This is a genomic window from Methylomonas aurea, assembly GCF_024505045.1.
In the GTDB taxonomy this organism is placed as follows: domain Bacteria; phylum Pseudomonadota; class Gammaproteobacteria; order Methylococcales; family Methylomonadaceae; genus Methylomonas; species Methylomonas aurea.
The window spans coordinates 57672-114282 of sequence record NZ_JANIBM010000010.1; the positions used below are offsets into that span (position 1 = coordinate 57672).

General features: G+C 56.2%; 55 protein-coding genes (2 of these 55 only partly in view). 36 read left to right on the forward strand and 19 right to left on the reverse strand.

Annotated features, from left to right (window positions below; all coding sequences use genetic code 11):
* The 7 genes from NP603_RS10645 to NP603_RS10675 all read left to right on the forward strand — a co-directional run.
* Positions 1 to 1453: the 3' portion of an NAD(P)H-hydrate dehydratase gene (locus tag NP603_RS10645; RefSeq protein WP_256610863.1), read on the forward strand. Its footprint begins 11 nt before the window's first position; 1453 of the gene's 1464 nt are visible here — the last part of the coding sequence; its start codon lies beyond the left edge, outside the window; it ends in the stop codon at positions 1451 to 1453.
* Positions 1450 to 1920, forward strand: a complete 471-nt coding sequence (gene tsaE / locus NP603_RS10650; protein ID WP_256610864.1) for a tRNA (adenosine(37)-N6)-threonylcarbamoyltransferase complex ATPase subunit type 1 TsaE — start codon at positions 1450 to 1452, stop codon at positions 1918 to 1920. Before NP603_RS10645 ends, tsaE begins: the two co-directional genes overlap by 4 nt.
* A gap of 35 nt (positions 1921 to 1955) precedes the next feature.
* Positions 1956 to 3500 carry an N-acetylmuramoyl-L-alanine amidase gene (locus NP603_RS10655; RefSeq protein ID WP_256610865.1) on the forward strand — a complete coding sequence of 515 codons (1545 nt, stop codon included), beginning with the start codon at positions 1956 to 1958 and terminating at the stop codon, positions 3498 to 3500.
* 98 nt (positions 3501 to 3598) lie between these two features.
* Positions 3599 to 5476: a DNA mismatch repair endonuclease MutL gene (gene mutL / locus NP603_RS10660; protein WP_256610866.1), complete on the forward strand. Its 1878-nt coding sequence runs from the start codon at positions 3599 to 3601 to the stop codon at positions 5474 to 5476.
* Positions 5477 to 6415 carry a tRNA (adenosine(37)-N6)-dimethylallyltransferase MiaA gene (gene miaA / locus NP603_RS10665; RefSeq protein ID WP_256610867.1) on the forward strand — a complete coding sequence of 313 codons (939 nt, stop codon included), beginning with the start codon at positions 5477 to 5479 and terminating at the stop codon, positions 6413 to 6415.
* Entirely contained in the window at positions 6402 to 7007 is a 606-nt protein-coding gene (locus tag NP603_RS10670) for a 5-formyltetrahydrofolate cyclo-ligase (RefSeq protein WP_256610868.1), read from the forward strand. Before miaA ends, NP603_RS10670 begins: the two co-directional genes overlap by 14 nt.
* On the forward strand, positions 7001 to 8128 hold the full coding sequence (locus NP603_RS10675; protein WP_256610869.1) for a type III PLP-dependent enzyme domain-containing protein: 1128 nt from the start codon (positions 7001 to 7003) through the stop codon (positions 8126 to 8128). The genes NP603_RS10670 and NP603_RS10675 overlap by 7 nt, the downstream gene beginning before the upstream one ends.
* A 30-nt stretch (positions 8129 to 8158) precedes the next feature.
* On the opposite strand, the gene NP603_RS10680 is transcribed toward NP603_RS10675, so the two are convergent.
* From NP603_RS10680 to NP603_RS10700, 5 genes are read right to left on the reverse strand one after another with little or no spacing between them, the layout of a single operon-like run.
* A complete protein-coding gene (locus NP603_RS10680) occupies positions 8159 to 8551 on the reverse strand; it encodes a hypothetical protein (RefSeq protein ID WP_256610870.1) in 393 nt (130 codons plus the stop codon).
* A gap of 11 nt (positions 8552 to 8562) precedes the next feature.
* Positions 8563 to 9492: an SAM-dependent methyltransferase gene (locus NP603_RS10685; protein WP_256610871.1), complete on the reverse strand. Its 930-nt coding sequence runs from the start codon at positions 9490 to 9492 to the stop codon at positions 8563 to 8565.
* A gap of 51 nt (positions 9493 to 9543) precedes the next feature.
* On the reverse strand, positions 9544 to 9948 hold the full coding sequence (locus NP603_RS10690; RefSeq protein ID WP_256610872.1) for a hypothetical protein: 405 nt from the start codon (positions 9946 to 9948) through the stop codon (positions 9544 to 9546).
* A complete protein-coding gene (locus NP603_RS10695) occupies positions 9945 to 10694 on the reverse strand; it encodes a tRNA threonylcarbamoyladenosine dehydratase (RefSeq protein WP_256610873.1) in 750 nt (249 codons plus the stop codon). Before NP603_RS10695 ends, NP603_RS10690 begins: the two co-directional genes overlap by 4 nt.
* Entirely contained in the window at positions 10687 to 11376 is a 690-nt protein-coding gene (locus tag NP603_RS10700; protein WP_256610874.1) for a TatD family hydrolase, read from the reverse strand. The genes NP603_RS10695 and NP603_RS10700 overlap by 8 nt, the downstream gene beginning before the upstream one ends.
* Before the next feature lie 148 nt (positions 11377 to 11524).
* Here NP603_RS10700 and ettA point away from each other — a divergent pair, with 148 nt between their 5' ends.
* The 7 genes from ettA (at position 11525) to NP603_RS10735 (ending at position 19691) form a co-directional block, all read left to right on the forward strand.
* Entirely contained in the window at positions 11525 to 13189 is a 1665-nt protein-coding gene (gene ettA / locus NP603_RS10705; RefSeq protein ID WP_256610875.1) for an energy-dependent translational throttle protein EttA, read from the forward strand.
* Between the two features lie 194 nt (positions 13190 to 13383).
* Positions 13384 to 13626: an RNA chaperone Hfq gene (gene hfq / locus NP603_RS10710; RefSeq protein WP_054758645.1), complete on the forward strand. Its 243-nt coding sequence runs from the start codon at positions 13384 to 13386 to the stop codon at positions 13624 to 13626.
* 11 nt (positions 13627 to 13637) lie between these two features.
* Positions 13638 to 14903, forward strand: a complete 1266-nt coding sequence (gene hflX / locus NP603_RS10715) for a ribosome rescue GTPase HflX (RefSeq protein ID WP_256610876.1) — start codon at positions 13638 to 13640, stop codon at positions 14901 to 14903.
* A gap of 166 nt (positions 14904 to 15069) precedes the next feature.
* Positions 15070 to 16263 (forward strand): FtsH protease activity modulator HflK, encoded by a 1194-nt coding sequence (hflK, locus tag NP603_RS10720; RefSeq protein ID WP_256610877.1) that lies wholly within the window; start codon positions 15070 to 15072, stop codon positions 16261 to 16263.
* Position 16264: 1 nt separating this feature from the next.
* Positions 16265 to 17119: a protease modulator HflC gene (hflC, locus tag NP603_RS10725; protein ID WP_256610878.1), complete on the forward strand. Its 855-nt coding sequence runs from the start codon at positions 16265 to 16267 to the stop codon at positions 17117 to 17119.
* Between the two features lie 73 nt (positions 17120 to 17192).
* The gene (locus NP603_RS10730) at positions 17193 to 18383 is read left to right on the forward strand and encodes an ATP phosphoribosyltransferase regulatory subunit (RefSeq protein ID WP_256610879.1); all 1191 of its coding nucleotides are present in this window, start codon (positions 17193 to 17195) and stop codon (positions 18381 to 18383) included.
* Between the two features lie 12 nt (positions 18384 to 18395).
* Positions 18396 to 19691 (forward strand): adenylosuccinate synthase, encoded by a 1296-nt coding sequence (locus tag NP603_RS10735; RefSeq protein WP_256610880.1) that lies wholly within the window; start codon positions 18396 to 18398, stop codon positions 19689 to 19691.
* 109 nt (positions 19692 to 19800) lie between these two features.
* Here the strand turns inward: NP603_RS10735 and NP603_RS10740 are convergent, their stop codons facing one another.
* Positions 19801 to 20646 carry a sulfurtransferase gene (locus NP603_RS10740; protein ID WP_256610881.1) on the reverse strand — a complete coding sequence of 282 codons (846 nt, stop codon included), beginning with the start codon at positions 20644 to 20646 and terminating at the stop codon, positions 19801 to 19803.
* Positions 20647 to 20648: 2 nt separating this feature from the next.
* On the reverse strand, positions 20649 to 21626 hold the full coding sequence (locus NP603_RS10745; protein ID WP_256610882.1) for an NAD(P)H-quinone oxidoreductase: 978 nt from the start codon (positions 21624 to 21626) through the stop codon (positions 20649 to 20651).
* A 78-nt stretch (positions 21627 to 21704) separates the two neighbouring features.
* Here NP603_RS10745 and argC point away from each other — a divergent pair, with 78 nt between their 5' ends.
* Complete coding sequence (gene argC, locus NP603_RS10750) at positions 21705 to 22736, forward strand: N-acetyl-gamma-glutamyl-phosphate reductase (RefSeq protein ID WP_256610883.1); 1032 nt, start codon at positions 21705 to 21707, stop codon at positions 22734 to 22736.
* An 82-nt stretch (positions 22737 to 22818) separates the two neighbouring features.
* Here argC and xdp1 read toward each other — a convergent pair whose 3' ends face one another.
* The gene (xdp1, locus tag NP603_RS10755) at positions 22819 to 23565 is read right to left on the reverse strand and encodes an exosortase-dependent surface protein XDP1 (protein WP_256610884.1); all 747 of its coding nucleotides are present in this window, start codon (positions 23563 to 23565) and stop codon (positions 22819 to 22821) included.
* Positions 23566 to 23785: 220 nt separating this feature from the next.
* A complete protein-coding gene (gene prsT / locus NP603_RS10760) occupies positions 23786 to 26599 on the reverse strand; it encodes an XrtA/PEP-CTERM system TPR-repeat protein PrsT (RefSeq protein ID WP_256610885.1) in 2814 nt (937 codons plus the stop codon).
* A 258-nt stretch (positions 26600 to 26857) separates the two neighbouring features.
* On the opposite strand from prsT, the gene NP603_RS10765 reads away from it, so the two are divergent.
* The 19 genes from NP603_RS10765 to NP603_RS10855 all read left to right on the forward strand — a co-directional run bounded on the left by NP603_RS10765 (position 26858) and on the right by NP603_RS10855 (position 46317).
* On the forward strand, positions 26858 to 28060 hold the full coding sequence (locus tag NP603_RS10765) for a sensor histidine kinase (RefSeq protein WP_256610886.1): 1203 nt from the start codon (positions 26858 to 26860) through the stop codon (positions 28058 to 28060).
* Positions 28047 to 29429 (forward strand): sigma-54-dependent transcriptional regulator, encoded by a 1383-nt coding sequence (locus tag NP603_RS10770; RefSeq protein ID WP_256610887.1) that lies wholly within the window; start codon positions 28047 to 28049, stop codon positions 29427 to 29429. Before NP603_RS10765 ends, NP603_RS10770 begins: the two co-directional genes overlap by 14 nt.
* Before the next feature lie 57 nt (positions 29430 to 29486).
* On the forward strand, positions 29487 to 29798 hold the full coding sequence (gene fliE / locus NP603_RS10775) for a flagellar hook-basal body complex protein FliE (RefSeq protein ID WP_256610888.1): 312 nt from the start codon (positions 29487 to 29489) through the stop codon (positions 29796 to 29798).
* 18 nt (positions 29799 to 29816) lie between these two features.
* Positions 29817 to 31559 (forward strand): flagellar basal-body MS-ring/collar protein FliF, encoded by a 1743-nt coding sequence (fliF, locus tag NP603_RS10780; protein ID WP_256610889.1) that lies wholly within the window; start codon positions 29817 to 29819, stop codon positions 31557 to 31559.
* A complete protein-coding gene (gene fliG, locus NP603_RS10785) occupies positions 31552 to 32559 on the forward strand; it encodes a flagellar motor switch protein FliG (RefSeq protein ID WP_256610890.1) in 1008 nt (335 codons plus the stop codon). Before fliF ends, fliG begins: the two co-directional genes overlap by 8 nt.
* Positions 32546 to 33253: a flagellar assembly protein FliH gene (locus NP603_RS10790; RefSeq protein ID WP_256610891.1), complete on the forward strand. Its 708-nt coding sequence runs from the start codon at positions 32546 to 32548 to the stop codon at positions 33251 to 33253. Before fliG ends, NP603_RS10790 begins: the two co-directional genes overlap by 14 nt.
* Positions 33250 to 34596, forward strand: coding sequence for a flagellar protein export ATPase FliI (gene fliI / locus NP603_RS10795; RefSeq protein WP_256610892.1), 1347 nt, complete (start codon positions 33250 to 33252; stop codon positions 34594 to 34596). The genes NP603_RS10790 and fliI overlap by 4 nt, the downstream gene beginning before the upstream one ends.
* Positions 34596 to 35048, forward strand: coding sequence for a flagellar export protein FliJ (gene fliJ / locus NP603_RS10800; RefSeq protein ID WP_256610893.1), 453 nt, complete (start codon positions 34596 to 34598; stop codon positions 35046 to 35048). The genes fliI and fliJ overlap by 1 nt, the downstream gene beginning before the upstream one ends.
* 27 nt (positions 35049 to 35075) lie before the next feature.
* Positions 35076 to 36434, forward strand: a complete 1359-nt coding sequence (locus NP603_RS10805; RefSeq protein WP_256610894.1) for a flagellar hook-length control protein FliK — start codon at positions 35076 to 35078, stop codon at positions 36432 to 36434.
* A gap of 147 nt (positions 36435 to 36581) precedes the next feature.
* A complete protein-coding gene (gene rpsF / locus NP603_RS10810; RefSeq protein WP_256610895.1) occupies positions 36582 to 37001 on the forward strand; it encodes a 30S ribosomal protein S6 in 420 nt (139 codons plus the stop codon).
* 24 nt (positions 37002 to 37025) lie between these two features.
* Positions 37026 to 37256: a 30S ribosomal protein S18 gene (gene rpsR, locus NP603_RS10815; protein ID WP_054758676.1), complete on the forward strand. Its 231-nt coding sequence runs from the start codon at positions 37026 to 37028 to the stop codon at positions 37254 to 37256.
* 73 nt (positions 37257 to 37329) lie between these two features.
* Complete coding sequence (locus NP603_RS10820) at positions 37330 to 38193, forward strand: DUF2232 domain-containing protein (protein WP_256610896.1); 864 nt, start codon at positions 37330 to 37332, stop codon at positions 38191 to 38193.
* A 46-nt stretch (positions 38194 to 38239) separates the two neighbouring features.
* The gene (rplI, locus tag NP603_RS10825; RefSeq protein WP_256610897.1) at positions 38240 to 38686 is read left to right on the forward strand and encodes a 50S ribosomal protein L9; all 447 of its coding nucleotides are present in this window, start codon (positions 38240 to 38242) and stop codon (positions 38684 to 38686) included.
* A gap of 5 nt (positions 38687 to 38691) precedes the next feature.
* Positions 38692 to 39639: an ADP-glyceromanno-heptose 6-epimerase gene (gene rfaD, locus NP603_RS10830; protein ID WP_256610898.1), complete on the forward strand. Its 948-nt coding sequence runs from the start codon at positions 38692 to 38694 to the stop codon at positions 39637 to 39639.
* Between the two features lie 90 nt (positions 39640 to 39729).
* Positions 39730 to 42123, forward strand: a complete 2394-nt coding sequence (gene ppsA / locus NP603_RS10835; protein WP_256610899.1) for a phosphoenolpyruvate synthase — start codon at positions 39730 to 39732, stop codon at positions 42121 to 42123.
* Between the two features lie 308 nt (positions 42124 to 42431).
* Positions 42432 to 42686 (forward strand): hypothetical protein, encoded by a 255-nt coding sequence (locus tag NP603_RS10840; protein ID WP_256610900.1) that lies wholly within the window; start codon positions 42432 to 42434, stop codon positions 42684 to 42686.
* 323 nt (positions 42687 to 43009) lie between these two features.
* A complete protein-coding gene (waaA, locus tag NP603_RS10845; protein WP_256610901.1) occupies positions 43010 to 44275 on the forward strand; it encodes a lipid IV(A) 3-deoxy-D-manno-octulosonic acid transferase in 1266 nt (421 codons plus the stop codon).
* An 85-nt stretch (positions 44276 to 44360) separates the two neighbouring features.
* A complete protein-coding gene (locus tag NP603_RS10850) occupies positions 44361 to 45572 on the forward strand; it encodes an argininosuccinate synthase (protein WP_256610902.1) in 1212 nt (403 codons plus the stop codon).
* 127 nt (positions 45573 to 45699) lie between these two features.
* Complete coding sequence (locus tag NP603_RS10855; RefSeq protein ID WP_256610903.1) at positions 45700 to 46317, forward strand: hypothetical protein; 618 nt, start codon at positions 45700 to 45702, stop codon at positions 46315 to 46317.
* 78 nt (positions 46318 to 46395) lie between these two features.
* Here NP603_RS10855 and NP603_RS10860 read toward each other — a convergent pair whose 3' ends face one another.
* Together NP603_RS10860 and cysG are read right to left on the reverse strand one after the other, a co-directional pair.
* Positions 46396 to 46731, reverse strand: coding sequence for a c-type cytochrome (locus NP603_RS10860; protein ID WP_256610904.1), 336 nt, complete (start codon positions 46729 to 46731; stop codon positions 46396 to 46398).
* A gap of 212 nt (positions 46732 to 46943) precedes the next feature.
* Positions 46944 to 48329: a siroheme synthase CysG gene (cysG, locus tag NP603_RS10865; protein WP_256610905.1), complete on the reverse strand. Its 1386-nt coding sequence runs from the start codon at positions 48327 to 48329 to the stop codon at positions 46944 to 46946.
* Positions 48330 to 48402: 73 nt separating this feature from the next.
* Here cysG and NP603_RS10870 point away from each other — a divergent pair, with 73 nt between their 5' ends.
* A complete protein-coding gene (locus NP603_RS10870; RefSeq protein WP_140912583.1) occupies positions 48403 to 48633 on the forward strand; it encodes a sulfurtransferase TusA family protein in 231 nt (76 codons plus the stop codon).
* A gap of 5 nt (positions 48634 to 48638) precedes the next feature.
* Here NP603_RS10870 and NP603_RS10875 read toward each other — a convergent pair whose 3' ends face one another.
* A complete protein-coding gene (locus NP603_RS10875; RefSeq protein ID WP_256610906.1) occupies positions 48639 to 49292 on the reverse strand; it encodes a histidinol-phosphatase in 654 nt (217 codons plus the stop codon).
* 153 nt (positions 49293 to 49445) lie between these two features.
* Here NP603_RS10875 and rppH point away from each other — a divergent pair, with 153 nt between their 5' ends.
* On the forward strand, positions 49446 to 49973 hold the full coding sequence (gene rppH, locus NP603_RS10880; RefSeq protein WP_256610907.1) for an RNA pyrophosphohydrolase: 528 nt from the start codon (positions 49446 to 49448) through the stop codon (positions 49971 to 49973).
* Here rppH and NP603_RS10885 read toward each other — a convergent pair.
* From NP603_RS10885 to NP603_RS10915, 7 genes are all read right to left on the reverse strand, one after another.
* On the reverse strand, positions 49970 to 50752 hold the full coding sequence (locus NP603_RS10885) for a metallophosphoesterase (protein ID WP_371928831.1): 783 nt from the start codon (positions 50750 to 50752) through the stop codon (positions 49970 to 49972). The genes rppH and NP603_RS10885 overlap by 4 nt on opposite strands.
* A gap of 9 nt (positions 50753 to 50761) precedes the next feature.
* The gene (locus NP603_RS10890) at positions 50762 to 51214 is read right to left on the reverse strand and encodes a GDP-mannose mannosyl hydrolase (protein ID WP_256610908.1); all 453 of its coding nucleotides are present in this window, start codon (positions 51212 to 51214) and stop codon (positions 50762 to 50764) included.
* Positions 51215 to 51227: 13 nt separating this feature from the next.
* A complete protein-coding gene (gene argA, locus NP603_RS10895) occupies positions 51228 to 52544 on the reverse strand; it encodes an amino-acid N-acetyltransferase (protein WP_256610909.1) in 1317 nt (438 codons plus the stop codon).
* Positions 52545 to 52751: 207 nt separating this feature from the next.
* Positions 52752 to 53579, reverse strand: a complete 828-nt coding sequence (locus NP603_RS10900; RefSeq protein ID WP_256610910.1) for an AlbA family DNA-binding domain-containing protein — start codon at positions 53577 to 53579, stop codon at positions 52752 to 52754.
* 30 nt (positions 53580 to 53609) lie between these two features.
* Entirely contained in the window at positions 53610 to 54101 is a 492-nt protein-coding gene (locus NP603_RS10905; protein ID WP_256610911.1) for a rod shape-determining protein, read from the reverse strand.
* Between the two features lie 127 nt (positions 54102 to 54228).
* Positions 54229 to 56079, reverse strand: a complete 1851-nt coding sequence (ilvD, locus tag NP603_RS10910; protein WP_256610912.1) for a dihydroxy-acid dehydratase — start codon at positions 56077 to 56079, stop codon at positions 54229 to 54231.
* 97 nt (positions 56080 to 56176) lie between these two features.
* Positions 56177 to 56611: the 3' portion of a TIGR04211 family SH3 domain-containing protein gene (locus NP603_RS10915; RefSeq protein ID WP_256610913.1), read on the reverse strand. 204 nt of this gene lie beyond the right edge of the window; 435 of the gene's 639 nt are visible here — the last part of the coding sequence; its start codon lies beyond the right edge, outside the window; its stop codon occupies positions 56177 to 56179.

Genomic DNA, 56611 nt, shown 5'->3' on the forward strand with positions numbered 1-56611 from the left:
AACCTCCGCTCTTTACTCCACCGCACAAATTCGCCAAGCCGAACGCCAGGCCATCGAGCGGCTCGGCATACCGGGCAGGGAATTGATGCGCCGGGCCGGGGCTGCTTTATTCGGCCATATTCAACAGCGTTGGCCGGAAGCCGGCGAATTGACCGTGTTTTGCGGCAGCGGCAATAACGGTGGCGACGGTTATGAAGTCGCCCGCTTGGCAATCGAGGCCGGTTATCGGGTGACCGTCTTTGAAATGGCCGATCCCGAGCAATTGCCTGCAGACGCGCTTAGCGCTTACCGGGATTTTGTTCAGGCCGGCGGCTGCGTCAGCACCTTCGAAGCCGACCGTTCCGCGATAACAGGCATTGTCGTCGATGCCTTATTCGGAATCGGCTTGAGTCGACCGGTCGCGGCCGGCTATTTGCCGGCAATTGCCGCGATCAACGCCGCGGCCGGTCCGGTAGTGGCGGTCGACGTGCCGTCCGGTTTGCAGGCCGACACCGGGTGCATATTAGGTGCGGCGGTGGCTGCCGATCTGACTGTGACTTTCATCGGTCCGAAACAGGGTTTGTATACCGGTGCGGCGGCCGATTGCCGCGGCGATGTGGTTTGCGCCGATTTGCAGATTGCCGAATTGTTGGGCCAAATGGCGCCGGCCGGTCACCTGGTGATTGGCACGCGTTTGCCGAAACGCCAGCGTAAAGCGCATAAAGGCCAGTTCGGCCACGTGCTACTGATCGGCGGCAACCACGGTTATTCCGGGGCGATTCGCCTTGCCGCCGAAGCGGCGCTAAGGGCCGGCGCCGGCCTGGTCAGCGTCGCCACCCGGGCCGCGCACAGCGCCCTGGTCAATATTGCCCGGCCGGAGTTGATGTGCCGGGCTGCGGAACAGGCCGGCGATCTGGAACAGATGCTGGATAAAGCCGATGTCGTCGTCGTCGGTCCTGGCTTGGGCCGCGATGCATGGGCCCAAACCATGTTCGATTGCGCCGTGGCTGCCAGTAAGCCCTGCGTGGTCGACGCTGACGGCTTGAATCTATTGGCGCTTGGAAATTCCAAACGCGATAATTGGGTGTTGACGCCGCACCCCGGCGAGGCGGCACGGCTGTTGAGCTGCGATACTCGGCAAGTCGGAGCGGACCGGTTTGCGGCCGTTACTGCCTTGCAACAGCGTTACGGTGGTGTGGCATTGTTGAAAGGCGCCGGAACGTTAATCGGCGACGGCCTCAGGACCTATGTGGTCGCTGCTGGCAATCCGGGCATGGCCAGCGGCGGTATGGGCGATGTGTTGGCAGGGGTGATTGGCGGTTTAATCGCCCAAGGTTTTCCGTTAGATCAAGCGGCGCTGGTCGGCGCGCAGGTCCATGCCGCCGCCGCCGACAGTTTGGCCGCCGAATACGGCGAACGCGGCTTATTGGCCGGCGATTTGCCGCCACGTATCAGGGAATTATTGAATCGATGAACGTTATTTTGGCAAGCAGCGAAGATACCGAAGCCCTGGGCGCCGCGCTCTGGCAGGCGTTGCCTGAAAAGTGCCTGGTGTTTTTACGCGGCGAATTGGGAGCCGGGAAAACGACGCTGATGCGCGGTTTGCTGCGTGCGGCCGGCCATCGCGGCTCGGTAAAAAGCCCGACCTACACCTTGGTTGAGGAATACACGGTTGCCGAGCGCCGCGTCTTTCATTTCGACTTGTACCGCTTGAAAGATCCGGAAGAATTGGAATGGATTGGCATCGACGATTATCTGAAAATGCCCGCCTTGTGTTGTATCGAGTGGCCGGAAATGGGGCAGGGCGTGTTGCCACCGGCGGACATCGAGATCGGTTTGCTATATTCCGAACAGCAACGTGTCGCTCAAATCAATGTGTTAGCTGAATCCTGTAAGGGGGTGATAAAACTAAACTGGAAAAACAAAGACCTACTGCTATAATCTAAACAATCTTGTCATTAGCGGTCGCGTCGGTTATGCAGCGAATTTATCGAATTTTCTGGATTTGGGGCTTGTTGTTACCTGCTTTTTCGGCGGCTGCTACCCAAGCCGAAGTAGGGGCGGTCACTTATAACTCGGTTGACCGCGTGGTTTTCAACCTGTCAGGCCAGGTTCGCCACCATGCTTTCGTCTTGAAAAGCCCCAGTCGGTTGGTGGTCGATTTCACCGGCGCAAAAATGGCGCAAGCCATCAGCCAGCCGCCGGCCGACCATCCGCTATTTGCCGGTGCCCGCAGTGCTATGCGCGGTAGCGGCGACTTGCGGGTTGTGGTCGAATTAAAAGCCGATGCGGATGCCAAAGTCGCGGCACAGGGCAATGCCTTGCAGATCGAACTCGCTGCCAAGCCGCAGCCAGCCGCCGGCGAGCCGGTTGCGGCGGTTCGCGACAAAGCAGTTGCGGTCGCCGCGGCGCCCGCGCAGCCGGCGCCGGAAAAATTACCGAAAAAAACTGAAGCGGCACTCAAGCCGCCGGCGTTGAAAACGGCTAATAAAAGCAAAGGCCGCAACATTGTCGTGGCGATCGATGCCGGCCACGGCGGCAAAGACGTGGGCGCCCAGGGGCCGAACGGCACCCAGGAAAAGGACGTGGTGTTCGCAATTGCCAAGAATCTGGAAAACCTGGTTAATGCCCAGCCGGGCATGAAGGCGGTGATGATCCGTAACGGCGATTATTTCGTCAAATTGAACGAACGCCGCCGAATTGCCCGCGCCGCGAAAGCCGATTTGTTCGTCTCGATCCACGCCGATGCCTTTAGCGACAGCCAGGCCCATGGCGCCTCGGTTTATACTTTGGCGACCAAAGGTGCTTCCAGTGCCGGTGCCGGTTGGTTGGCCGCCAGCGAGAATGCGGTCGACGGTTCCGCCGCAGCCGGTGAAGACCGCGATGAAACCTTGGCTTCAGTGTTGATGGATTTGTCCAGCAAGGCTGCGAAAGAGGCCAGCCAGAACGTCGGTAACAAGGTCTTGAGAAGCGTGAAAGGCGTTGGCCATTTGCACCGGAGTGCGGTACAAAAAGCCGGCTTCGTGGTGTTGAAATCGCAGGAAATACCGTCGATTCTTGTGGAAACCGCGTTTATTTCGAATCCGGAAGAAGAGCGGCGCCTGACCAGCAAAGCCTACCAGTACAAAATGGCGGCGGCGGTATTCAACGGCATCGTTGGCCATTTCAAACAATATGCGCCGGCCGATACGCTGATGGCGCAACTGAACCGTTCCGCCAAGGCACCGCGCATGGTGGCGCTCAATTCCGTACCTGACGAACGGCCGCTACCGGCACCTGCAAGCAAGCCAAGAATCGAATCCAAAGCGTTGCTGGCTGACAACGACGCAGCGCCGGCCGAAGCCATTTCGGCGGTCGCCAGTGGCGCCGGCCAAACCCAGCACGTGATTAACCGCGGCGAAACCCTGTCCGGCATCGCCCAGCAATACGGCGTTTCGATGCGAGCGCTGCGTCTGGCCAATTCGATGAACGACGGTAACGTCCGCGTCGGCCAGGTGCTGCAAATCCCGCGCGACAGCTGAGGCTTTGGTTGCCGATTTACTGAACCGGTACGGGGCGAATCATTTCGCCCCGTTTCGTTTTGATCCGCTAAAATACGCGCTTTTTTTCGGGCGCCTCGATGCGGATTCACGCTTTACCCACGCAATTAGTCAATCAAATCGCCGCCGGCGAGGTGGTTGAGCGGCCGGCGTCCGTGGTCAAGGAATTAGTGGAAAATTGCTTTGACGCCGGCGCCACCCAGATTCAAATCGATGTCGAGCAGGGCGGGATTCGCCAGATCAAAATTCGCGACAACGGTTGCGGCATCGTCAAGGACGATTTGGCGCTGGCGCTGTCGCGGCACGCCACCAGCAAGATTGCCTCGCTGCAGGACTTGGAACACGTCGCCAGCATGGGCTTTCGCGGCGAAGCCTTGCCCAGCATCAGTTCGGTGGCGCGGCTGACCTTGATTTCCCGCACTGCCGACGCCGACTGTGCCTGGCAAGTCAGTGCCGACGGCAGCGAGCGCAATTTCGACCCGCAGCCCGACCCGCATCCGCCCGGCACCACCGTCGATGTCCGAGACCTGTTTTACAACACCCCGGCCCGGCGCAAGTTTTTAAAAGCCGAGAAAACCGAATTTGGCCATATCGAGAGCCTGATCCAAAAATTGGCCCTGGCCCGGTTCGATGTCGGCTTTGTCCTGAACCACAACCAGCGCGAAGTGTTGAATCTGAAATCGGCGGACAGCCAAGCCGCCCAGGAGAAACGTATCGCGGCGATTTGCGGCGCGGCTTTCGTCGACAATTGCGTCAAGATCGAGTACGCCGCGTCCGGCCTGCGTCTGCACGGTTGGGTCGGTTTGCCGACCTTTTCCCGCAGCCAGCAGGATATGCAGTTTTTCTACGTCAACGGCCGCTTGATCAAGGACCGGCTGGTCGCCCATGCCGTCAAGCAGGCTTATCAGGACGTGCTGTACCATGGCCGCCATCCGGTGTTTGTCTTGTATCTGGAACTGGATCCGGCGCTGGTCGATGTCAATGCCCATCCGACCAAACTGGAAGTGCGGTTTCGGGAAGGGCGGATGGTGCATGATTTTCTGTTTCAGGCGTTGCATCGCAGTCTGGCCGAGCAACGGCCCGGTTCTCAGCCGTTGCCGCAACGGATCGAAACCGTTGCCGAATTTTCGGAAACCGTGCCGGCGTCAGCGCCGCAGCGGCCAACTTTGAATCAGCAAACGGCGTTACCGATGACGTTTCCGGCGCAAACCGCCGGCAATGCAAGCACTGCTGCGCCGCCGGCGTTTGGCGCTTACCGGCCGCAGCCGGAACGAACCGCGGCGGCCGATGTTGCCGAGCAAATCCAGGCCTACGCCAAACTTTACCCAAAAAACGAGCCAGTGCCGGCGCCGCAGGCGGCGACGGATTCGGTCATGCCGCCATTGGGTTTTGCGTTGGCCCACATTCACAACATTTACATACTGGCCGAAACCGCCAACGGCATCATTTTGGTCGATGCTCATGCGGCGCACGAGCGGGTGACTTACGAGCGCTTGAAACAGCATTACCACAACCGGGCCATCGTCTCGCAACCGTTGTTGTTGCCGATCAAATTGCAAGTGACGGCCGCCGAGGCCGATCTGGCCGAGCAAGAGCACGCGTTTTTCTTGACTCTGGGTTTTGAAATCAACCGCTCCGGCCCGGAAACCGTGGTGTTGCGGGCAACGCCGGCCTTGTTGGCGAAGACCGATGTCGACCAATTGGTACGCGACATTCTGGCCGATCTGGCAACCCATGGCGTTAGCCATAAAGCCCAGGAAAGCATCAACCAAGTTCTGGCGACGATGGCTTGCCACGGTTCGGTGCGGGCTCGACGCAAACTTAGTATCGAAGAGATGAACGCCTTGTTGCGCGATATGGAACAAACCGAGCGCATCGGCCAATGCAACCACGGTCGGCCGACCTGGGTGGCGTTGAGCCACCAAGATTTGGACCGGTTTTTCATGCGCGGCCAATAAATGAGCGAATTGCAAAAACCGGCCGCCATCTTGCTGATGGGGCCGACCGCTTCCGGCAAGACGGCGTTGGGCGTGGCCTTGGCCCAGGCCCTCGATACCGAAATCATCAGCGTCGATTCGGCGCTGGTCTACCGCGGGATGGACATCGGCACCGCCAAGCCGACCCAGGCCGAGCGCGGCGGCGTGCCGCATCATCTGATCGATATCCTCGATCCTAGCGAAGCCTTTTCCACCGGCCAATTCCGCAACCGCGCGCTGGAGTTGATGGCCGACATCACCGCGCGCTGCAAACTGCCGTTATTGGTCGGCGGCACAATGCTGTATTTCAGCGCCTTGACCCAGGGCTTGGCGCAACTGCCGCCGGCCGATCCGGAGATTCGCCAGCGGCTGGACGCGGAGCTGGAATCACTGGGAAAGGAAGTGCTGCATGCCCGCTTGGCGCAAGTTGACCCGCAAGCGGCGGCGCGGATCCACGTCAACGATCCGCAGCGTGTGCAACGCGCGCTGGAAGTCTACGAAATCAGCGGCCGGCCGTTATCCAGTTTTTTCGGTGCCGAGCAACAAGATGTGCATCCTTACCGCTTTATCAAACTGATCGTCGCGCCGGAGCAACGCAAAACCTTGCACGATAAGATCGCCGAGCGTTTCGATTCAATGCTGGAGCTGGGCTTTCTCGAAGAAGTCCGGGCATTATGGCAACGCGGCGATCTGGACGAAAGCATGCCGTCGATTCGCTGCGTCGGTTACCGCCAAGTTTGGTCTTATTTAAACGGCGAGTACGATCTGGCGACAATGCGCGACAAAGCTATCGTCGCCACCCGGCAATTGGCCAAGCGCCAATTCACCTGGTTGCGCAAAGAGCAGGATGCCTGCCATTTGGTTAGCGGTTCGGCCGGATTACTCGAACAAGCCTTGCGTTATTGCGATGAACGCCGATAAAGCCCACCAACGCCGAATCGCCTACGCCGCCCGCAACGCGCAAGCCGAAAAGGATGCGTCGAGCGCCGAAATCTGCCGTTTGGTCGTGGATCAGCCCTGGTATCGGGCTGCCAACACGATAATGTGGTATCTGCATTGCCGCTCGGAAGTACGGACTTTGCCGACCGTCGCCGCCGAACTGGCCGGCGGCAAGCGTATCGTCGTGCCGTATTGCACGGTCGATGCTTCAGGCCAGAAGCAATTGGGCCTTTGGCGTTTGCAAGCGCTCGACGAGTTGCTGCCGGGTATGTGGAATATTCTCGAACCGCCGCGCGAGCGCTGGCAGGATCCGGCAAAGCAGGTTCGCGCCGAGGAACTGGATGCCGTCATCGTGCCCGGCGTGGCTTTCGATCGACAGGGCGGACGTCTGGGTAACGGTGCCGGTTATTACGACAGGTTATTAGCACGCGTTCGGCCCGACGCGGTGTTGGCGGCGGTCTGCTACGAAGCGCAACTGTTACCGGCGGTTGCTGTGGACCAGCACGATGTTTACATGGACTTTGTCATCACCGAGCAGGCAGTTTATCCGGGTAAAGGCCGAGCCGGATGCTGAACGCTGCCGAACTGAAACGGCACATCTCCCGCTCTCCGGCCTTTGTGTTGGATGAAGCGCAGGTATTGGCCAATTTACAACCGTTATCGGCATTGCGCGCGGCGAGCGGCTGCAAGGTGTTGTATGCGATCAAGGCCTTGCCTTTGGCGCATCTGTTGGGATTGATCAAACCGCAAGTCGACGGCTTCTCGGTCAGCTCGTTGTTCGAAGCCAAGCTGGCACACGAAATTTTGGCTGATCAGGGAAGCATTCATTTGACCACGCCCGGTCTGCGTCCGGACGAATTCGCTGAAATGGCAGAGCTGTGCAGCCATATCAGTTTCAATTCCTTGTCGCAGCACCAGCGATTATCCGGTCTGAGCGCTCATTATTCGCTGGGCTTGCGGGTTAATCCCAAATTGCCGTTTGCGGCGGATCGGCGGTTCGACCCTTGCCGGCCGCATTCCAAGCTCGGGGTTGATATCGAGTCGTTGCGAAATGGCGTGCCTGACGGTATCGCGGGTTTGCAGTTTCATACCGTGTTTTCTTGTCGCGATTTGGTGCCGCTGCAAACGACCGTGCAAGCCTTGCGGCCCATTCTGGAACGCAACCGGCAGCTGCGCTGGCTGAATCTGGGCGGCGGCTATCTGTACCACGATATCGCCGATCTTGAGCCGCTGGCCGAGCTGATCGCCGGGTTGCGCTCGGAGTTGGCCATCGAGGTGTTTCTGGAGCCGGGCAAGGCCATCGTCGGCAACGCCGGCTATCTGCTGACGACGGTGCTGGACCGCTTTGTCAGCGATGGCAAGCAGGTGTTGGTGCTGGATACTTCGATCAACCACCATCCGGAGGTGTTCGAGTACCAAATCAGGCCGCGTTTGTTGGACGAAGTTGCCGAAGGCGGGCAGTCCGCAATTTTGGTCGGTTCGACCTGCCTGGCCGGCGACGTATTCGGCGAATACCGTTTCGACCGCATTCCGGAAGTCGGCGAAAAATTGGTGTTTGCCGATGTCGGTGCTTATACCTTGATCAAGGCCAACCGGTTCAACGGCTACAATTTGCCGGATGTTTATACCTGGAACAGAACCCGATTGGATTTGCAGAAAAGTTATGAATATTCCGATTATCGCCGGCAGTGGTAAGCCGACCCGGAGCAAAGTTGGGCTATCGACTCAACGTTGGCCGTGCGGAGGGATCTGCGATGGATCTATCCCGGACAATAACGCTTCCATTTTCTGCACGCTGGCGTCGCAACCTTCAATACTGGATTGGACTTTGGCCTTGAACCTGAAGCCCATGCTCTCGCCGTCCGCCTCGCGTTCCGCGTATTCGTTCAATAGATGGCAGGCGTCGTGCATGGCCTGTTCGGCGGCCTCGAAATCGTCGGTATCCGGCAGCATTTCGGCTTCGCTCAGCATCATCAGTCGGCTCATGATAGCGTTTTGATGGCGGAACACCGATTCGGCGTAGTCGGCGAAACTGTCCAGCCCGCTGCTGGCCGGCGCACTGGCGCAGCCGGCCAAGCACACCAGCAACGGTACCCAATTCAAACGCGGTAACAACATGAACGGCTCTTTTAGTTTTTGTACGCGGTAAAAATGCAATATTCGGTCAGTTTTTCCGTGAACAACTGATATTGCGCCAAGCCGACCAAATAGTTGGCAGTTTGGGCCTTCGAGCGCAGCCCTAGCCATTGGCTGATAGTTTGGACCGGTTTCAGGCGTTTGGCTACCTTGTACATGTGTTCGACCGAAGCCTGGGTTTGGGCAGTAATGTCGTGGCAGACGATGTCGGCAAAACCTTGTTGTTGCAACAGGCCGCTAAATTCGTCGCGGCTGCACAAATTGGGTACGGCCCAGCCGTTGAGGCAGGTCACCACGGCTTGCCACTGTTGGGCGCTGAACTGGCGTTGCAACACAAAGCCGTCGCAAACCACAATGCGACCGCCCGGTTTCAATACCCGCCAGGCTTCCTTTAAAAAATCGCCCTTGTGCAGAGCGTGGCAGGAGCTTTCCAGCGCCCAGACTACATCGAACGACGCATCGGCGAACGGGGTTGCGCAAAAATCCGCCACTTGAAAATCCACCAACTCGGCTACACCGTGGCGCTTGGCGTGGTCGCGGGCATAGTCGGCCTGTTTGGCGCTGATGGTGATGCCGGTGACCCGGTTGCCGCGTTGCTTGGCCATCCAGATCGTACTGCCGCCGATGCCGCAGCCGGCGTCCAACACGTGGTCGCCGGGCTGTATCCCGGCTTTGTCGTACAGCACCTGGTTTTTATTGAGCAGGGCCTGGTGCTGGTCGTAAGGTTTGGCGTCGTCCCAATAGCCGTAGTGCAAGGCCAGGTTGTCGCGGTTGCACCAGGCGAACAGATAATCGTGATAGCAGTCGTCGTAATGCTTGGCGGCGTCGGCTTGCAGTTCGGCGGTGGACAGCTCGGCGCCGTGGCGCAGGCTTTGGTCTCGGTAATCCTGGTTCGGTTCTAGGGTATAGATCGTAGCTGACATGAATGGCTGGATGTCGTGGGAACGGGCTAAAAGCAAAAGTGCGGTGCGGCCTTAGCCGCAAGATTCGCCATTATAATTCAGATCGCCGATGCGCTTCATGGCCGGCGACTGCGGCGGCAATTGCGGATCGGCAATTTTCAGCTTGCCGAACACCTGCCGAATCGGCAACGCTTTGATTTGGCTGAGTTCCAGGCCGAAACGGATGCGGAACAAGCTGTTTTGCTTGCCGGCCGGCAAGGTCGCCAGCAACTCGGCCAGGCGCTGATCGATCAAGCGCCGGGCCAGGAGCAATTCCGGGCTGAGCTTGGCGTCGTTGGGGCTGGTTTCGGGCTTTGATGTTTGGGGAGCAGGCGAGGGCGCTGTGGCGCCTAACGCTTTTTCGCGCATTTCCCGCAGTCGGCTGCTTTGGGCAAAGCCGACCGTCATGCCGCTGCCGCTGGGTTTATGGTTGTTCATACTTGATGTTTATGGCTGTGGGCCGGATCGTGGATCAGGTTGCGGATCACCACCGAGGCGCAGACGCCGCCGAACGCCGCCGGCAAATAGGAAATCGTGCCGTAGGCCGACTTTTTGTAATTGCTGCCGTCGGTGAACATCAACGAATCTTTATTCACCACTTCCGGCGAAAACACCACTTTCACGCCGCGGCTAATGCCGTGTTTGCGCAAGCGGATGCGGATGAATTGGGCGAACGGGCAATTATAGGTCTTGGAAATATCCACCACCTTGAGATGGGTCGGGTCCATCTTGCCGCCGGCGCCCATCGAGCTGACGATTTTCATCTTGCGGGTCTTGGCGGCGCGGATTAAATGGATCTTGGGCGTCAGGCTGTCGATGGCGTCGACGATGTAATCGTAATGGGTGTTCAACAGTTCGGCGGCGGTGTCCGGGGTGATGAATTCGTGGCGGATGTGCAGTTTCAAATCCGGATTGATCGCCAGCAAACGCTCGCCCATGATATCGGCCTTGGATTGGCCATGGGTCGTCGCCAAGGCCGGTAACTGGCGGTTGCGGTTGCTGGGATCAACCACGTCGCCGTCGACGATGGTCATCTCGCCAACCCCGGCCCGGCAGATGAATTCGGCAGCAAACGAGCCGACGCCGCCCATGCCCACCACCAAGACATGGGATTGCTGGAGCTTATCCAGCTTGGGTTTGCCGATCAGCAATTCGGTACGGGACAGCCAGCTTAAATCAGTCATGCAGGAATACTCTTTGAAAATTTGCAACGATTCGGCGTTGCAGGGTTTGGATGTCCAAACGGAGGATTTTAGCCGCTTCGTTATAGATTTCGCTAATTGAAAGCTGCGTTCTGGCGTCGGTTTCCAGGAATAAACGCTCCGTCGGCGTGATCAACAGCGCTTTTCGCGAGGGGTGTCCGGGTGTGAGCAGGGATTTTCCGAACGACAGGTGGCAGCCGTGTCTCAGCAGTTGCTCGGCCAAGGCCGGTTTGCCGTTGAAACCGTGCAGGATCCAAGCTTGGTTCGGTCTCACCGATTTTTGTAGTGCAATCAGCTCATTGTGGGCGCGCACACAATGAACGATTAACGGTTTGCCGATCTGTTCGGCCAATTCGATCTGGCCTTGGAATACCGCAGTCTGACGTTCCAAAGGAATATCGATGCATTTATCCAGGCCGGATTCGCCAACGGCGAGTATGCGCGGGTTGCTGTATAGGCTACGCTGATTATGCTCGTTGTGCTCCGGAGGTTGCCGGTCGCAATACCAAGGGTGAACGCCGATACTGGCATAGCGCCGCTCATCTGCCGAAAGCCATGCCGGTAGCTCGGCAATTTCGGATATGTCCAGGCTGCGGATCAGCCAATCGGCTTCGGGGCGATAGCCGTGGCAATGAATATCGATGAATGGCGCGGAGAGGGGCATGCTGCGAGAAACCATAAGGGCGGAACTAAGCGCTGCCAACTATCGCGTTTTCAGTTGCGAAGCGTCAAGCCGTGTGAGTTGAAATGGCGGGCTTGAAATTCCATGTGGCAGGGTATAATAGCGGTTTATTTTCCGTAACAGAGAAACAATGGCGCAATATATTTTCTCCATGAACCGGGTCGGCAAGGTGGTGCCGCCCAAGAAATACATCCTGAAGGACATTTCGCTGTCGTTTTTTCCGGGGGCCAAGATCGGTGTGTTGGGTCTGAACGGCTCCGGTAAATCGACGCTGCTGCGCATCATGGCCGGCGTCGACAAGGAAATCGAAGGCGAAGCGATTCCGCTGAAGGGCATCAACATCGGCTATTTGCCGCAAGAGCCGCAGCTGGATCCGACTAAAAACGTGCGCGGCATCATCGAAGAATCCGTGCAGCACATCAAGGACGCCCTGGCTAAATTGGATGCGGTTTACGCGGCCTATGCCGACCCGGACGCCGACTTCGATAAATTGGCCGCCGAGCAAGCCAAGTTGGAGGACATCATCAATGCCTGCGACGGTCACAATCTGGACCGGCAGTTGGAGATTGCCGCCGACGCTCTACGCTTGCCGGATTGGGACGCCGATGTCAGTAAATTGTCCGGGGGCGAGAAGCGTCGCGTCGCGTTGTGCCGTTTATTGCTGTCCAAGCCCGATATGCTGTTGCTGGACGAGCCGACCAACCACTTGGACGCCGAATCGGTCGCCTGGCTGGAGCGCTTCCTGCACGACTATACCGGTACCGTCGTTGCGGTAACCCACGACCGTTATTTCCTGGATAACGTCGCCGGCTGGATTCTGGAACTGGACCGCGGCATGGGTATTCCTTGGGAAGGCAACTATTCGTCCTGGCTGGAACAGAAGGAAAAACGTCTGGAGCTGGAGGAGAAGCAGGAAACCTCGCGCCAGAAAGCCATGAAAGCGGAATTGGAGTGGGTGCGGCAAAATCCGAAAGGCCGTCACGCCAAAAGCAAGGCGCGTCTGGCTCGCTTTGAGGAGCTGTCGTCGGTCGAAGTGCAAAAACGCAACGAGACCCAGGAAATTTATATTCCGCCCGGGCCGCGCCTGGGCGACGTCGTCATCGAAGCCGACAATATCAGCAAGGGCTTTGGCGATCGGTTGTTGATCAATAATTTGAGTTTCAAACTGCCGCCGGGTGGTATCGTTGGCATCATTGGTCCGAATGGTGCCGGTAAGACCACGTTGTTCAAAATGATGGCCGGAATGGAACAGCCGGATTCCGGTTCGTTCAACTTCGGCCAGACCGTGCAATTGTCTTATGTCGAGCAGTTTCGCGACGACATGGACAACAACAAAACCGTTTGGGAAGAGATTTCCGACGGTCTGGACATGATTACGGTCGGCAAATACGAAACCCCATCGCGCGCTTACTGTGGCCGATTTAACTTCAAGGGTTCGGATCAGCAAAAACGCATCGGCGAATTGTCCGGCGGCGAGCGTAACCGAGTGCATCTGGCCAAGTTGCTGAAAAGCGGCGGCAACGTATTGCTGCTCGACGAACCGACCAACGACTTGGATGTGGAAACCTTGCGGGCTCTGGAAGAGGCGCTGCTGGGTTTCCCGGGTTGCGCCGTGGTGATTTCGCACGATCGCTGGTTCCTGGATCGGATCGCCACCCATATGCTGGCGTTCGAAGGTGATAGCGAGGTGGTCTGGTTCGAAGGCAACTATGCCGATTACGAAGCAGACCGCCATCGCCGGTTGGGAACAGACGCAGATAATCCGCGCCGTATCAAATACAAAAAAATCGGCTAAGCCGGGGTTAAGGGTTCGCCGCCGAAAATGGCGGCGGACCCGGCAGCTAATAAAGTTGGCTTTGAACTTGAAATAGCGCGGCTTTGTCCCAAACTTGATTTTAGTTTTTTTAAGCCGCCGCTGTCCGGTTGAAATCGGCAGATGTAGCGGTTAATGTATTAATAGCGCACCGAACAATAATAAGGAGAAATAGGATGTCGAAAGCACAAAACTTGCAGGACAATTTTTTGAACGCCCTGAGAAAAGAGCATACCCCAGTGTCGATTTTCTTGGTGAACGGCATCAAGCTGCAAGGTCGCGTCGATTCTTTCGATCAGTACGTCGTGATGCTGAAGAATACCGTCAATCAAATGGTATACAAACACGCCATTTCCACCATCGTTCCCGGCAAAAACGTCAATATGCACCGCGATGCCGAACCCAGCGACGAGAGCTAAGAGGTCTTTTTTTGTTTGAACGTCCCGATGCGGGCGAACGGGCGATACTCGTTCACCTGAATTTGCAAGTCGGACAAGAAGATCTCGACGAGCTGAAAGAACTCACCAAATCCGCCGGTGCCCAACCGATTCATGTGGTCACCGGCAGCCGCCACCGGCCGGATCCCAAATATTTCGTCGGCATCGGCAAGCTCGACGAAATCAAGGTCGCCGTAGCCGAACTCCAGGCCGACATTATCATCGTCAACCATCCTTTGTCGCCCAGCCAGGAGCGCAATCTGGAAAAGGCGTTGGAAGTGCGGGTGGTCGACCGTAACGGCTTGATTCTGGATATTTTTGCTCAGCGCGCGCAGACCTTCGAAGGCAAGTTGCAAGTCGAATTGGCGCAGTTGAAGCATCTTTCGACTCGATTGATTCGCGGTTGGACCCACCTGGAGCGGCAAAAGGGCGGTATCGGTTTGCGCGGTCCCGGCGAAACCCAGTTGGAAACCGACCGGCGTTTGCTGGCGGTAAGAATCAAGCAAATCCAACAGCGGCTGGAAAAAGTCGAAAAACAGCGCCATCAAAGCCGCAGTAAGCGGAAAAAGGCGGAAATTCCCACCGCGTCGTTGGTTGGCTATACCAACGCCGGCAAATCGACCTTGTTCAACACATTGACCGGAGCCGGGATTTATGCGGCCGATCAGTTGTTTGCCACTTTGGATCCGACTTTGCGCCAACTGCCGCTGGCGAACGGCGGTGAGATTATCCTGGCCGATACGGTAGGTTTCATTCGTCATTTACCGCACGAATTGGTTGCGGCGTTCCGTTCCACGTTGCAGGAGGCGGCCGAGGCCGATCTGTTGCTGCACGTGATCGATGCGGCGGCGGAAGACCGCGACGACACTATCTTGCAGGTGAATCAGGTGTTGGAGGAGATAGGTGCCGGCAAAATTTCGCAGTTGAAAGTGTTCAATAAGATCGATTTACTCGACGATATCGAGCCGCATATCGATTACGATGCCGACGGCCGGCCGGTTGCCGTCTGGATATCGGCGCAGAGCGGAGCCGGTTGCGATTTGCTGCAACAGGCGTTAAGCGAGCTGTTTGCCAGCAGCAAAGTTATCCGAAAATGTTATTTGCCTGCCGGGCAGGCAGGACAGAAAGCCAAGCTGTTTGCTTTTGTCAGAATAATAAGCGATGTCACTGACGATCACGGCGATTGCGAGTTGACAATTGAAATCGATAAAAAGCATTTGGGCCTGTTGAAACATATCCGGGTCGAAGCGGTGGTCTGATCCTAAAACCGTTTCGATACCTAGTTATTTTCTCGGTTAATGGTAATTTGAGATAGAATGGCGCGCTTTCGGAAGCGGCGCGCCGTTTCCGAAACATAATTCCGGCTTTTCGCTACGCGGCGAGTCGAATTTAGAGTTTGCAAATCCAATTATTGGAGCGTTTGGTATGTCTTGGAATGAGCCCGGCGGTGATAAAAAAGACCCGTGGAGTGGTCGCAACGAAAAGGATAATCCTCCCGATCTGGACGAAGTAATCCGGTCCCTGCAGGACAAACTGGGCGGTATTTTCGGTGGCGGCAAACGCGGCGATAGCTCTAATGGCCCGTCGATGCAAAGTATCGGCTTTTTGGCGGCTGGTGCGTTGGCGCTGTGGGGCTTGAGTGGGTTTTACACCGTAGACGAGGGTACCCGCGGTATCGTTACCCGTTTCGGCGCTTACGTCGCTACCACTCAGCCCGGTCTGAATTGGCATATTCCGGCGCCGATCGAGCAAGTGCAAGTCATTAACGTCGAACAGCAGCGTTTTATCGAGGTCGGTTACCGTTCCGGCGGCGGACAAGCGATGGGCTCGGTCCCCAAAGAAGCGATGATGTTGACCAGAGACGAAAATATCGTCGACGTCCGTCTGGCCGTTCAATACCAGGTCAAGGACGCGAAGGATTACGCCTTTAACGTGCTGGACCCTGCGTCCACGCTGAAACAAGTTACGGAGAGCGTTGAGCGCGGCGTGATCGGTCGCAGCGACATGGACTTCGTGCTGACCGAAGGTCGCAGCGAAATCGTTGCCGCAATCAAAACCGAAATTCAGTCGGTGATGGATGCCTACAAAACCGGCATATTGATCACCAGCGTGAATTTGCAGGATGCCCAGCCACCGGAACAGGTGCAGGGTTCGTTCGAGGATGCGATCAAAGCTCGTGAAGACAAACAACGCTTGATCAACGAAGCGGAAGCCTACTCCAACGATGTGGTTCCGAAGGCACGTGGTGCTGCGTCGCGTATCGTGCAGGAGTCCGAAGCTTATAAAGAAAAAGTGATTGCGCAGGCGAACGGCGACGTCAGCCGCTTCTCGCAACTGCTTACAGAGTACAAAAAGGCGCCCGCGGTTACCAAGCAACGTATGTACATTGAAGCAATGGAACAAGTGCTTGGTAAATCGAATAATGTGTTGGTGGATGTTAAATCCGGCGGCAGCATCATGTATCTGCCGTTGGAAAAGCTGGTGAATAAGGTTGCTGATGACGCTGCGCCGGCACCGACACCGGTCCACGAACCGGTGGCCGCACCCGCGCCTCAAGTTAAAGAGACTAGAAACGATATTCGTGCATCCAGCCGCGAACGCGATGTGAGGGGACGCTAACATGGGAAACAAGATATTAGTCGCCGTTGGCGCGTTGGCGGTCGTATTGTCGATGTCGGTATTTACCGTCGGCGAAACCGAAAGAGTGATCAAATTCCAGTTGGGCGAAATTGTCGGTACCGACTTCCAGCCCGGCATGCACCTGAAGATTCCGTTCATCAACAACGTTAAAAAGTTCGATGCCCGCATTCTGACCATGGATGCGACCCCGGAGCGGTTCCTGACCGCCGAGAAGAAAAACGTTATCGTCGACTCCTTCGTCAAATGGCGCATCGGCGATGTCAAAACCTTTTACACTACGGTAGGCGGTGATGTCGGACAGGCCAACATCCGTCTGGATCAGATCATCAAAGACGCCGCACGGAGCGAGTTCAGCAAACGCGAAATCAGACAACTGGTTTCCACCGACCGTAGCGCGATTCGCGATTCGCTGATCACCAACGTATCGCCGCATGCATCTCGATTGGGTATCAACATCGTCGACGTTCAGGTCAAGCGCATCGATCTGCCGAACGAGGTCAGCACCTCGGTTTACCAGCGGATGGAAGCGGAGCGTGCGAGAGTTGCACGTGAGTTTCGCTCCCAAGGTTCCGAGGCTGCGGAGCGGATTCGTGCCGATGCCGACAAACAACGCGAAATCATATTGGCCAACGCTTATCGCGATTCCGAAGTACTGCGCGGCGAGGGCGATGCCAGGGCTGCGGATATTTTTGCTAAGGCCTACGGCGAAGACAGCGATTTTTTCGCCTTTTACCGCAGTTTGATCGCCTACAAAGAAGCCCTCGGCAAATCCGGCAATATCATGGTGTTGGAGCCGAATTCGGATTTCTTCAAATTTTTCAAAAGTCAGAAATAAACCATCAATCTAACGCTGCATGATCAGACGCCCCGCTCTGCGGGGCGTTTGCTGTGATTGGGATAGACAAAAAATGCAAAGAAAAGACAAGTGGCTGTTACCCGAAGGCATCGGCGAGGTACTGCCGGAGCAAGCCGCGCATCTGGAAAATCTGCGGCGAAAGCTGCTCGATACTTTTGCCTGTTGGGGTTATCAGTTGGTGATTCCGCCCTTCGTGGATTTCCTGGATTCTCTGCTGACCGGTTCTGGCCACGATCTGGATCTACAGACTTTTAAACTGACCGATCAGCTCAGCGGCGAAATGCTGGGTGTACGTGCCGATATGACGCCGCAGGTTGCCCGTATCGATGCCCACCATTTGCAGCACGACGGTCCGACCCGCTTGTGCTATGCCGGCACCGTGCTGCACGCCGTAGGCGATCCGTTGGAAAAAAGTCGCAGCCCTATGCAAATCGGCGCAGAACTATACGGTCATGCCGGATTGGAAAGCGATTACGAAGTGATCCGGTTGATGCTGGAAATGCTGGCGATCAGTGGCCTACAAAACGTACATCTGGATTTGGGTCATGTCGCTATCTATCGGGCGCTGGCCGAGCAAGCCGGTTTGAACCAGCAGCAGGAGTCCGAATTGTTCGACGTATTGCAGCGCAAGGCCAGGACCGAACTGGTGGAGTTGTTGGCCGGATTTGCCCTCGACGAACGCTACCAGTCCATTTTCAATGCGTTGCCTAAGTTGAACGGCGGCAGAGAAGTATTGGACAAGGCCGACGGTTTGTTGGCCGGCTTGCCCTGTGGCGGCATTATTGGCGATGCGTTGGCCGACTTGCGCGGTATCGCCGATAAACTGCGGCGCGATTTTCCCAGCTTGAGCGTCAGTTTCGATTTGGCTGAATTACGCGGTTACCATTACCACACCGGTATGGTGTTTGCCGCCTTCGTCCCGGCGTTGGGTAAGGAGATCGCCCGCGGCGGCCGCTACGACAACATCGGGGCGAGGTTCGGCCGGGCTCGCGCCGCTACCGGGTTTAGTGCCGATTTGAAGGTGTTGGCCGCTATGTTCCAGGACATCGGTAACGCCAGACAAATCGTTTATGCGCCGTTCGGCGAGGATGCCGATCTGCTGCAGGCCATCAGAGATTTACGCGCCCAGGGCGAGGTCGTCATTCAGCAATTGCCGGGGCAAGCAGATGCGGCCGCTCAACTGGGCTGCAACGCAGTTTTACAAAATCAGAATCAACGCTGGGTCGTTAATCCATTAGTTTAAGGTTGGAAAAGTATGGGAAAGAATGTAGTTGTTATCGGCACGCAATGGGGCGATGAAGGTAAGGGCAAACTGGTCGATCTTTTAACCGAGCAGGCTGCGGCCGTCGTGCGCTTCCAGGGCGGCCATAACGCCGGCCACACCTTGGTGATTAACGGCGAAAAAACGGTATTGCACCTGATTCCGTCCGGCGTACTGCGCGAGGGCGTGCAATGCATGATCGGCAACGGCGTAGTGCTTTGCCCGGAAGCGCTGATCAAGGAAATCGAGATTCTGGAAAAATCGGGCGTACCGGTCAGGAACCGGTTACAGGTCAGCGAAGCCTGCGCATTGATTTTGCCGGTCCACGTTGCGATCGACCAAGCGCGGGAGAAGGCGCGCGGTAGCAAGGCAATCGGCACGACCGGCCGCGGTATCGGTCCGGCCTATGAAGACAAAGTGGCCCGTCGCGGTTTGCGTGCCGGCGACTTGCGCAATCGGGACGAGTTTGCGGCCCGGCTAAAGGAGTTGGTCGAGTATCATAATTTCATGCTGGTCAATTACTACCAGGCCGAACCGGTCAACTACGCAGAAATTCTGGCTAACACCTTGCGTTTGGGCGAAATCATCGAACCGATGTTGACAGATGTCGGCGAGGCGCTGTATAGCCACCAGAAACAGGGGAACAACGTTTTGTTCGAAGGTGCGCAAGGGGCGTTGTTGGATATAGACCATGGCACTTATCCGTACGTAACCTCTTCCAATACCACCGCGGGTGGCGCGGCGACCGGCAGCGGCGTTGGGCCGTTAGCGTTGGATTACGTTCTGGGCATTACCAAAGCCTATTCGACTCGGGTCGGCAACGGCCCGTTTCCGACCGAATTGATGGACAGTTATGGCGAACATTTGGGGGTCAAGGGTCACGAATTCGGCGCCACCACCGGGCGTAAACGCCGCTGCGGTTGGTTCGATGCGGTCTCGATGCGCAAATCCGCGCAATTGAACAGTTTGGCCGGCATCTGCCTGACCAAGCTGGACGTGCTGGATGGCCTGGATAAAATCGGCATTTGTACCGCCTATAAAATTGACGGCCAAATCACTGAAACGGCGCCGTTGGGCGCCGACCAATACGCCGTTTGCGAGGCGGTGATCGAGGAAATGCCGGGGTGGAGCGGTAGCACCGCCGGCATTACCGATTTCGCGCAATTACCGGAAAACGCCAAGGCTTACATTGCCCGGATCGAACAATTGGTCGGCGTCAAAGTCACGATATTGTCCACCGGTCCCGATCGCAACGAAACCATCGTCCTGGAAAATCCGTTCGCGGCTTGACCCTGGCGGATACGACTCTGATCCGAAAGTCGCCGGCTGTGCTTCTGCGAAGCTACGCCGGCGCATTTTTCAATACGAACCAACGCGTTAGCGTTGGCCCAGCCACTGTTTAACGGCTGGCAACTCCCCGATTCCGGTTACGGATCCATTCGCTCCAGGAGCCGGCGTACAATTTCGATCCGCCGAGCCCGGCGATTTCCATCGCCAGCAAATTATGGCAGGCGGTGACGCCGGAGCCGCACATATGCACCACTCGCTCTGCCGGAAAAGGCGAAGTCAAATCGGTAAATTGTTGGCGTAATTGGTCAGTGGCCAGAAACAGGCCGTTTCGATCCAGGTTGGATTGCAACGGCCGGTTCACCGCTCCCGGCACGTGGCCGGCCACCGGGTCGATCGGTTCGGACTTGCCGAGGAAGCGCTCCGGGGTTCTGGCGTCGACCAAGATTATGCTGCGGCTCGCCAGGCCCGTTTCAACCTGGCTTGCGCTAAGCCATTGTCGGTTATCGAGATAGGCGCGGAAGGCGCTGGCGCCAATTTTCGGCAGCGCTGTCGTCGTTGGCAGGCCCTGTTTGCGCCACTGGCCGTAGCCGCCGTCGAGCACTGCGACCTGAGTATGGCCCATGCTGCGTAGCAGCCACCACATGCGGCCGGCGAACGCACCGCCGGCATCGTCGTAGACTACGACTTGGCTGCGGTTGTTAACTCCCCATTTGCCCAGTTTTTCGGCGAGCGAATCGAAGTTCGGTAGCGGGTGGCGGCCGGTGTACGGTTGCACCGGGGACGACAAGTCTTGATTCAAGTCGGCGTAGACTGCACCGGGAATATGGCCCGACCGGTAGGATTCAAAGCCGGCGGCGCTATCGGCCAGCGAGAAACGGCAATCGAATATCCGCCAATTCGGATTGTCGAGATTGGCCGCCAAAGTGGCGGCGGAAACCAGCGTGGTGTAAGTCATGCTCATAGCTCCAAAACGATTTTTCCGATGTGTTGGCTGCTTTCCATCAGCCGGTGGGCGCGGTCGGCCTCGGCTAGCGGAAAGACTGAATCTATCACGGGTTTGACTTGGCCGGATTCCAGCAATGGCCAGACCTTATCGCGCAATTGCCGGGCAATGTTGGCTTTGAACTCGTCGCTACGGGAGCGCAAGGTCGAACCGGCCAGCGTCAGGCGTTTCATCAACAGCGCGGCCATATTGATTTCAGCCTTGCCGCCATGCTGAATCCCGATTTGCATGAGGCGACCGTCAATCGCCAAGCTCTTTAAATTGCGCGGCAAATAATCGCCACCCACCATATCCAGAATCACGTCGACGCCTTTGCCGCCGGTGAAGTCCAGCACGGCTTCGACGAAATCCTGTTGCCGGTAATTCACGGCAAGGTCGGCGGCCAATTGCAGGCAGCGCCGGCATTTTTCGTCGCTGCCGGCCGTCGTGACGACGCGGCTACCGAAGGCTTTTGCCAACTGGATTGCCGTGGTACCGATGCCGCTGGTGCCGCCATGCACCAACAGGGATTCGCCGGCTTGCAATCCGGCCCGGTCGAAAACGTTGCTCCAAACCGTGAAGAAAGTCTCCGGCAGTGCGGCGGCCTCGATGAAGCTGAATCCGCGCGGTATCGGCAGGCAGCAGCAGGCACTGGCCAGGCAATATTCGGCATAACCGCCGCCGGTGACCAGAGCGCAGACCGGATCGCCGACACTAAACTCCGTTACCGCGCTGCCGATTTCGAGGACGGTGCCGGCGACTTCCAGGCCGAGGATGGGCGAAGCGTCCGGCGGCGGCGGATATAGCCCCTGACGCTGCACGATGTCCGGCCGGTTGATGCCAGCGGCTTTGACATGGATCAGAATTTGATTGTCGCGATGGGACGGTTGCGGACAGTCCTTGACGACGAGTTGTTTGGTATCGGCGTTACTTTGAATCTGAACGGCGAGCATGATGTTAAGGTTTGCTGGACGAGTGTCGTATTATATGCGGCCCAATTTAGCAGAAGTATAGTTTCCACGAGAGAATCCATGATACGAGCAGGTATTGTCGGCGGCACGGGATACACCGGCGTCGAGTTATTGAGAATTTTGGTGTTGCATCCGCAGGTTGATGTCAGCGTCGTCACCTCCCGCGCCGATGCCGGATCACGTGTGGATAAGTTGTATCCCAGCTTGCGAGGGTATTGCGATTTGCAATTCAGTCCGCCGGAGCTGGAGTATTTGCAGGACTGCGACGTGGTGTTCTTCGCGACGCCAAACGGCACGGCCATGTTGATGGCGGAAGCGTTGCTGGAGCATGGCATCAAAGTCATTGACCTGTCCGCCGATTTCCGCATTAAAGACCCGGCCGAATGGGAGAAATGGTACGGCATGCAACACGCCAGCCCGGAATTGATCGATGAGGCCGTGTATGGTTTGCCGGAGGTGAATCGGGAGCAGATCAAGCAGGCGCGCTTGATAGCCTGTCCCGGCTGTTACCCGACTGCCGTGCAATTGGGTTTTTTACCTTTGCTGGAAGCCAGTGTTGTGGATGCGAACGGGTTGGTAGCGGATGTCAAATCCGGCGTCAGCGGTGCCGGGCGTAAGGCGGAAATATCGTCGTTAATGAGCGAAGCCGGCGAAAGTTTCAAAGCCTACGCGGTTGCCGGCCATCGCCATTTGCCGGAAATTAGGCAAGGATTGGCGCGTGTCGCGGGCAACGCGGTGGGATTGACCTTCGTACCGCATTTGACGCCGATGATCCGCGGGATTCACGCCACGCTTTATGCGCGTTTGCATGGTCGCGCTGCCGATTTACAGGCGCTATTCGAAGAACGTTATCGGGAAGAACGCTTCGTCGACGTGTTACCCGCCGGTAGTCATGCCGACACCCGCAACGTCCGCGGCAGCAACCGATGCCAGATTGCAGTACATCAACCGCAGGGCGGCGATACAGTGGTAGTTTTATCGGTGATCGACAATCTGGTGAAGGGCGCTTCGGGGCAGGCCGTGCAGAACATGAATTTGATGTTCGGTTTGGCTGAGGCGGCAGGCCTTGAAACGGTTGCGCTTTATCCTTGAGCTTTAGATAAGTTCGAGCAAAAAAAACGCCTGCCGGTTTTTAAACCTGCAGGCGGTTTCAATCGACCCTTAGTTTTCTGAATTAAGCAGCTAAAGCCTGATTTTTGCGATTCAATCTCCAGCCTAACATGCCGCCAGCTAGCAGCAAAAGGCTGGTCGGTTCTGGAACACTGGTGCCAGGCGTTGTGCCAGGAGCGCCACTGGTGAGAGACAGCAACTTAAAGTAGTCGTTGCCGTTGTCAACCTGAGTGGTTTCACCTTTACCTGAACCCCAGCTACTGCTGTATGCGCTAATTAACCAATAACTCGAAGACAAATGGTCTGGGTTGATGTCTTCTTCTGTGCCTTTGACGGTATTGTAACTGCCCACGAATTCCCATCCACGAGAGAGAAGTTGGGAGATCGATTCGCCGCTGATGTTGCTGGTAGAAGGCAAGGCTCCTGTCGAATCCACTGTACCGATATACCTCAAGACCGAGATATCAGAGTCGTAGGCGATGGTTGATGGCCAGCCTATTGACAACTTGTCCAAAATAGTACTTTCATCGAATCGGAACAGAATGGCCTCAAGGTTGCCATTATTATCCGTTGCGTGTTGAGGTTCTGCTGTGCTTTCAGAAGAGAAGCCCTTGACGCCGATCCCGCCGCTGTAAGCAGTCCATGATGTTGCGGTGGAGAATGTGGTATTGCCTGAATTAATCGAGAAGGCTTGAATGCTTTTGATGCCGCTGGGTACGGTAGTGCCGGTACCGTTAAAGCTCCAAGTCGTGGCACTAGCCGCGAGCGGCGCCAGCAACAGCGCAGTAATAGCCAAATATTTCCGGGTCATAGAGTCCTCGCATTTTTAATTCATTTTCCGTCATTGTCTTTGCCGGTCTGAAAATAACTATTGTACTATCGGACAAACGACAAAATGCTCTTAATCAGGAGATTACAAGCATTTATTAGGCCATGATTATTTTGCTTTTAAAAACAGACGATTATCTGTCCTGTTTTGTCGATTGGCTACAGTGCTGTAAAAAAATACGACAGGTATTGTGTATTCTTTTTTAGCGCAGCTTTTCCAATAGCGCCTTGGCTTGTTCCATGCCGTTGAATGCCCGATTGGTTTTCAACGCTTGTTCGAGTTCTTGCCTGGCTTCGTCGTTACGTTGCAGCTTGGTCAACGCTACCGCGATATGGTAGCGAATTTCCGGGTCCTGCGACTGCAGCGAATGGGCGTTACGCAAGTAGTGCAGGCCTTGTTCAATTTGGCCGGAGTTAACCAGAATCCAGCCCAGCGTATCGTTGGTTGCCGCCTGGTCGGGAGCCAATTTATGGGCTTGTTCGGCCAGTGATAGCGCTTTATTGTTGCCGAGATTCAAATAGACGTAAGCGAGATTATTCAAGAATTGCGGTTCGTTAGGGAATTGCTTGAGCAATAGGTCGTAATATTTTTCAGCCTCTTTGAAGTTGCCGATTTGCAATAACTCGTTCGCGAACGCCGCCATCGGGGCGTAGTCTTTGGGGTGTTTTTTCACCCATTGTTCAAGCAAAGCGAATGCCTTATCCGATTGGTTGGTTTTATGCAGGCTATCGAAAAGCTGCATCAGCGACGTAGTATCCGGCTCCAGTTCGAAAGCCGCCTGGTAGTGGCTGTTGGCCAAACTGAAGTTTTGGTCATGCAGCGCAATGTCTCCCAGTAATTGGTGCGGAAAAGCCCGTTTTGGATAGCGTTTCAGCAGGCTCTCGGCGCGACTGGCGGCAAATACCGGCTTCCCGTGGTTGAGTTCCATTTCGACCAGCGCAATTTGCGAAGGAATATGGCCTTCGTCGACCAATACGGCTTTCTTCAAGGTTTTGATGGCTTCGTAATAGTCGCCGGCGTCGATTTGGTAACGGGCCGCTTTATAGAGCTGTTTGACGTTGAAGCGGGCCAGGTCTGCCATCCGGACGAACACGCCCAAGGCTTTTTCGCGGTTATTATTGGCCAAGTAGCTGCGCGCCAAGGCATCGACCACCTGCAGGTTGTTCTTGTCGACGGCTTCAGCCGCTTGCGCGGCGGCACTGGCTTCAGTCGTCCGGCCCATCTGTAAATTCAAATCAACCGAGGCCAGCAGCACGAGTAACGATTTCGAGTCGAGTTTTTTCGCCCGCTCCAGCAAATCGTTGGCAGCGTCGAGGCGCCCGGCGCTTTGCTCCACTTTGGCCAGTTCCACCAAAATGTCCAGATTGGCCGGCTCTTTTTGATGTAAGGCTTGTAGACGTTGTCGAGCTTGGTCGAATTTACGCTCGCCAACATCGAGTTTGCTTAAGTTGATTTGCGCGGCGAGAAAATTCGGGTCCGATTCGATCGCCTTTTCGAAGCTTTGCCGGGCTTGTTTGTATTGGCCGTTGCTGACCTGGGCCGCGCCCAGCAAATTAAGAAGTGTTAAATTTTTCGACGCTTTCTTGTGCAGCGCCTGGGCGATTTGTAACGCGCTTTCCGAGTCGCCTTGGCTCATCTTCAACGCTACCAGCGGAATACCGGCTTGTAACGAGTCGGGGTTCTTTTTGTATGCTGTTTCCAAGTCTTGCGTTGCAGCTTGCTCCTGTCCCATGGCCAGTCTGTTAAGGCCTATTTCGGTTTGTATGGTGTCGTCTCCCCCGCTCAAGGCAGCCGCCTTGCCGAACATTATGTTTGCCATGTCGTGTTTGCCGGCCTGCATAAATGCATTTCCCAATAAGTAGGCCAGACGTTGGTCTTGCGGGTTGCGCATTTGGATAGGGCGAAGCAAATCGATCGCTTGTTCCGGTTCGTTTTTTTTCAGCAGAATGGTCGCCAGCAATTTATAAGGGCCGGATTGTTCCGGAAATTGCTTCGTGTAAAGCCGAAGATATTCGGCGGCTAGGTCGTAACGCTGCAGGCTAAAGTTCACCAGGCCGGACAGCATCAAGGTCGAGCTGTGCGCCGACAAATATTCCGGTTTGATCGAGGAAATGGTATCGGCAGCGATCACCAGTTCTTTGGCTGCCGCTTCTTTTTCGCCGTTGCGTTCCAGCAAAACTGAATGCAAGTAGGCAGCCTTGGGTTCGAACGGGTAGGCCTTTCGCACATATTCCAAATCCTGCTTGGCTTTATCGTCCTGTTTTAAATCCATCAACAAGCCGGCGCGCGCCAAACGGGTGTCGACATGGTCCGGATTCAGCCCGATCGCCTTGTCGTAAAATTTGAGTGCTTCCTCCAGCTCCATGCTGGCGTGTTTGATAGAGCCTTTGGCGAACCAGGCGCCGTGGTCGTCCGGCTGGATCTGCATGGCTCTATCCGCGGCTAGCTCGGCGCCTTTCAGGTCTCCGCGCTTCAACAACGCGTTGGCGCGGCCTACGACTGCGGCGACGTGGCTGGGATCGATTTGCGCCGCACTGTCGAATTCGTTCAAGGCTTCGCTGATTTGGTTGAGCTGAAGATAAGCGTTTCCGCGGTAGACATGCAAACTTGGCCGCAACTCATTGCTAAACCTGACCGGATCGATTTCTTTGAGCAAGTCGTTGTAGCGGATTTCATAAGTGTAAAGTTTGGCCTGATTTTCTACGATCAGCGAAGGGTCGACGCCCATTTGCTTGGCCAGATTCAGTTGTACTTCCGCTTCGGAAAGCGATTTTTTCTGCAAGTAGATGTCGCCGAGTAACACGTGCGCGGCGACGTAACGTTCGTTCTGCTGCAACGCGTTTTTCAACTCGATGATGGCTTCGTCGTTGTTCTGTTCCCGATAGGCCTGCAACGCCCGCTCGTAATATTGTCCGGCCAGCACGTCATCCGCGAAAGCGCTGTGTTCGGGTGCAAGACCGGCAACCATTAACCAGGTGCCGAGTGTGATACGCCGGGGTAATTTGGATATGCGCATTGGGGGAACCGTTTTCGTGCAAGAAGTCGGCATAGGATAGCCGCAAAGCGGAATTGTCTCCAGTCGCGTGACATCCGCCGTTGTTCGGCTAGTAGTGGTCAGATGCATTTCGAGGAATAGTCCATATTGGGTTTGAGTTCTATTGAAATGGCCCCCGTCAAATTCTTGGCTCTCGTTTTTAATGCATTGTTTTAAAAGGTATTGTTTATCTGGTCTGCTTTTTGCTTTCGGCGGATAAAGTCATTTGGTGAATTATCAATGAACACTTTATCGTTTCAGCAACAGCAAAAAGCCGAGCGTTTGACCGACGCCTTTCGCTTGTTCAACGAGCTTTCCGCGAATCTGACCCATTCTTACCAAGGCCTGGAAGAGCAAATCGCCAAGTTGAACCGTGAGTTGGCCGCCGCCCGCGACGAACGTCTGCGGACTTTGGTTGAGAAAGAAAAGCTGGCCAGTCGCTTGCAGCAAATTTTGGCGGCGTTGCCGGCCGCGGTGGTGATATTGAATGCGCATGGCGTGGTGGTCGATTGCAACAACCACGCGCTCGATTTTCTCGGCGAACCATTGCTCGGCCAACTCTGGTCCGAAGTGGTAAGCAGAAGTTTGCAGCCGGTATTCGAATCGCCGCACGAACGGCAATTGCGCGACGGCCGTAAAGTCAATATTACCCACAATGTACTGGGCAACCACGCCGAGCAAGTCATTCTGCTGTCCGATGTCAGCGAAATCCGATCTCTGCAGGAGACGCTGGTGCAACAGAAGCAGCTCAGCGCGATGGGCGAAATGGTGGCAGGCCTGGCGCACCAGGTCCGCACGCCGTTGGCGACCGCCATTCTGTACGCCTCGCAAATGAACCGGTCCGGTATCGCCGACGAAAAGCGCCGGCAGTTTTCCGCAAAAATTCTGGAGCGCCTGCATTACCTGGAGCGGCAGGTCAATGACATGCTGATCTTCGCCAAACAGGGGCGGATGGCGATGCATGGTTTTTCATTGGACAAGCTGATGTCACATTTGCGCGAAGCAAAGGATGGGTTTGCCGGCGAATTGGATATCGATAACTCGGTCGGGGATAGGTTGTTGCTGGGCAATCAGGACGCCTTGCGCGGCGCGCTACTGAACTTGATCAACAATGCGGCGGAAGCCGGAGCCAAAAAAATCAGGGTGCGGGCGGGGGCCGGCGTTGGCGGCATCGACATCAGCGTCGCCGATGACGGCCCCGGGATTGCTGCCGAACAGTGCGCCAAATTATTCGAGCCCTTTTTTACTACCAAATCCAATGGTACCGGCCTGGGTTTGGCGGTAGTCGATAGCGTTGCCCGCGCCCACGGCGGAACGGTCAGTTGCCGCTCCGCGCCGGGAGCCGGAGCCTGCTTTACCTTGACGCTGCCCTGCAGCAACCAAAACGCGTTGAGCCTGTCGGCTGGCGCCGCAGCTACGGAGAACAGCCATGAAGCAGTATGATGTATTGATCGTTGAGGACGACGCGGCGCTGTGCGAAGCCTTATGCGACACCTTGGAACTCGAAGGCTACCGGGTAGCCGCCGCCAAAAACGGTACCGAAGCGCTGAGCCAATTGGCAAAGCATGCGGTACGCCTGGTGGTCAGCGACGTGCAAATGCCGGTGATGGACGGCTTTCGGTTGTTGCGCAACATGCAGCAAAAATTCGCCGATACCCCGGTGTTGTTGATGACCGCTTACGGCACGATCCCCAAGGCGGTCGAAGCGATGCAGGCCGGCGCGGCCGATTATTTGATCAAGCCGTTCGAAGCGACGGCTTTGGTCGACAAGGTGGCGGCGTTGATCGCACCTTTGCCGCAGACTGCCGTAGAGCGCGTGGTCGCCGACGATGCGATGAAAAAGCTGTACGCGCTGGCCGGCAAGGTGGCAAAAACCAACGTGACGATGCTGCTGGAAGGCGAAAGCGGGGTCGGTAAGGAAATTTTGGCGCGCTACATCCATAAGAACTCGCATTACCACGCCGGACCGTTCGAGGCGATCAACTGCGCGGCCATTCCGGAGAATATGCTGGAAGCCATGTTGTTCGGCTATGAGAAGGGCGCATTCACCGGGGCCATTCAATCCGCGCCGGGTAAATTCGAGTCGGCCCAGGGCGGCACGTTGCTGTTGGACGAAATATCGGAAATGGATATTTCGCTGCAGGCCAAATTGTTGCGGGTATTGCAGGAAAAGGAGGTCGAGCGCTTGGGCAGCCAACGCAAGATCGCTTTGAACGTCAGAATTTTGGCGACCACCAACCGTAAGTTGAAAGAGTATGTCCGGGAGGGCCGGTTTCGCGAAGACCTGTATTTCCGTCTCAGCGTATTTCCGTTGAGGATACCGGCTTTGCGCGAGCGCCCGGCCGATATCGTGCCGATGGCCCAGCAACTGCTGCAAAAACATACTGCGCCCGGGCGGCCGCTATGCCGCTTCGACGACGCGGCGTTGGACAAATTGCGCTGTTACGCTTGGCCGGGCAACGTGCGTGAGCTGGAAAACGTGGTGCAGCGCGCCTTGATCCTGCAAAACAACGGCGTCATCGGTGCCGACGAGCTGATTTTGGACGACGAGGCCGCGATTTTGCCGGTCCAGTCTGCCGCCGGGCAAACAATTGCCGTAGAATCCTGGCCATACGATACATCGATCGACATCAACGAAGCCGGCAGTTTGGGCGAGGGCGTGCGCTCCGCCGAAGAAAAAATTATTTTGCAGATGCTCCGCGACGCCAGCGGCAGCCGTAAAGCCACGGCGGCCAAGCTCGGTATCAGTCCCCGTACCTTGCGCTATAAAATTGCGCGGATGAAGGAAGCGGGGGTGGCCGTGCCTGGTTAGGAGTATTGGCCTGGAAAATGCTTGCTCACCGGCAGGCAATATCAACGAGTCAATATCATGTCAGATATCAATGTCAACCAAGTCCTGGCCCAGATGCGGGCCATGTCCATCGAAGCCGGCGGCAAAGCGCAGCCGGCCGATACCGGCGGCGATTTCGCCGCGATGCTGAAACAGTCCATCGATTCGGTCAACCAAACGCAGCAGACCGCCAACAATTTGGCAAAGTCTTTCGAAATGGGCCAGAGCGACGTCAGCTTGGCCGAGGTCATGATTGCGTCGCAAAAAGCCAGCGTCTCGTTTCAAGCCATGTTGCAAGTGCGTAACAAGCTGGTCGATGCGTACAAAGATGTGATGGGCATGTCTATTTAAGCGTAACGGAAGCCGGCCATGAGCGAGTTGGACAGAAACCTACCGATGGATTCGCGGCCGCAAGCGACGGCCGAGACCGGTAAAATGCAACAGGCGCTGACCAGCCTGAGCAAGTTGCCGGTGTCGCGCCAGGTCGGTCTGATGCTGGGATTGGCGCTGAGCGTGGCCATCGGCGTCGCTGTCGTGCTGTGGTCGCAGGCACCGGCTTACGATTTGTTGTTCGCCAGTGTGGCCGAAAAGGATTCTGCCGAGATTCTCGATAGTCTGACCAAATTGGGCGTGGACTACAAAGTCGAGACCGGTTCCGGCGCGATCATGGTGCCGGCCGATAAGGTCAGGGAATTGAAACTGAAGCTCGCCGCGCAAGGCCTGCCGCGCAGCGCCAGTCTGGGCTACGAGTTGCTGGATAAGGAAAACGGATTCGGCACCAGCAAGAGTGTCGAACAAATGCGCTTTCAGCGCGCCTTGGAAGGCGAAATCGCACTAACCATTCAAACCATTCAAAACGTCAAGGCCGCCAAAGTCCTGCTGGCGATCCCGGTGCAATCGGTGTTCGTTCGCGAACGGAAAAAACCCAGCGCATCGGTGGTAGTCGAACTTTACCAGGGGCGCACGCTGGAAAAAGAGCAAATCGAATCGATCATCCATTTGGTCGCGTCCAGCGTGCCGCTGATGGAAGCCAGTCAAGTCACCGTGGTCGACCAAAAAGGCCGCCTGCTGAACAGCAAAGAAGCCGGCGAAGACATTTCTCTGTCCAGCAAACAATTCGAGTACAAGAAAAATATCGAAGAACACCTGCGCGAGCGCATCGAGAACATCTTGACGCCACTGGTCGGCGGCGACGGTATGCGGGCGCAAATTTCGGCGGACGTGGATTTTACCGTCACCGAAAAAACCCAGGAGATGTTCAACCCGGATCTGCCGGCGTTGCGTAGCGAACAAACTCAGGAAGAAACCAATTCTTCGTCTAAAGTTCAAGGCGTGCCCGGTGCGTTGTCCAACCAGCCGCCGCCGACCGGTGTGGCGCCGGAAGTGGCCAGCGGCCAGGAAAAATCGGCAGCCGGCGAGAGCGGAGCGGCCAGCAAGTCGGCCACGCGCAATTACGAGCTGGATAAAACCATCACCCATACTCGTTTGGCGACCGGTGCGTTGCGCCGGTTGTCGATCGCGGTCGTGGTCGACGACAAAAAAGTGGTGCAAGCCGACGGCAAGGTCGCGCAACAACCGTATTCTCAGGAAGATTTGAACCAACTCCGGGAGCTGGTCAAGCAGGCGGTGGGGTACGATAACAGCCGCGGCGACCAAGTCACGGTAACCAATGTGGCGTTCAAACTGCCGGATGCGTTGGAAGATCTGCCTTCCGAGCCGATTTGGGATCAACCCTGGTTTGCCAGCGCGATGAAACAATTGGGTGCGGTGCTGGTGGTGTTGCTGCTGATCATGGGCGTACTACGGCCGGCTCTGAAAAGTTTGATCAGCAAGGAAGAGCAATTGCAGGCGCTGGAAGAAGCGCGGGCGATTGCCGAAGCCACCGGCGGCGTGGTGCGTTTCGACGAAGAGGGCCGGCCGGTTGCGGTGCCGGTCGAGGTCGACCAGGAAACCGGCGAAATCCATGCCTTGCCGAGCGCGATGGAAGACCTGTTGTTACTGGAAGCGCCGCAAAGCTACGAGAAACGTCTGGAATATGTACAAAAAATGATCGACGAAGATCCGAAATTGGTCGCGCAGGTCATCAAATCTTGGTTGAAAGACGATGGCTGAGGACGACAAATTTAATAAAGCGCAACGCGCCTCTCTGCTGCTGCTGGCGGTGGGTCAGGATAGGGCGGCGTCGGTATTGCGGCACATGGGGCCCAAGGAAGTGCAACTGGTCGGCTCGACCATGGCGCAGCTCGGCTCGATTACGTCGGGCATGATCGACCAGGTGTTGGAAGAGTTCATAATCGAAATCAAGAACGAAACCGGCCTGGGCCTGGATTCCGACGAATACATCCGCAACATGTTGACCAACGCCCTGGGCGCGGACAAGGCCGGCAGCATCATCGACCGCATCCTGCTCGGCGCCAACAGTAAGGGTATCGAGCAGTTGAAATGGATGGACACCCGCGCCATTGCCGATTTGATCCGGCTGGAGCATCCGCAGATCATTTCCATCATTCTGTCCCTGCTGGATGCCGACCAGGCCGCCGACGTACTGACGCTGCTGCCGGAAAATATGCGCTCCGATATCTTGATGCGGATTGCTACGCTGGAGGGCGTGCAACCGGCGGCATTGCGCGAGTTGGACGACATCATGGAAAAACAATTGACCGGCAGCGAAGGCGTCAAGTCCTCGCAAATCGGCGGCATCGACGCTGCGGCCAACATCCTCAACTTCATCGAAAGCGGTATCAGCGATCCGATGATGCAGGATATCAACGAAATCAACGCCGACCTGGGCCAACGTATCCAGGACAAGATGTTCGTATTCGGCGATCTGATCAATGTCGACGACCGCGGTATTCAGACCTTGTTGCGCGAGGTCTCCACCGATCAATTGTTGCTGGCTTTGCGCGGTGTCGACGCCGCGTTGCGCGACAAAGTGTTCGCCAATATGTCGCGCCGGGCCGCGGAAATGCTGCGCGACGATCTGGAAGCAGCTCCGCCGGCAAGGCTCAGTGAAGTCGAAGCTGCGCAGAAAGACATTCTGGCGATCGCCAAACGCTTGGCGGATGCCGGCGAATTGAGCTTGGGCGGTGGCGGCGGCGATGAGTTCGTCTAAACCCACCAAATTTTCCGCAGACGAATTGCAGGCCTTGAATCCCTGGACCGGGCTGCAGGATTTCAAGGCCCCGCCGCATTCGGAGCCGGTGGAATTGGAGCAGGCGACCGAAGTTTTGACGGTCGAACAGATCGAAGAAATTCAAAAGCAGGCCTACGAAGAAGCCTTCGAGCAGGGGCGGCAGCAAGGTTTTGCCGAGGGCAGGGCGGAAGGCCTGGAAGTCGGCCGCAAACAAGGTTACGAGGAAAGTCTGCATCTATTGCAAAAACAGGCTGCCGAATTGGCCGGAATGTTGGATGCTTTAAGCGAGCCGTTCAAAAAACTCGACGACGCGGTCGAGCAGGAGCTGGTGAAATTGGCGATTGCGATCGCCAGTCAGTTGATTCGCCGCGAGTTAAAGTCGGAACCCGGCGAAATCGTCGCGGTTGTTAGAGAAGCCATCAAAGTGTTGCCGTTGGCGGCGCAGAAAGTCACCGTGAATTTGCACCCCGAGGATGCGGCTCTGGTCCGTAGCGCACTGAAACTCGACGAGAGTATGCCGCCCTGGCGATTGCAGGAAGATCCGCTGCTGAGCCGGGGCGGTTGCATCGTCGAAACCGAAGTTTCCCGCGTGGATGCGAGTGTCGAAAGCAGGCTGGCGGCTGTCATCGCCAATTTACTTGGCGGAGACCGGCGCGAGGACGCCGAAAAATGATCCCGAATGCGGATCGCTCCGAACTATGGTTGGCCCGCTTACGGCCTTACCGGCAGCGGTTGCACGAGCCGCTGGAAATGGTAGTCGAGGGCAAATTGTCGCGCATGGTCGGTTTGACTCTGGAGGCCGAGGGTTGTCGGGCCGCGATCGGCTCGTTATGCCAAGTCATCACTAAGTCCGGCAAAACCATGACCGCCGAAGTGGTCGGTTTCAGCGGCGCCCACCTCTACTTGATGCCGACCGGCGACACCCATGGCCTCGAACCCGGCTGCCGAGTGATTCCGATGGGAAAAAATAGTCTGGCCCGGGTCGGGTTCGGCCTGCTGGGCAGGGTGCTGGACGGTTCCGGCAATCCGTTGGATAACAAAGGTCCATTGGATACCGATGCCAAAATCTCCTTGGCCGGCACTCCGATCAACCCATTGACTCGAAAACCGATCCGCGAGGCTTTGGACGTCGGTGTCAGAGCTATCAACGCCGTGCTCAGCGTCGGTCGCGGTCAGCGCATGGGCCTGTTTGCCGGTACCGGGGTCGGTAAAAGCGTGCTGTTGGGGATGATGACCAAGTTTACCAATGCCGATGTGGTAGTGGTGGGCCTGATCGGCGAGCGCGGTCGCGAGGTAAACGAATTCGTGTTGAAAATTCTGGGCGAAGAAGGGCTGCGCCGGGCCGTGGTGGTGGCGTCGCCAGCCGACGACTCGCCGCTGATGCGAATGCACGGCGCGATGTTGGCGACCAGTATTGCGGAGTATTTTCGCGACCAGGGCCTGGACGTCTTACTATTGATGGATTCCTTGACCCGCTACGCCCAGGCTTATCGGGAGATTGCCTTGGCGATCAACGAGCCGCCGGCCACCAAAGGCTATCCGCCTTCGGTATTCGCCAAACTGCCGCAATTGGTAGAACGGGCCGGTAACGGCGACGAAGGCGGCGGTTCGATTACGGCGTTTTATACCGTGCTGGCCGAAGGCGACGATACCAACGATCCGATTTCCGACGCCGCGCGTGGCGTGCTCGATGGTCACGTCGTGTTGTCGCGTAGCCTGGCGGAGTCCGGCCATTATCCGGCTATCGATATCGAAGCCTCGATCAGCCGGGTTATGCCCGACATTGTCGAGGCCGAACACATGCAGATGGCGCGAGATTTACGTCGGCTGTATTCGATTTACCAACAGAACAAGGACTTAATCAGTGTCGGCGCCTACCGCGCCGGTTCCGACCCACGCATCGATCGCGCGGTAGCGAAGAACCCGGCGATCATGGACTTTCTGCAACAGAGCATGGACGAATCGGTCGATCTCAGCCGCAGCATCAGCGAGCTGGCGCAACTATTGGCAAGTTGATGAAAAAATCGCAACGCTTGAATGTGGTCATCGAATTGCAAGCCCGCCAGGAGCAGGATGCGTTGGCGGCGTTGGGTTTGGCTCAACAAAGGCTGCAGGAGCAACAGGTGCAATTGGATAACTTGTTAAATTACCGGGTGGAGTACTTGAATAATTTCGCCGCGCGTCAGCAAGGCGGAATACCGGTTAGCCAGTTACTCGAATTCAGAGCCTTCTCGGAAAAACTGGACAGTGCGATCGATAGCCAACGGCAGCTGGTGTTGCAATATGAACGCGAGGTGCAGCGAGCCCGCAAGCACTGGGAAGATTCCCGGCAACGGACCAAAAGCTTGCGGAAAGTCAGCGAGTTGGCGCTGGCCGAAGAAATCAAAATCGAACAAAAACGCGAACAGGCCGAGCAGGACGACCGGGCTGCGCGGATGGCAAACGGAAATGGCACGGGAAGTGCTTAGCACAAGAAAACTGTCAGGAGAATAGTCATGAATATACAAAGCTCTAATCCGTTGTCCATGTTGTCCGCATCAGACGCGACGGCCGGTTTGGGCGCCGGCATGCTTGGCGACGGCGCAAATGCCGGTCTGTTCTCCGCGGCATTCCTGGATCAACTGGCGCAGCTACAGCAGAGCTTGGCGGCTAATACGGCGGGAAGTGGCGGCAATTTGGCGAATTTGCAGCAATTGAGCGGGTTGAATGCCGAAAATTTGACCGGCCGCAACCTGCAGGAATTTGCCGCCCTGTTCGGCAATAACGTGCCTGCGGCAACCAAGCTCGATCAAGATATCGATTTGGATGATACGATGGCGGCCTTGGCCGATGTCTTGCAGTATTTGCAGAGCCTGGATGCCGCCCCGGCAGCGGCGCAACTTGCAGCTGCCAATTCCGCCGTATCGACGGAAGATGCTGAAAGCAGGGCCGAAGCCAAAGGTGATGAAGCGGCAGCCACTATTATCGGCTCGCCGCTGCCGAATGCCGCTAGTCCGGCGGAAATGCCGGCGACTCAGCCATCGGTGCCGGACGATGTGCTGAAAAACGCCGATGCACTGGGCCAAGCCTTGGCAGTGGTCAAGAAAAATGCGCCGGACTCGGGCGTGCAGAGCCGGCAGGATGCCACGGCGTTGCCGGCTAAAGGCGAGCCTCCGGCCGCTTCTGCTGCCGCTGCCAATGCTGGTTTCGCGAAGGCCTTTTCCGGCGAAAATCCCGCCGGGCAGGATGCTCAGGGTAACGCCGGTGACCAATCGGCTACCGAGTCCGATGTGGTTGCGCCTAAAAATACTGCGTTTTCAGCCGATCACGGCAAGGCGTTTTCGGCGATGGCAGCCGATATCGCCCAATTGTCGAAGTCGGTCGATTCCGTCGCCGCCAATACCGCGCCCAGCATATCCAGGCATTTGAATCACCCGGAATGGAATGCCGAACTGGGCGAAAAGCTGCTCTGGATGCACAAACAGGATATTCCTTCCGCCGAGATCCGGCTTAACCCCGAGCATATGGGGCCGATTTCGATCAAAATCGACGTCAACCAAGATCAAACCAGCGTGTCGTTCACCACTCAGCATGCCGGCGTCAAAGAAGCCATCGAAGCGGCGTTGCCAAAACTGCGGGAAATGTTGGGCGAACAAAAACTGGACTTGGCGGATGTTAACGTATCCCAGCAGCACTCGGACCAGAAGCAGGGGCGCGAATCCTACCAAATGGCTGGAGACCAACGCCGCGGCGCAAATCAAAATCCTGATTTAACCGATGCCGGGGCAAGCAATTCCTCTGCAACCGATATCCTCGACGAAATCGAAGCCGGCCGTGCTATCGCCAGCAACGGCTTGCTCAGTCTGTTCGCCTAGTCCCCAGGCCGGCCGGCGCTGTAATAAAAATTGCTTTGCAAAAACAACGCCGGTTTCTATAATGCCCAGCTTTTTGGAGTCTTCCGGCTCCGAATCCTTGCTTCACTGCCTGCGGGCGGGAAGCTTTTCAACCCGTAAGGAGAAATCATGCGACATTATGAAATTGTCTTCTTAGTCCATCCTGACCAAAGTGCTCAGGTGCCGGCTATGATCGAACGTTACAAATCCACCGTCGAAGAAGCCTCAGGCAAAATTCACCGACTGGAAGACTGGGGCCGCAGACATCTGGCCTATCCGATCAAAAAAATTCACAAAGCGCATTACGTGCTGATGAATATCGAATGCGACCAAGCCACTCTGGAAGAACTGGAAGCCGGTTTTCGCTTCAACGACGCTATTCTGCGCAGCCTGACCCTGGCGAAAAAAGAAGCCATCACCGGTCCTTCGGTGATTGCAACCAGCGGCAGCGACGGCCAAAAATCCGCTGGCCGAGCCAAAGGTGACGCCGAAGAAGAAGTCGAAGCCGAAACCAGCGACGAAGCTGAAGTAGCTGCCGATTCAGAGTAACCCAAATTAACGTAGAGAATTTTCATGGCACGTAACAATATCAGACGTAAAAAAGGTTGCCGTTTCAGCGGCGAAGACGCGATCGTGATCGACTATAAAGATCTGGATCTGCTCAGCGAATACATCACCGAAACCGGCAAAATCATTCCGAGCCGGATTACCGGTACCAGCGCGAAATACCAAAGACAGTTGACTGCGGCGATCAAACAAGCCCGTTTCCTGGCTTTGCTGCCGTTTTGCGACGCGCATAAGTAATAGAAGCAAAGCCCGGAGGAAGGCAGGCGTGCAATTTCTGGCCGCTTTCATTATGAAGGGGAGGATGCAAGCGATGACCGTTGCATCCAGTTTGGCCTTGCTTTCCCTGTTGTTTCCTCCGATAAGTATCGTAAGTTCGGCCTCGCTAGCGTTGGTCACGCTGCGGCGCGGCGCCGGCGAAGGCATGTACGTGCTGCTGTGTTCCTGCTTGGCGGCCGGGGTGTTGAGCCTGCTGTTGCTAGGCAACTACCAGTATTCGTTGATGTACGGCTTGGCCTTCTGGCTGCCGGTCTGGTTGATTTCGATCGTGCTGCGCGAAGGCAGGCATCTGGTCGTGGCAATTGAAATCGCCGTACTGCTCGGTGTGGCTGCGGTATTCAGCATTTACAGTTTTCAGGAGCATCCGGCGCAATTTTGGCGGCAAATCCTGGAATTCATGATTCAACCGATGCTGAGCGGGCAGACCGACGTTGCTGTGGCACAGATTCACCAATCCGCGGATACGTTGGCGCATTACATGACCGGCGTCGCTGCTGCGGGAAGCGTCTGCGGCTTGTTGCTGGGGCTGTTTTTGGCCAGATGGTGGCAGGCGGCGCTGTATAATCCCGGCGGCTTCAGAAGCGAATTTCTGGCTTTGCGAGCGCATATGCCGTTTACGCTGGTTACGCTGGCGCTGATTGCGGTGGCGTGGTTGAGTCCGGAGAGCATTGCGGAATTTTGCTGGAATGTGTTGCTGGTAGCGTTTGTGCTGTACGTCTTCGTCGGTACTGCGGTGCTGCATTCGGCGTTTGCCACCAGCAAGGGCGGACGGTTCATGGTGCCTTTCCTGTACATTACGCTGATGCTGGTGCCGCATGTGACCGCCGTAGTCATCCTTTGCGGCTTGAGCGATACTTGGCTGGATTTGCGAAACAAATTTAAACCCAATGGAGCGTAAAGCTCCCGATTTTTCGACATACGAGTCGAACCAAGAGGTATAAACGATGGAAGTCATTCTTCTGGAAAAAACCGCCAACCTGGGCAACCTGGGCGACAAAGTCACCATCAAACCGGGTTATGGCAGAAATTACCTGATCCCGCAGGGTAAAGCCGTTCCGGCTACCCCGGCTAAAATCAAGGAGTTCGAAGAACGCCGCGCCGAGCTGGAAAAACAAGCTGCCGAAAAATTGGCCGCTGCCAATGCTCGCGCCGAAGCGCTGAGTAAATTGGCGATTACGATCGCCCACAAAACCGGCGACGAAGGCCGCCTGTTCGGTTCGGTCGGCACTCAGACCATTGCCGACGCGATTACCGCGGCAGGCGTTAACGTCGAGAAACACGAGGTGCGACTGCCGAATGGAGTGATCCGCAATGTCGGCGAATACGACATCGCGATCAATTTGCACTCCGACGTTGTTGCGACGCTGCCGATCAAAGTCGTAGCGGAGTAAGCCTCTTGATCATCGTAACCGGTGGCGCCGGCTTCATCGGCAGTAATCTGGTATTGGGGCTGAACGCCCGCGGTTACGATGATATTTTGGTGGTCGACCATTTAAGCAACGGTATCAAGTTCCGTAATCTGGTCGATTGCCGCATTGCCGATTATCTCGATCGCGCCACGTTTCTCGAGCGCCTGCAGCAAGGCCGATTCCAGGCCGAATCGATAGAGGCGATATTCCATCAGGGAGCCTGTTCCAGTACTACGGAATGGGACGGCCATTACATGATGGACAACAACTATGAATACAGCAAAACCCTGTTTCATTATTGCCAAAGCCACAAAATCCCGTTTATTTACGCATCCAGTGCGGCAACTTACGGCGCCGATCTGACCTTCAAGGAAGAACTGGCTTACGAAGGGCCGTTGAATGTTTACGGTTATTCCAAGTTTCAATTCGACCAGTATCTGCGCAGGCAAACCAAACTGACTGCGCAAGTGGTCGGTCTGCGTTATTTCAACGTGTACGGGCCGCGCGAGGCGCATAAGGGCAGCATGGCCAGCGTGGCGTTTCATTTGCATAACCAAATTAAGCAATCGGACGAATTGAAATTATTCGAAGGTTGCGACGGTTATGCCGACGGCGAGCAACGCCGCGATTTCATCTATGTCGGCGATGTAGTCGACGTCAATTTGTGGTTTCTGGACCATCCTGAAGTCAGCGGCGTCTTCAATTGTGGCACCGGACGTAGCCAGACCTTCAACGACGTAGCCAAGGCCGTGATTCGGTTTTATCAGCGCGGCCACATCAAATACATCCCGTTTCCGGAGCATCTGAAAGGCTGTTACCAGAGTTTTACCGAAGCCAATCTGGAAAAACTTCGCGCCGCAGGTTGCCTGCATCAGTTTAAATCGGTGGAAGAGGGCGTGCAGCTCTACATGGAGTGGCTGAGCCGTCAGCGTTAACCGCGCTGATGCCGAAAATCCTGGTTGCGGCCGCGTTCCAAGCGCGTATGCTTATATCGATAAGCATAATTAAAGCCAAGGAGTTCCCCAATGTCCCAAGCCTACCGATACATCCGTTGGTTTAACCAACTCAGCATCCAGGATATCCCGCTGGTTGGCGGCAAGAACGCGTCGCTGGGCGAAATGTACCAAGCCTTGGCCGTAGAGGGTATCCGGGTGCCGAACGGCTTCGCGATCACCGCAGACGCCTATCGTTATCTGTTGGATCAAGCCGGCGCTTGGCCGCGCTTGCACGAGTTATTGGACGAGGTCGATGCCGACGACGTTGCCGATCTGGCCCGTCGCGCCCAGCAAGCCCGCGATTTGGTCTACGCCGCGCCGCTGCCCGCTGATTTGCAGACCGAGATCAATGCCGCATTTGCCGAATTGCAACAGCAGTACGGCGAGGATTTAAGCGTCGCGGTGCGCAGTTCGGCGACCGCCGAGGATTTGCCCAACGCCAGTTTTGCCGGACAGCAGGATACTTATTTGAATATTCGGGGTGGCCACGGCTTGCTTGACGCCTGCAAGCGTTGCTTTGCCAGCCTGTTCACCGACCGGGCCATCCATTACCGCATCGACCAGGGTTTCGACCATTTCAAGGTCGCGCTGTCGATCGGGATCATGAAAATGGTGCGCTCCGACTTGGCGGCCAGCGGCGTGATGTTTTCGCTGGATACCGAATCCGGCTTCCAGGATGCGGTATTCATCACAGGCGCTTACGGCCTGGGTGAAAACGTGGTGCAGGGTGCGGTCGATCCGGACGAGTTTTACGTGCACAAGCCGACCTTTGCCCAAGGCTACCGTGCGGTGCTGCGCCGCAATCTGGGCGCGAAGAAAATCAAGATGGTTTACAGCGACGGCAGCACCCGCGAGCCGGTACGCAACATTGCCACTGCCAACGCCGAGCGCCGCCGCTTTTGCATCGCCGACACCGAAGTGCTGGAACTGGCCGACTATGCGATCAAAATCGAGACGCACTACAGCCGGCCGATGGACATGGAATGGGCTAAGGATGGGCTGGACGGCAAACTCTACATCGTGCAGGCCCGGCCGGAGACGGTGGCTTCGCAGCGTAGCGGTAACGTGTTGGAACAATACCGCTTGTTGGAGCAGGGCGTGGTCATCGCCCGCGGCCACGCGGTCGGCAGCAAAATTGCCGCTGGCAAGGCGCGGGTGATTGCCAGCGTTGCGCAGTTATCCAGTTTCAAGCCCGGCGAAGTGTTGATCGCCGATATGACCACGCCGGACTGGGAACCGGTCATGAAAACGGCCGCCGCCATCGTCACCAATCGCGGCGGCCGTACCTGCCATGCGGCGATCATCGCTCGCGAACTGGGCGTGCCGGCGGTGATCGGTTGCGAGAACGCGACGACGGCAATAGCCAGCGGCGGCGAGGTCACGGTCAGTTGCGCCGAGGGTGACGCCGGCAAGGTCTATCAGGGCCGGGTCGAATTCGAGGTGCTGCGGACCGATCTGGCGCAAATGCAGCGGCCGAAGACCAAAATTATGCTGAATCTGGGCAATCCGGAACTAGCCTTCAAGCACAGCTTTTTGCCGAATGACGGCGTCGGCTTGGCGCGGATGGAATTCATCATCACCGAATATATCAAGGCGCATCCGCTGGCCTTGATTCATCCGGAGCGGGTTCAGGATGCCGCCGAGTTGGAACAACTCAAGCGCTTGACCGAGGGTTACGAAAAGCCGGAAGAGTTTTTTATCCAGCGTCTGGCCGAAGGCGTGGCGACGATTGCCGCCGCGTTCTATCCCAAGCCGGTCGTAGTCAGAATGTCCGATTTCAAGACCAACGAATATGCCACGTTGTTGGGCGGGCGCTGGTTCGAGCAGGACGAAGCCAATCCGATGATCGGTTTTCGCGGCGCTTCGCGTTACGTGCATCCGGCCTACGCCGAGGGTTTCGCGTTGGAGTGCGCGGCGATGAAGCGGGTGCGCGAGACGATGGGCTTAAGCAATCTGATATTGATGATCCCGTTTTGCCGGCGCATAGACGAGGCGGAGCGGGTGTTGGCAGCGATGGCCGGCCACGGCTTGCAGCGCGGCGACAACGGTCTGGAAATCTACGTGATGTGCGAGATTCCGAATAACGTGATTCTGATCGATCAGTTTGCCGAATTGTTCGACGGTTTTTCGATCGGCTCCAACGACTTGACGCAATTGACGTTGGGTGTGGATCGCGACTCGGAAATCGTCGCCAACGACTTCGATGAGCGCGATCCCGGCGTCAAAACCATGATTCGGCTGGCGGTAGAAGGGGCTCGGCGCAACGGCCGCCATTCCGGTTTGTGCGGCCAGGCGCCGTCGGATTATCCGGAAATGGCCGAATATCTGGTCGAAATCGGTATCGATTCGATGAGCTTGAACCCGGATACGGTATTACAGACCACCCAAAGAATATTAGCGCTTGAAAACCGGCTGCGGCGTTGACAGGTTGGGGGGTGTGGCGCCTACGCCGGCCTCAACATTACGAGTTCGGGAACTTACCGAATCAATGTGCTGAGCGATCTGATGCATCCAGGTTTTACCATTTGGAATGCCGGAACAACTGCGGTGGGTACCTGGAACGCAAACCACGTTATTGGCCAAACATCCAGCGTTACCGAACTGATGCCTGATTCATCCGCTGGGCGCACGTTCAGTTACTTTGCGCATGCCATCCAGGTGCAGCATTTACTACCGGTAATGCTGGTACCGGCGTATGGTCTGTAGCCGGTCAAACCATTGGTGCGGCGGGTGTGAACAGCGGCGATACCACAATTGGTAACGGTGCGCCTGAAATGACTTCGTTGAGCGTATTTTTTAATGCCGGCCATTATCTGTTAGCTGTCGGCGGCGCTTGTCCAACAGGCGTTTGTGCCGATGTTGGCGCTAAAGGCTTTAAAGCGATTAATGCCAATGTTTCCGCAGTCCCCGTTCCCGGTGCGTTATGGCTGTTCGGCAGCGCAATGTTGGGCTCGATTGGTTTAGGCCGCCGTAAGGCGGTTGTTTGAAAATGCTAAACGAATGAGGGCGGGTCAACAGAAGTTCACTCAGGATGACTCAGTAAGACTGCCAAGGATGGCAATACGGCTTACGAATGCGCCGGTTTCACGGCTCAGGATTCAATAAGGGGGGCGTCGCGAAGTCGGCTAGCCGGTTTTATTTTCGCGTCAGTTTAGGCGCCACGCCGTAAACTCCCGTTCTTAGCGGCGGTTCCAGTCTGTTACAATCCTTGCGTTAACAGCGCGTTCGCGCTCCTTTCAATCATCGTAAATCGACCGGAGTGTTCTGTAGGTTGGGCAGGACATGCTGGGTTGTTTGTGTTTTTCCGTTGATGCGTCAGCTCTATACAGCGATATTTTATTTAATCTTGCCCGTGATTTTGCTGCGCCTGTACTGGCGAGGAATCAAAGCGCCACCTTACCGGCAGCGCTGGCGCGAACGTTTGGGGATTTATCCGTTTCAATCCAGGCAGGGCGTGCTCTGGGTTCACGCGGTCTCGGTCGGCGAAGCCGAGACGGCGTTTCCGCTGATCAAATTGATGCAAATCCGATATCCGGAGTTGCCGGTGCTGGTGACGACGACCACGCCGACCGGTTCGGCGCGAGTGCGCGCGGTGTTGGGCGAGAGTGTCGAGCATGTTTACTTGCCGTATGATTTGCCTCTGGTGGTGCGCCGCTTTATCGCGCATTTTCGGCCTCGCCTGGCGGTGGTGATGGAAAAGGAAATTTGGCCGAACCTGTTTGCCGCTTGCGCCGAGGCGGCGATTCCGCTGTATGTCGTCAATGCGCGGTTGTCGGCAAGGTCGGCGCTGTCCTACCAAAAAATTCCCGCCCTAGTGCGGCCTGCATTGGCTGGTGTGGCGGCGATTGCAGTGCAAACCGGTGAAGACCGGGCGCGGTTTATCGAGATCGGAGCTCAACCCGAACGCGTGCGAGTGCTCGGCAATATCAAATTCGACGTGACGATAGAGCCGGAGGCGGTGGCGCAAGGGCAAAGCCTGAAGGCGCAGACATTTGCCGGGCGCTGGGTTTTGCTAATCGCCAGTACTCATCATGGTGAAGAAGAGGTGTTCCTCGAACTGTATCCGCAGCTCAAAGCCGCTCTGCCCGAATTGCTATTACTGATCGTGCCGCGACATCCCGAGCGCTTTCAGCTGGTGCGGGCGTTATGCGAGCAACGCGGGCTGCAAATGGTAATGCGCAGCGAGCAACGAACTTGCAGCGCACAGACCGACGTTTATATCGGCGACAGCATGGGCGAATTGAAAATGCTGTATGCCGCCGCCGATGCCGCATTCGTCGGAGGGAGTTTGGTTCCGGTCGGCGGGCACAACGTGCTGGAGCCGGCGGCTGTCGGCGTACCGGTAATGTTTGGTCCGGAAATGTTCAATTTTCAGGAAATAGCCGAGTCCATGCTCGCCGCCGAAGCGGCCATTCAGTGTGTCGGGGCTCAGACAGTGCCGGCCGCAGTGTTACGCCTGTATCAAGATATCGAATTTAGAAATCGCTTGGTCGGCAACGCCAGACAGTTTGTCGCCGACAATCAAGGTGCGGCCGAACGGACTGCAGCATTATTGGCTGAAAGTTTGGATGTTTGAAGCCGTGCTGGCGGTTTGCCGGAAAGCACTCGGTGTTTTCCGTTATAATCCGCCGGTTTTTAATTTTTTAGGTGTATAGCGGATTATGTCGGATATTAAAAAAGTGGTGCTGGCCTATTCGGGCGGTCTGGATACTTCGGTGATCTTGAAATGGCTGCAAGATGTTTACCAATGCGAGGTAGTAACATTTACCGCCGACATCGGCCAGGGCGAAGAGCTCGAGCCGGCACGAGCCAAGGCTAAGGCAGCAGGCATCAAGGAAATCTATATCGACGATTTGCGCGAGGAATTTGCCCGCGATTTCGTATTTCCGATGTTTCGCGCCAATACCATTTACGAAGGCGAATACCTGCTGGGTACCTCCATCGCCCGGCCGTTGATCGCCAAGCGCTTGATCGAAATCGCCAACGAAACCGGCGCCGACGCGATTTCCCACGGTGCCACCGGCAAGGGCAACGACCAAGTCCGCTTCGAGCTGGGCGCGTACGCGCTACGTCCCGACATTAAGGTCATTGCGCCGTGGCGGGAATGGGATTTGAATTCGCGGCAGAAATTGCTGGATTATGCCGAGAAGCACGGCATCTCGGTGGAGATGAAGAAAGGCAAATCCTCGCCTTACTCGATGGATGCCAACTCGCTGCACATTTCCTACGAAGGCCGAATCCTGGAAAATCCGTGGACCGAGCCGGAGGAAGATATGTGGCGCTGGAGCGTGTCGCCGGAAAACGCGCCGGACCAAGCCACTTATGTCGAATTGGATTATCAAAAAGGCGATATCGTCGCCATCGACGGCGAACCGCATACGCCGCACCAGGTCATGGAAAAGCTGAACAAAATCGCCGGTGCCAATGGCGTAGGCCGTTTGGATATCGTCGAGAACCGTTATGTCGGCATGAAGTCGCGTGGTTGCTATGAAACGCCGGCCGGCACCGTTATGTTGAAAGCCCACCGCGCGATCGAATCTCTGACTCTGGACCGCGAGGTGGCGCATTTGAAAGACGAATTGATGCCGCGCTACGCCTCTCTGATTTACAACGGTTATTGGTGGAGTCCGGAGCGCAAAATGTTGCAAACCATGATCGACGAGTCGCAAGTCAACGTGAACGGTAAAGTCCGTGTCAAGCTTTACAAAGGCAACGTGATTGTGGTGGGTCGCCAATCCGAAACCAACAGTTTGTTCGACGAAAATATCGCAACCTTCGAAGAAGACGGCGGCGCCTATAACCAAAAAGATGCCGAAGGCTTTATTAAACTGAATGCGCTGCGCATGCGGATTGCGGCAAAAAAAGGCCGCTGAAGTCGAGGGCAGAAAACAGGACATTTTTCTGCAAGCTTGTATAATGCCCCGATAACTTGCCGCCAGCCGTACGGTGTATTAGGCCGGCCGGCGGTAAAGCTTCCCGATTAGCAACATTAAAACAATAATGAGCGACATGCCTGAGATTAATCTGGATGAAGTCACGAGCGACAAACGTGAGATTGTCTATTTGCGGACCGCAAGCCAGCATCAGGCATTGGTAAAAGCCAACCGCGTTTTGTTGCTGTTGGTGATGGGATTGATGGCAGTTGTGTTCGTGCTGGGTTTTGTGTTGTTGCCCCGGCAAAACCTATTAACCGAAATCCAAAAACATCAAGCCATTTCCGCGGTTTATGCGACCCAAAACCCGGCGTTATCGGCCGAGATCAGTGCCTTGAAAGGTCAATTATTCGGTTTGTTGAGCGGGTCTATCGAAAGCAAATTGCGCACGTTGGAAGAGAACATCAAAAAAGGCAGCGTCGCCGATTCGCTGGATACGATACGGGATTTGAAAGGCGACGTAAAAATCCTGACGACTTACTCGATCGATTCGCCGGCCAGAGCCGATGGCGCAGCGGTCAACCAAGTCTTGATCAAGGAATTGAACGACGTCAAGGATTTGGTTTATCTGACCTTCGTTTCTTGCGGCTTGATGATTGCTGCCATTGCCGGCGTTTGGTTGCGCAGCCGCTACCGTCTAACGCATCAGCGCAGTCGCCAGACCTATCTCGGCAGACGCGATTAGCCTGCTCTTTTATTTAACTCATAAAAAAGCCGCTATCCGTTATGGATAGCGGCTTTTTATTTGTCTGTCGAGCGGCGGTTATTTTTTCAAATATTCGTAGATTGCGTCGATAGCTTGGTCTTCGGTGTAGCCGGCTTTTTTGACAGGACCGACTTCCATGATCGCTGCAGTTGCTTTAGGCATGCCGTTTTTGCCGTTTTTCAGAACGCTGGCGAATTGGTCTTTCGGCAGTTTGCCGGCTTTGATCAGTTCTTTCAGTTGTGGGTTAGATGAGATGTCATGGCAAGCGCCGCAACCACGGCCGAAAGCACGTTCGTAAATTTTTGCGCCGATTTCTTCCGCTTCGTTAGCTGCAACTTGGCCGCTGATCGCGATAAGAGCTGCGCCTACTAATAAACCGAATGATTTTTTCATTTTCTTCTCTCGTTGTGTTTAAAAAAAGAACTGCGTATTGTTGTTTGAATAAGCAGCTCACTGGGAAGTTAAGCGGGTAAAGGATAGGGAACTTTAGCAAAAAATTCAATCGATTTTCTGTGGCGCCGCGGCCTTTAACCCGCTTGCGGCCTGATTTTTTCAACCAAAACTTAAATTTGGCTGAAATCGGGAATTAATCCCGCAAGCGGCCATTAGCCGGGTTGAAACCACTCCAATTGTTCGCGTAAGCGCACGACGGTGCCGACAATAATCAGCGTCGGCGGTTTGATATCGGCGTGCTCCACTTTCTCCGGCATATCGCTCAAGGTTCCGGTGATGACCCGTTGGTGGCGGGTGGTGCCTTGTTGTATCAGGGCGATGGGTTGGTCGGCAGGGCAGCCGTGTTCGATCAAGGACTGGCAAATCGTTTCCAGACCCACCAGGCCCATGTAGATTACGATGGTTTGATTAGGGGCTGCCAATTGGCTCCAATTCAGATTGATATTGCCGTCTTTCAGGTGGCCGGTAACAAAGGTGCAGGATTGGGCATGGTCGCGATGGGTCAACGGGATGCCGGCATAGCTGGCACAGCCCGCTGCGGCGGTAATGCCCGGCACCACTTGAAACTGAACGCCCTGTTGCATCAACGTTTCGATCTCTTCTCCGCCGCGGCCGAAAATAAACGGGTCGCCGCCTTTCAAACGGGCCACGCGTTTGCCGGACAAGGCCAGATCGGCGAGTAGTTCGTTAATGGACTCCTGCGGCAGGCTGTGGTTGCTGCGTTGCTTACCGACGTAGATTTTTTCGGCGTCGCGGCGGGCCATTTCCAGAATCTCTTTCGACACCAGCCTGTCGTAAACGATCACGTCGGCTTGCTGCATCAGTCGCAAGGCGCGGAAAGTCAGTAGGTCAGGATCGCCCGGTCCGGCACCGATCAGATACACTTCGCCGCGGCTTTGCGTCTGCTCGGCCGCATCCAGTTTGGCTTGCAGTTCGGCGGCAGCTTGGTCGCGGCGCCCGGAGAACACCATCTCGGCGATATTTCCCTGCAATGCGTCTTCCCAGAACACTCGGCGGCGAGCCGGGTCTGGCAAACGCCGTTTGACCAATGTCCGGAAGTCCTCGGCAAATTGCCCTAGCAGGCCGAACGCGCCAGGGATAGCCGCTTCCACCTTGGCGCGCAGCAAACGCGCCAACACCGGCGATACGCCGCCGGAAGAGATCGCGACTGTCAATGGCGAGCGGTCGACGATAGCGGGAAAGATGAAGCTGCATAAATCCGGGTTATCGACCACATTGACCGGTATGTTGCGTGCATTTGCTGCTTGGGCGACGGCTTCGTTGACGCTTCTGGTGTTGGTGGCCGAAACCACTAGGCACATCCCGTCCAGGTCGCTATCGGCGAAATTTTTGTGCAGCAGGGTTAGCCGGCCTTCGGCTGCCATATCGGCAACGCTGTTGCCGATTTCCGGAGCGACCACGCTTATTCTGGCGCCGGCTTTTGCCAATAACTCAATTTTTCGGCTGGCGATTTCGCCGGCGCCGACTACCAAACAAGGCTGGCCTTTGAGTTTTAAAAATAGCGGAAAGTAATCCATGGTCCTTGATTTTCGCGGTCTGGGGTTGATGTTATGATATTTGCAGTCAATTAGCGATTGAGCGAATACCAATATGATTGAATTTGATTTGGAAGTCGACGCAAGTGGTTTGCAGTGCCCATTGCCGCTGTTGCGCCTGAAAAAAGCCATTATGGAAATCAACAGCGGTTCGGTGGTTAAGGTTATCGCCACCGATCCGGCCGCCCATCTCGATTTCGGCGTCTACATCGATCAGGCCGGGCACCAATTGGTTCATAATTTGCGCGATGCCGACCGGCAGATCTTTTACATCCAGAAAAAATAATAGGCTTAGCGCAGGCTGATGATAGGCCAATTGGCTAACTCCGCAGCCTGCCTCAATTTTTCGTCCGGATCGACGGCTACCGGACGGTCTACCAGGTTCAACAACGGCAAATCGTTATGCGAATCGCTGTAAAAACATGAACCCTCCAACGTTTCCGCCGATTCGGCCAACCAATCCCGCAACAGATCGACCTTGCCTTGTTGAAAGCAGGGTGTGCCTTCGAATTTGCCGGTGTAACGGCCGTCTTTGAATTCGGGCGTGGTCGCCAGCAAGTTGTCGATGCCGTAAAGTTTTACGATCGGTTCGGTCACGAAACGGTTGGTCGCGGTGATCACCAGCAGCGTGTCGCCGGCCTGGCGGTGCCGGTCGATTAGCTCCCTTGCCGCGTCCAGCATGATCGGTTTAATCAAGCTATCGACGAATTCCTCCCGCCAACGGTAAAGCTGGTTGGCCTCGTGCTGCGCCAGCGGCGCCAACGAGAAATGCAGAAATTCGACGATGTCCAGCGTGCCTTGTTTGTAATCCTCGTAAAATTTTTTATTGGCTTGTTCGTAATGGTCTTTGTCGACGATGCCGCGATCGACCAGAAATTGGCCCCATAAAAAGTCGCTGTCGTCGGCGATCAGCGTGTTATCCAGATCAAAAATCGCTAAGCTCACGGCAAACCTGTCGTCGTAAAGAAAAAGATAAGGCCGGTAGCGTCGGCCGAGTATTTGTGGAACAATTGCGGCATTAATTTTAATGGCCGCACCGTTGTTGATTTTAACATTCCGGCATCGATAACCGGGCGGCAAATGATACAGGTTTTTTACATGATAGACTCGAAAGGATACCGGCCGAACGTCGGGATTATCCTTTGCAATGACGAGGGTCGTGTGTTTTGGGCCAAGCGCAAGGGCGCGAATTCGTGGCAGTTTCCGCAGGGCGGAATCGACGGCGACGAGGACCCGGAAACCGCGATGTACCGGGAGTTGTGGGAGGAGACCGGCCTGCGCGCCGAACACGTGCAATTGTTGGGTAGAACCCGATACTGGTTGCGCTACAAATTACCCGAGCGCTACATCCGCAAAAATTCCACGCCGTTGTGCATCGGCCAGAAGCAAATTTGGTTCATTTTGCGGCTGAACACGGACGAGTCGATGGTGCGGTTCGATTGCGGGCACAAGCAGGAGTTCGATAGCTGGAAATGGGTCGAGTATTGGTATCCGTTGAAGGACGTGGTTTACTTCAAGCGCCGCGTTTACCGGAAGGCGATGGACGAGCTCGGCGCGTTGCTGATTGCCAACGATGTCGGCGTTAATGCCGAAAGCTATTTGTCGGGTAGATTGGAGGCCTGTTAGTAGCTGTTTAAATCCAGCCGCAACTCCGGTTGTTCGGCATCGATTCTATAGCAAGCGGTAATCAGTCGGCCGTCACTGTAAAGTTCGAACACACGGTAACCGGGAGGCCTGATATCCAATTCGAATTCGGTTGCACCGGGTTTGAATTGGAAACAACTGGCCGGTGCAGAGATGATCTGGATGGAACGATGGCGTTTCTCCATTTCCTGATGCAAATGGCCGCAAGTAATGGCTTTGACTTGCGGATATTTTTCCGCAATTCGCAACAATTCCTCTCCGTTCTCTATCATCATGCTGTCCATCCACGGGCTGCCGCTGGCAAGGCAATGGTGGTGTACGGCCAGCAGCGCCGGTAAAGCGCAAGTCGCTAATGTTCGATCTAAAAAGTCCAATTCCTCGCCGGTCAAATAACCGCCGGGACATCCCGGTTTTTGGCTGTTCAAACCGATAATTTGCCAATCTGGAAATACCCAGTGTTTGCGGCAGCTCGATTTGCCGACGTTCAATTCGATTTGCATTAACGACCAATCGTCGTGGTTGCCTGGCAGGCACAGGCAGGGCGTCGCGTACCGGTTTAAATGGCGGGCGATACGCTGGTAACTGTCCGGAGCGGGATCCTGGCCCAAATCGCCGGTCAATAGCAGTAGATCGAATGCACCGTGCTGGGCAAAAGCCGCGTTCAAGACTTGCGCGAAATAGTATTCGGTATCCACGCCCAACAACGTATCGCCGGCATGCGGCAGGATGTGCAGGTCGGTCAGTTGCAGGATTTTCAGCACGGCTATCGGTTAGCGCAGATAAGGGAAATAGGCTTGGCTATTCGGATGCACCAGGCCCAAGTCGTCGTCGGCGCCGATCCAGCGGTACGCGCTGTGTTGCTGCGCCGGCAGGCGGGACGACTCCAGCCCCAAGCTGAGTTGGTAGCCCAATACCACGTAGTGGGTGCTGATGCCTGGCGCGTCGGCAAAATTGGTGTCGTATAAATGAGTAAACGCGCCCAACAAACGGCCGTCGGTTACATCGTAAGCCGTGCCCAATTCGGTTGCGGTGATGCGGCGGAAGGCTTGCTCCAATGTTTCCGATTTATAGATTCTGCCGCCCGGCACGAACCAGTAGCCCTGGGCCGGTTGGTTGACGCGTTGCCCCATCAGAATTTTGCCGTCGGCGGAGCTGACGATCAAATCGATTGATACCAGTGGTGTTAAATCGACCACGTTGAGAAAGTCCTGTTTGGTGAGCATAGCGAGTCCCTCTTTAAATTACGTCTTTATACAGTAGCTTAGAGTTGCGTTGGTAGTTGTAGGCGCTTTGCATCGGTGCCGGCAAATCGTCAACAGCGCACGGGATGAAGCCGCGCTCGACGAACCAATGCAAAGTTTGGGTGGTGCGGACGAACAGGCGGCGAATGTTGCGGGTCCGAGCCTGGCTGATTAAATAGTTCAGCAGGCTGTCGCCGCGCCCGCCCTTGCGGTAGTCGCCGTGTACCGCCAGACAGGCCAGTTCGGCGCTGCCCGCATCGGCCATGACGTGAAACGCGGTGCAGCCGATGATCAGGCCGTCGCGCTCGATAACTATATAGTCGCCGATTTCCATCTCCAGTTTTTCCCGCGAACGTTTGACCAGGATGCCTTGGGCTTCCAGCGGTTTGATCAGTTCCATGATGCCGCCGATATCGTCCAGCGTCGCCGGACGAATAGTTTCGAAGGCGGTGGAACTGACCAGAGTGCCGACGCCGTCGCGGGTAAACAGTTCCAGCAGCAAGGCGCCGTCGACATGGCGGTTGATCAGATGGGCGCGCTGCACGCCACGGCGGCAGCTTTGCATCGCCGCCGTTAACGGTCGGGCGACGGCGTCCGGCAGTGCAGGGGTTTTATTCAGCAATTCCGCGGCCTGGTCGGTAGTCAGTTGTAACAGTGCAGCGCCGGAAGCCGGGTCGACGCAGGTTTGCTCGGTCAATAAAATCAGTTTCTCCGCCTGCAGCGCAATCGCTACTTCGGTGGCGACTTCTTCGGCAGATAAATTGAACACCTCGCCGCTGGGCGAATAGCCGACCGGTGAAATCAGCACCACATTGTTTTGGTCCAGTTGCTGATGAATGGCCTGGGCGTCGATCTTGCGCACCGTGCCGGTGTAGCAGTAGTCGATGCCGTCCAGCACGCCGAGCGGTTTTGCCGTAACGAAGTTGCCGGAGGCGACCCGGATTTGGGCACCGGCCATCGGCGAGCCGGAAACGCCCATCGACAGCAAAGCTTCGATTTCGACCCGAACCAGGCCGGCCGCCTGTTTGACGTATTGCAACGTGGTGGCGTCGGTGATGCGCAAGTGGTGGTGGAATTTCGGCGTATCGCCGTGTTCCGCCAATTGTTCGTCGATCTGGGCTCGGATACCGTAGACCAACACCAGCCTGACGCCCAGGCTTTTCAGCAACGCGAAATCGTGAATCAGATTGTCGAAATCGGCTTCGCTGACCGCATTGCCGCCGAAGAAAATCACGAAGGTGCGATTACGGTGGGCGTGGATATAGGGCGACGAATTTCTGAACCAGGCGACGAAAGTGGACTGTTGTTCCATTCGGTGGGTGTGGTAAAAGTTAAAACCTAAGCCTCTCCTGCCGGAAGAGGGTATCAAAAATCCATGCGTCGCCGGCTCGTTTCCCGCCAGCGGAACCCTAACTCGCAGGAGCCGGCATGGAAGGTTTTCTCATCGGGAACAGCGGTAAATCGCAATCGGCTAGTTTAACCGTCAGCCGACGCCGCCGCTAGCGGCACGGAATACCCTTTACTTGAGAGATTTCCAACGGCCGGCAACATATTCCAGCGCTTCCTGAATGTTCAGGTCGCGGGTACCACCGCCGGTACGGACAAAAAATTTAGGCGTGTTGCCGACGCTGAGGAACACCGGCCGCAAGGCCGGCGAGACGATGACCCGGCACACGTCTTTGTTGTCGATCTTGTGAAACAAAATATGCACGAAACGGCATAGGTCCGCTCCCAAATTCTCGGCGACCGCGGTGATCAGGGTTTGTTCGAAACCGTCCTGGTCGCTCTTTTTCAAAGTCTGAAAGTCGGGTTCCAGGCCGACGATTTCGCCGTTGTCGGCGACTCCGATCAGTAACGTGCCGCCGATGTGGCTGTTGAAAAAACCGGCCAGCGTTTTCAATACGACGCCTTCCAGGGTTCGATTCACGCGCTGTTCCTGCAAATCCCAGCGTAGTGTGGATTTAAATTCCAGCAACGGCCCTTCGCCCTGGCGGATGATGGTCGGCAGGTCTTTTTCCAGCTCGGCTTTCAGTGCATCCAAGTCGACCAGGCGTTTATGCAGCATCTGGTAAAAGCCGAGCGACAGCAAGCCCAGGAGCGCGCCGATTTCCGCATAGAACAGGATCAAATTATTCTGGTTGATCTGCCCTGTCATGACCTCGGTAAACTGGCCGATGACGAATTCTATCGACGAAATCGGGTCGGCATTGCGTTCGCGCGAACTGATGTAATCGTAACTGGGCGCCAGCAGAAAAATCCCCATCCCGGCACCGATCCAGGCGGCCAGAAAGTAGATTTTCAGTTTTTGTTTCCAGATGTTCAGGAGCAGCAGTAAGAAACGTTTCACGTCGGAATGGCGATTTCGAATGGGGATACGTTAGGGAAACAATAGCCGGCCCTCTTCAGGAAAGCTGCGTTTGCGTAGTTGTTCTATCGTCAAACTTGGCCCCTGCCAAACGTAGGCTTGGGATGCGCCGGCCATGCTGGCCAATTCGGCGAAGGCGCGAATTTCGATTTGAGTCAAGCCGCCTTCCAGCATTGCCAGCGGATGCAGCACTACAAGGGGTTTGGCGATGAAAAAGCTCTTCGGCAAGGCTTGTTTAATCAAATAACGCAGGGTTCGTTCGGCGATGGCGAAATCCGCCAGCAGGGTGCGGGGATGGCGGAAGCCGTTTTCGATGCGGATATTGGGCTTGTCGGTTAGCTGCTTTGCCATCGATCCCACTGCAACAATTGAATCCCGGCCCCGCTTAGTCTCTATTGCCAGTAACGGCGGTTCGGCCAGTTTAAGTCCGGTTTCGGCATGGGTGATTTCGATTAACTCGGACGTCATAACGATGTAAAGCGTGTTGCGAAAATAGTTGAGCATTGAATCGTCCAAACGTCGTTTGATTTGGTGTCTGTATCCAATAACTCAGCTCAACGCGGCTCGCGGGCTTGAAATCGCACAAAGTCTCAAACCCGGCTATCGCCAATACCCGACCAGTTTGGCAAGCTCAGTCTGCTGCGAGCTTCGACAAATCCCTGACCGCACCTTTATCGGCAGAGGTAGCAAAGGCAGCATAGGCTTTCAAGGCGACGGATACTTTGCGCGGGCGCGGCTTGGCCGGTTTCCAGCCCAGCTTGTCCTGTTCGGCGCGGCGTTGCGCCAGCTCCTCGTCGGACAGCAACACGTTGATCGAGCGGTTGGGAATATCGATCCTGATCCGATCGCCGTTTTTCAGCAAGCCGATCGCGCCGCCGGCGGCCGCCTCCGGCGAACAGTGGCCGATCGACAGACCCGAAGTGCCGCCGGAGAAACGGCCGTCGGTCAGCAGCGCGCAGGCTTTGCCCAGGCCCTTGGATTTGATATAGCTGGTCGGATACAACATTTCCTGCATACCCGGGCCGCCGCGCGGACCTTCGTAGCGGACGACGACCACGTCGCCGGCTTTGACTTTATCGGCCAGGATGTTTTCGACTGCTTCGTCCTGCGACTCGACCACATGGGCGCTGCCTTCGAATACCAGCAGGCTGTCGTCCACGCCGGCGGTTTTGACCACGCAGCCGTCCAGCGCGATGTTGCCGTGCAGCACCGCCAGACCGCCTTCCTGGCTGAAGGCATGCTCGAACGAGCGAATACAACCTTCGGCTCGGTCTAGATCCAGGCTGGGCCAACGTGCGTTTTGGCTGAAAGCGACCTGAGTCGGAATGCCGCCCGGGCCGGCCATATAAAAGGTTTTTACCGCATCGCTGGGGTTGTTCATCACGTCCCATTGCGCCAGGGCCTCGCCTAACGTTTTGGCGTGCACGGTGGGTACGTCGGTATGCAATTTGCCGGCCCGGTTCAGCTCGGCCAGAATCGCCATGATGCCGCCGGCGCGATGGACATCTTCGATGTGGTATTTGTTGGTATTCGGCGCGACTTTGCATAACTGCGGCACCACGCGCGACATGCGGTCGATGTCGGCCAGCGTGAAATCGATGCCGGCTTCTTGGGCAACGGCCAATAAGTGCAAAATGGTGTTGGTCGAACCGCCCATCGCGATATCCAGCGCGATGGCGTTCTCGAAGGCTTTGAAGCCGACCGCGCGCGGCAGCACCGATTCGTCGTTTTGTTCGTAATATTGCTTGGCGAGTTCGACGATGCGGCGGCCGGCTTGCTTGAACAACTGCTCGCGGTCGGCATGGGTGGCGACCACGGTGCCGTTACCCGGCAAGGACAGGCCCAGCGCTTCGGTCAGGCAGTTCATCGAGTTGGCGGTGAACATGCCGGAGCAGGAGCCGCAGGTCGGGCAGGCCGAGCGTTCGACCGCCGCTAAATCGTTGTCGGAGACTTTGCTGTCGGCCGCCATCACCATCGCGTCGATCAAATCCAGTTTCTTGACGTCGGCGCCTTCAGCCAAACGCACTTTGCCGGCTTCCATCGGCCCGCCGGAGACGAAAATCACCGGAATGTTCAGGCGCATCGCGGCCATCAGCATGCCCGGCGTGATTTTGTCGCAGTTGGAAATGCAGACCAGCGCATCGGCGCAGTGGGCATTGACCATGTATTCGACGCTGTCGGCAATCAAATCGCGGCTGGGCAGGCTGTACAGCATGCCGTCGTGGCCCATCGCGATGCCGTCGTCGACAGCGATGGTGTTGAATTCTTTCGCGACGCCGCCGGCTTGTTCGATCTCGCGCGCGACCAATTGGCCCAGATCTTTCAGATGTACATGGCCCGGCACGAACTGGGTGAAGGAGTTGGCGACGGCAATGATCGGTTTGTTGAAGTCGCCTTCTTTCATGCCGGTGGCGCGCCATAATGCGCGTGCACCTGCCATGTTGCGGCCTTGGGTAGTGGTATATGAACGGTATGCAGGCATGGTGATTCCTACTGAAAGCAGAAAGCGGCCATTGTAAACGGCCGCCGGGGAAGGTGTATCAGCCGCGAATTTATCTAGCGGCTAAATCCATAAAAAACTAGAAGGTATCCCAACCGCTGGAGCGGCGGCGCCAGCTCAATTTCGGCAGGATGAAGCCGAGCAATACGCCGAACAGAGACAGGCCGCCGCCGTACAGAAACCAGTCCTGGTTGGTGTTGTCGGTCAAGGCCAGGTTTTCCCGCTTCAATTGTTGCAGTTCGCGTTCGACTGCAATGACACGTTCCTGCAATTGGTCGCGTTGCTGCTTCAATTGGATGGCGTTCGCGGCGGTCTGCTGCAATTCGGCCAGATCCGCGCTGAGTTTGTCGCGTTCCTTACCGACTTCCTGACTGCTCGCCTGAGATGCCTTCAGCTGCTTGTTTTCCTCCAACAAGGCTTCCAGTTTTTTGTTCGCGGCTTCGAGTTGGTTGCGGGCGCTAGGTTCGCCGGTCAAATAACGGGTCAGAATAAAGCCTTCCGCGCCGCTACCGGT

What these genes read in the sequence shown, in the direction of transcription:
- tsaE (WP_256610864.1), top strand. Translation starts at nt 1,450, where the DNA reads ATGAACGTTATTTTGGCAAGCAGCGAAGATACCGAAGCCCTGGGCGCC.
- NP603_RS10655 (WP_256610865.1), top strand. Translation starts at nt 1,956, where the DNA reads ATGCAGCGAATTTATCGAATTTTCTGGATTTGGGGCTTGTTGTTACCT.
- mutL (WP_256610866.1), top strand. Translation starts at nt 3,599, where the DNA reads ATGCGGATTCACGCTTTACCCACGCAATTAGTCAATCAAATCGCCGCC.
- miaA (WP_256610867.1), top strand. Translation starts at nt 5,477, where the DNA reads ATGAGCGAATTGCAAAAACCGGCCGCCATCTTGCTGATGGGGCCGACC.
- NP603_RS10670 (WP_256610868.1), top strand. Translation starts at nt 6,402, where the DNA reads ATGAACGCCGATAAAGCCCACCAACGCCGAATCGCCTACGCCGCCCGC.
- NP603_RS10675 (WP_256610869.1), top strand. Translation starts at nt 7,001, where the DNA reads ATGCTGAACGCTGCCGAACTGAAACGGCACATCTCCCGCTCTCCGGCC.
- NP603_RS10680 (WP_256610870.1), bottom strand. Translation starts at nt 8,551, where the DNA reads ATGTTGTTACCGCGTTTGAATTGGGTACCGTTGCTGGTGTGCTTGGCC.
- NP603_RS10685 (WP_256610871.1), bottom strand. Translation starts at nt 9,492, where the DNA reads ATGTCAGCTACGATCTATACCCTAGAACCGAACCAGGATTACCGAGAC.
- NP603_RS10690 (WP_256610872.1), bottom strand. Translation starts at nt 9,948, where the DNA reads ATGAACAACCATAAACCCAGCGGCAGCGGCATGACGGTCGGCTTTGCC.
- NP603_RS10695 (WP_256610873.1), bottom strand. Translation starts at nt 10,694, where the DNA reads ATGACTGATTTAAGCTGGCTGTCCCGTACCGAATTGCTGATCGGCAAA.
- NP603_RS10700 (WP_256610874.1), bottom strand. Translation starts at nt 11,376, where the DNA reads ATGCCCCTCTCCGCGCCATTCATCGATATTCATTGCCACGGCTATCGC.
- ettA (WP_256610875.1), top strand. Translation starts at nt 11,525, where the DNA reads ATGGCGCAATATATTTTCTCCATGAACCGGGTCGGCAAGGTGGTGCCG.
- hfq (WP_054758645.1), top strand. Translation starts at nt 13,384, where the DNA reads ATGTCGAAAGCACAAAACTTGCAGGACAATTTTTTGAACGCCCTGAGA.
- hflK (WP_256610877.1), top strand. Translation starts at nt 15,070, where the DNA reads ATGTCTTGGAATGAGCCCGGCGGTGATAAAAAAGACCCGTGGAGTGGT.
- hflC (WP_256610878.1), top strand. Translation starts at nt 16,265, where the DNA reads ATGGGAAACAAGATATTAGTCGCCGTTGGCGCGTTGGCGGTCGTATTG.
- NP603_RS10730 (WP_256610879.1), top strand. Translation starts at nt 17,193, where the DNA reads ATGCAAAGAAAAGACAAGTGGCTGTTACCCGAAGGCATCGGCGAGGTA.
- NP603_RS10735 (WP_256610880.1), top strand. Translation starts at nt 18,396, where the DNA reads ATGGGAAAGAATGTAGTTGTTATCGGCACGCAATGGGGCGATGAAGGT.
- NP603_RS10740 (WP_256610881.1), bottom strand. Translation starts at nt 20,646, where the DNA reads ATGACTTACACCACGCTGGTTTCCGCCGCCACTTTGGCGGCCAATCTC.
- NP603_RS10745 (WP_256610882.1), bottom strand. Translation starts at nt 21,626, where the DNA reads ATGCTCGCCGTTCAGATTCAAAGTAACGCCGATACCAAACAACTCGTC.
- argC (WP_256610883.1), top strand. Translation starts at nt 21,705, where the DNA reads ATGATACGAGCAGGTATTGTCGGCGGCACGGGATACACCGGCGTCGAG.
- xdp1 (WP_256610884.1), bottom strand. Translation starts at nt 23,565, where the DNA reads ATGACCCGGAAATATTTGGCTATTACTGCGCTGTTGCTGGCGCCGCTC.
- prsT (WP_256610885.1), bottom strand. Translation starts at nt 26,599, where the DNA reads ATGCGCATATCCAAATTACCCCGGCGTATCACACTCGGCACCTGGTTA.
- NP603_RS10765 (WP_256610886.1), top strand. Translation starts at nt 26,858, where the DNA reads ATGAACACTTTATCGTTTCAGCAACAGCAAAAAGCCGAGCGTTTGACC.
- NP603_RS10770 (WP_256610887.1), top strand. Translation starts at nt 28,047, where the DNA reads ATGAAGCAGTATGATGTATTGATCGTTGAGGACGACGCGGCGCTGTGC.
- fliE (WP_256610888.1), top strand. Translation starts at nt 29,487, where the DNA reads ATGTCAGATATCAATGTCAACCAAGTCCTGGCCCAGATGCGGGCCATG.
- fliF (WP_256610889.1), top strand. Translation starts at nt 29,817, where the DNA reads ATGAGCGAGTTGGACAGAAACCTACCGATGGATTCGCGGCCGCAAGCG.
- fliG (WP_256610890.1), top strand. Translation starts at nt 31,552, where the DNA reads ATGGCTGAGGACGACAAATTTAATAAAGCGCAACGCGCCTCTCTGCTG.
- NP603_RS10790 (WP_256610891.1), top strand. Translation starts at nt 32,546, where the DNA reads ATGAGTTCGTCTAAACCCACCAAATTTTCCGCAGACGAATTGCAGGCC.
- fliI (WP_256610892.1), top strand. Translation starts at nt 33,250, where the DNA reads ATGATCCCGAATGCGGATCGCTCCGAACTATGGTTGGCCCGCTTACGG.
- fliJ (WP_256610893.1), top strand. Translation starts at nt 34,596, where the DNA reads ATGAAAAAATCGCAACGCTTGAATGTGGTCATCGAATTGCAAGCCCGC.
- NP603_RS10805 (WP_256610894.1), top strand. Translation starts at nt 35,076, where the DNA reads ATGAATATACAAAGCTCTAATCCGTTGTCCATGTTGTCCGCATCAGAC.
- rpsF (WP_256610895.1), top strand. Translation starts at nt 36,582, where the DNA reads ATGCGACATTATGAAATTGTCTTCTTAGTCCATCCTGACCAAAGTGCT.
- rpsR (WP_054758676.1), top strand. Translation starts at nt 37,026, where the DNA reads ATGGCACGTAACAATATCAGACGTAAAAAAGGTTGCCGTTTCAGCGGC.
- NP603_RS10820 (WP_256610896.1), top strand. Translation starts at nt 37,330, where the DNA reads ATGACCGTTGCATCCAGTTTGGCCTTGCTTTCCCTGTTGTTTCCTCCG.
- rplI (WP_256610897.1), top strand. Translation starts at nt 38,240, where the DNA reads ATGGAAGTCATTCTTCTGGAAAAAACCGCCAACCTGGGCAACCTGGGC.
- ppsA (WP_256610899.1), top strand. Translation starts at nt 39,730, where the DNA reads ATGTCCCAAGCCTACCGATACATCCGTTGGTTTAACCAACTCAGCATC.
- waaA (WP_256610901.1), top strand. Translation starts at nt 43,010, where the DNA reads ATGCGTCAGCTCTATACAGCGATATTTTATTTAATCTTGCCCGTGATT.
- NP603_RS10850 (WP_256610902.1), top strand. Translation starts at nt 44,361, where the DNA reads ATGTCGGATATTAAAAAAGTGGTGCTGGCCTATTCGGGCGGTCTGGAT.
- NP603_RS10855 (WP_256610903.1), top strand. Translation starts at nt 45,700, where the DNA reads ATGAGCGACATGCCTGAGATTAATCTGGATGAAGTCACGAGCGACAAA.
- NP603_RS10860 (WP_256610904.1), bottom strand. Translation starts at nt 46,731, where the DNA reads ATGAAAAAATCATTCGGTTTATTAGTAGGCGCAGCTCTTATCGCGATC.
- cysG (WP_256610905.1), bottom strand. Translation starts at nt 48,329, where the DNA reads ATGGATTACTTTCCGCTATTTTTAAAACTCAAAGGCCAGCCTTGTTTG.
- NP603_RS10870 (WP_140912583.1), top strand. Translation starts at nt 48,403, where the DNA reads ATGATTGAATTTGATTTGGAAGTCGACGCAAGTGGTTTGCAGTGCCCA.
- rppH (WP_256610907.1), top strand. Translation starts at nt 49,446, where the DNA reads ATGATAGACTCGAAAGGATACCGGCCGAACGTCGGGATTATCCTTTGC.
- NP603_RS10890 (WP_256610908.1), bottom strand. Translation starts at nt 51,214, where the DNA reads ATGCTCACCAAACAGGACTTTCTCAACGTGGTCGATTTAACACCACTG.
- argA (WP_256610909.1), bottom strand. Translation starts at nt 52,544, where the DNA reads ATGGAACAACAGTCCACTTTCGTCGCCTGGTTCAGAAATTCGTCGCCC.
- NP603_RS10905 (WP_256610911.1), bottom strand. Translation starts at nt 54,101, where the DNA reads ATGCTCAACTATTTTCGCAACACGCTTTACATCGTTATGACGTCCGAG.
- ilvD (WP_256610912.1), bottom strand. Translation starts at nt 56,079, where the DNA reads ATGCCTGCATACCGTTCATATACCACTACCCAAGGCCGCAACATGGCA.